The sequence below is a fragment of the Solimicrobium silvestre genome, assembly GCF_002976435.1.
GTDB classification, from domain to species: domain Bacteria; phylum Pseudomonadota; class Gammaproteobacteria; order Burkholderiales; family Burkholderiaceae_D; genus Solimicrobium; species Solimicrobium silvestre.
Map to the genome: position 1 here is coordinate 115,343 of NZ_PUGF01000007.1, position 57,671 is coordinate 173,013.

A 57,671-nucleotide genomic window follows, 5' to 3' on the forward strand; every position below is an offset into this window, starting at 1 on the left:
GCGGCATTCACCTTGTCCGATATCATCACCAAGGCAAAAAAGGGCACACCGGAATTTAATTTTTTAAATATCTACTGCCAATCCATCAATGGCGCCGTCGATGGCAAACCCACCATTCAACTAGAATCGTTATTGGATATTGATGACGCCATCAAACAGGGGAAGTGGCTCAGTACTCTACAGGCCACGATTGGAAATGATTCGCACCTAAAATCAACCATCCCGTTGGATGCATTTATTCAATTAATTGAAACCGAAACGATTGCGACTGCATTTATTAATTATTACACTACGTGCAATCCGATACTGGAAACCCCGACCGGTGACGAGGTGAAGGCATTTGTCACCTTGGTAAAAGTGGAAGGGGCTAAAATTTCTGATTATAAAACAGACTTGCCGGACATTCGAAACCTGCACAAATTTGAAAAAGCCTCTTTGGATAAATTAAAAGCGGACAAAGGAAACAAAACCAAACCTTTGACATTGGTGCTGTTATCGCTTTTTGATCATAACGGCGCCTTCATACGCCATGCACATGTCAACAAAGTCATCCAAAACACCAACACAAATGCCTACGCAATTGAAGGCGCCGATGAAGGCAAGCTGACCAACCTCAAAGACGCAGGCCTCGCGCAAATTGCGCTAACGCATGGCAAAGACGGAAAGATCACGCAAATTATGGTTGCCGGGCATGGCAGCTCAAAGAGCATTGAGGTCGGCGGGGAAAAAACCGTGTCCGGCAAGAGCGTGAAGACGGGCGCAGATGTCACCATACCGGATTACAAAACCAAATTTGATCTGGAGTTTGATACAAAAAAAGGCAGTTTTTGGACAGATTTTTTTGCACAAGCCTTTGACAATATGGAAGCCAAGGATGGCTTATCCCCCAAAATATTATTGCGGGCCTGCCTCACCGGTTCCAATGAAATTGATCTCGAAAAATTAAAGATCGTATTAGTAACGGAGAAAGGTCTTGATTTAACTAGTGCTGATCCAACCACAGATATAAATCAAACCAAAATCCGGCTCGCCATTAAGGAACAATACGAAAAACATGGCAGCCTAGTATCCGTTTTAGGGGATAAAGCAAAAGGAAAAGGCATCACCATATTAGGGGCGCAAGCGTCGATCAGCGCAAGGGAAACTGAATCCGTCGTGCCTGCAACAGGAGAATTGGGCGTAATCCCCGCGACGGGCATCCCGCTAGCACAACAGGATCCCCATGTGGCGGGTACAAAAATAAATTATGTCCGATCTGGCAAAGAGCCGACCGGAGTGATTAAAGCTGTCATTGAATCTTGGGCAATTGATAAAGATGATTGCTTCTTAAAAATGGCGGAGCGCGTAACGGACCCCGTTGGCACAGATGATGAATTTACAATTCAACTTATTTTTAAAACCATTTCGGCGCAATACACAAAAAATATATTGGAAGCGAATAAATTCGTCAACACCGCCGGTAACCTACATGGCATCGCCGAAGGAAGAGCGGAATGCCGGGCATCCACCCTGGCAAATGATGCGATGACACAAACCCATCAGTCGGACTTCTATCCAGCACTGTTGACGAAATTTAAAAACCAGTTTGCAAAATTGGTCATTTATGAAGACTGGATGCAAAAAGATACCAGCAAGCGAGCAGATTTTGTAGATCAATTGAGCAACCCGGCCTTTACCAGGACAAATGTCGAAAAATATTTAGAGGCTAAACTGTTGGACGCGCATTTTAGCTCGATCTTTACCGGCTCGCTGGGTAATGAAAGAGGAAGAATATTATTGGGATTATTTGGTTTTATAAAAAATGGGCAAGCGGATTGCAAAACTTACTTGCTGACGCAAAAAGACGTCGATGGAAAATTATTGGCAACATTGACCGATGAATTAAATGGCTATAACGAAGATTTATTAAGGGGTAGCTTAGGACTGCCGGTCGAAGCCGCACCAAAGATCGGCGGCGGTGGCGGTATCCTCGGGGCAGCACCCAAAGCGCAAAAAAATATTGACGTTGTTTCCGCGTTCTATGTATCGCCCATGCGTCCGACCAACTACGAATCCAATACAGTGGGTTCCGTCAGAATACGCTCTGGCCCTGCCCACAACTCCCCCGAATTGGAATCATTTTTCAAGAATAGGACTTTCATCGTAGTCGGCGAAGTAAAGCGTATTGCCGACGACACCAGCGTCGGCAGATATATGGTAAAGCAAGATGCTGGTACCGTAGGCTACGTGAGTAAAGATGCCGTCAAAGTAAAAAAATAACTTTGCTGCCTTACCTTATTTAAGACGAACCATTTTAGAGAAGAAAATATGACCACCATTGACTCAAGCATTTTTTTTCATTCTAAATCGCTCATTGCTAATTTTCATCTGTGCGAACTGACGTATCAACAGGCGGAGGGCAAACACAATGGCATCAGCCTAAAATTACGCGCCGATCATGCTAGCTATGAAAAAATCGAAACAGCCGCTTTCTTCAACAATGCACTGGAAAATAGATTAGACATTGTGGAGGGTGGTTTTAATCCTGATTTGAATGTATTCATCAATATTGATCTGCGTCAGGAACATGTTCATTTATTGCCGACGGATCAATGTGATCTGACTCACTATTTTCAACATATGTCAAAAGATGATCCGCTATTACAAGAGAATTTTTGGAATGCCACCTTCGTTTGGACTGAGATTCATTTATCACCAACGATCGGTGGGGGTGTCATCAAGGTTGGTTATAAAACGCGATTCTCAACACCGGCAAACCGCATTGACCTTATTAAAAGGCAAGGTTCAGTATCAAAAGCCATTACAACCGCGCTCATTGAAAATAATTTCCCTGTCTATTTTGATGACGCGTCCCAATGTTTCGCGTTGATCCTTAAAATGGAAGATGCCCATTACCACACGACCATCACACCCGATAATCAACATAGTGCCATGTCGATTCAACTGGCGTACACAATCGACATCCCACCCCATAAAGAAACACAGGCCATTGACCTATTGAGCGATATCAATAAGGAGATAATTTTTGGCGAATTTTTCATTGAAAAGCAAAAACTCACCTATTGCCATGCGATACAAGTTGCCGAAGAGCTGATTTCAGATCAATGGGTTTCCGGCGCGTTATTGGCGAGCGGCAGTGTGATGCACCATTATGCAAAAAAACTTGAAGAACTGATCGGCCAACGGTGACGTCATAGTGAATGGCACCCGGATCCGGATCGGCAAAGTCAGTGCAACGACCGTGGCGGTCGTAACTAAACAGCGTAAACTTACCATTGGCATCCGTGACCAGCGTTGGATCTTGCTCGCCGGATCAAATGATAATACCTAAACCAGATCATTGAAATGAATTCTACTGCCGCTTCATTTTCAAAACTGCTTGACGCTATACACCGCATTAACTGATACTTAAGGCTTCCCTGAGAAAAAGGGGAACAGGCTTGCAAACCTGAACCACACCAAAGCGCACAAACGGCGCAAGCCGTTTTTTTACGTGCGTATGCTGTCGCACACCCTCTATGGGCGGCGATGGTGGGAGGCTTCGGCCTGCTGGTTTGCTTTGGTGTACCAGTTTGCAACCTGCTATTTGCCGCCCACCCGTTTTATAACGGGTGGCGTTCAAACCGAATTGGAAGGAACGCACCATGACCAGCATCAATCAGCAACACACACAACAAGGTCCCCCGCTTATTACTCATCTCGCCATCGATACGATTGACGCCTATACGCAGGCTCGTGACATCGTCAGCGACTTTTCAGCTATTTTTGAAGTGCTCGATCATCTTGCCCTGGAAGGTCTTTGCAGTGACCGCATTTCACGCATCTTATTCCGGGCCGGATATAGTCACGCGACTGAACAGCTCAAATTCCTGGACGAAAAAATCTCCGACGCGTATAAAACACTGGATGAACTGAAGGCGGACAGCGATCACACTTCCCATGCCAATTAGTGATGCTGATTAAAGCCTGGGTTCACTTAGTGTTTTTTTCAAAAATTCGCTATACCTTGAGCTTGTAGTTGCTTTTGCGTAGACGTTGCTTTTTATTCTGGCGTAGCTGGCTGGCTGGATGAATTGATGCATCAAACAGATTAAATCAGTCTGCGCCAAAAGCCGTGTATCGTTTCTCGGCACGGGTGGCTTGTTGCGCGGATTTTACCTGTACCGCTAGCGTCTCTTTCGTTTGATAAATGCAAAACCGGTCAGCATGACTGACCGGGAAGGAGCTCGTCTGAGCGCTGAAACCTGCTCAAAATTTAGACAGGCAGTCACAAGAAATTGATTTAATTATTTACTATTTCTGGATAAAACTGGTTACTCCGGTTTCGAATACCACCTGCACCGATAAAAATTACCGGCACTGCAGAAAAATTAAGCAGTTCTGCACGATGCACAGCGAAGCAGCAACGGCTTGCCACACTCCCTGTCGACCTTCCCCTGTTTGTGAATCAAATTAACAAGCACCACCTTTGACAGTTTTCCCCGAGTCCAACATCACTCCAATTCTGCATTGGTATGTGCCAGTTTTTGTATCCTTTATGCATTCCAAATTATTAGCCGACTTCACAACAAGATTCGGACCGCACTGACTTGACTTTGGTGGATTTAAAATTGAATCGTAAATTTCTTTGGCCCCAGTACCGGTTAAAAACAAAAGCACCCGATCCTTCTTCTCGCCAGGCGCAGGGTCAATAATTGTCTTCGAACTTATCGCGTAAGTCGCCTCGACGTCTTTGATCTCTTGGGCATTACCAACGCCAAGCGTTAGAAGTAGAAATGAACTGAAGATAAAGCATATTAATTTATTGAGCATTTTGTTTAAACTCCACATGAAAATGGTTATCGTGTCCTTCCAATGGTTGGACTCCTGGCATCGCTGGATCATTAAAGAAAATCTTATTTACATTTCCAGAATCTTTAAACGTCTTAATTAGTTCCTTTGTCGCGGCCCTGTCGTACTGCGAATCTTGCCAAGATACCGGTGCCTCCAGCCCGTCTTTCCGCAGCGCCCTTACATCCATTTCTCCGCCGTCTTGGTGAGATACGTGCGGCTCAAAAGGCCCACCGTATTTCAAACTAATGTTTCCAACGCCAAATCGATTTGTATGGTTGTATTCCCAACGAGACTCGATCGAAAACAAGGTCGATAGAGCTCTTGAATTTCCATATTGTCCTCGCCCAAGTGTTGGTGTGCCGTATGTGTAGTATCCAGATTCCTCCGGATTTTGAGGCAATTTTTTAAGATCCTGTGCATACACCTTTGGAGTAATCACTACTTGAGGGATCGGGTCACTGCTTGGTGGCGGAGGATCGCTACCTATGCTCGCCAATTGATAACTACCAAAATCGTGGCTATGAGATGAATATTGAAACCCACCACTGTTTGTCGAATCTGTTGGCCGCTAGATCGTAGTCAAATAACGTTTAATACTGAAAATATCATTAATTTCCGCAATATGTTCAAGTTATGCAAAAAATTGCGCCTGGCGCGCCGAATCCACGTGACAGCGCGATTGAACGCCGTTCAGTTGAGATATCAAGCTTATTACATCGACGATGGACAGATTCATTGCTTGCTGTTGAACGTGTTACGAACAAAAACATCACCATTCTTGAGTTTCATCCCGATTTTGGTAATGAAAAACTTGTCTTGCGCGGAGAGGCGCGGGAATTTGACGCATTAGCTGACTATATAAAACAACTGAATGCAACTGGGTTAGTAAAGAATGTCGCCTTGATGCATGAGCAAGCTATTTCTCGAGAACATGTTGATACAATTGAATTTGAATTAAAAGGCGATTTGTAATATAGCAATATTTGGCACTAGGCATTACTTTACTAAATAAGAGATCCCATACGGGGTACCATTTTTGTGCCATAGAATACAAAGGGCGGCAAGTAATTGCAGCCCTTTTTCTATTTCGGCCCTGGTGCCGTATTTGAGATATAAAAAAATACACAATCTCAAGCGAATTTTTAATGCCCCAACAAAGTCATCAGTGACAATGTCGATTCAGGTCGGTTAAGATACCCCTTCTTGCATGAGGGCAATTTGCAACGTTCCCACTTCAATCATCGCAAAACTGACACAACCCAAGAGGAATAAATTGACGAAGCATTTTCTTGAAATTCCTGAGGGTCGGCAGTTAAATTGGCTACTGGAATCGGCATCCGATGCGATGCTGATTACTAATATAGAAGGCCGGATCATTCTTGCGAACCCTCCGTTATTACGTATGTTTGGCTATTTATCTGAAGAACTGCTCGATAACCCGATCGAGACTCTGCTACCTGAACGCGTTCGTCACGGGCATGTCGGCATGCGCACCGACTACTTTGTACGCCCGAGTGCGCGTGCAATGGGAAGCGGTAGAGAGTTATCCGGTCGGCATAAGAATGGGACAGAATTTTTTGTAGAAGTGAGCCTTTCACCATTGCAAACTGAGCAAGGTGACACACTGGTCATGGCAACGATTCAAGACATCACCGCACGTAAGCAAGCTGAGAAATCGCTACTGGAAAGTGAAGCACGCATGCGCGCAATTGTCGATACGGCGGTCGACGCCATCATCACCATTGACGAAACTGGGATCATCGAACGTTTTAATCCTGCCGCCCAAGTTCTATTCGGTTACATCGAAACAGACATTAAAGGAAGAAACATTTCCACGCTGATGCCCTCTCCTTTCCGCGAAATGCACGACGGTTATCTGGCGAAATATCTCACTACGGGAGAAAAGAAAATCATCGGTATTGGACGGGAAGTTGTCGGCTTACGTAAAGACGGCACCGTCTTTCCCATGGATCTGTCCATCGCGGAAATGCAGATCGGTAAACGCCGTATGTTTACCGGAATTGTTCGCGACATCAGTGAGCGCAAGTTAGCGGAAGAAAAAAATACGCGATTAATGCAGGAAATTAGTAGCGCCAACGAAGAATTGACCAGCTTTGCTTATGTCGTGTCACATGACCTCAAAGCGCCGCTCCGTGCAATTGGTTCGCTTGCGGATTGGCTGTCAACTGATTATGCAGATAAGTTCGACGATGAAGGTCGAGAACATATGCGGCTGTTAATTAGCCGGGTGCACCGCATGGGCGGGCTAATCGACGGCATTTTACAATATTCGCGCATCGGGCGAATCAAGGAAACCGTCGTTGAGGTTGACCTCAATCGCGTGGTTGCTGAGGTGATTGACCTGCTGGCACCACCATCGAGTATCACTGTGACGGTCGACGCACTCCCGAAGATAAAAATCGAACCGACGCGCATCGAGCAGATATTTCAAAACCTGATTTCAAATGCCATCAAATACATGGATAAGCCTGATGGTAAAATCCACGTCGGATTTAGCGGCGCAGACAAGGACAACTGGCAGTTCAGCGTCACTGATAATGGCCCCGGTATTGAGCCGCGCCATTTTGAACGAATTTTTCAATTATTTCAGACGCTGGCACCACGCGACCGGATCGAAAGTACTGGCGTGGGCTTGGCGCTAATGAAAAAAAGTGTAGAAATGTATGGTGGTAAAGTCACCCTTGAATCAACGCCAGGTACCGGAAGCATATTCAGCTTCACTCTTCGCAAGCATCCAAAAAATCAACATTAACTAAGTCAACGGGAAAGCATGAAATTCGCCAATAAACCTCTTCTGGTCATTGAAGATGATCAAGTGGACGTCATGACCATCAAACGTGCCTTGAAAGAGATACACGTCGCCAATCCGGTTATTCATATGGAAAATGGCGAAGATGCTATCGCTTATCTGCGTGACGCCAGCAAAGAAAAACCGTGCATCATACTGCTGGATTTGAATATGCCGGTTATGAATGGGCTAGAATTTCTAGAAGTCGTCAAGCATGATGATGAATTGCGGCGCTTCCCTGTAATTGTCTTAACTACGTCAGAAGAACAGCAAGACAAAGTAAATAGCTTCAATCTGGGAGTCGCTGGATACATGGCAAAACCAGTCAATTACCGCCAATTTGTTGAAGTCATGCGATCAATTGATTTGTACTGGACTATCAGCGAGCTTCCTTGATGCTTGCTCAAATTTTAAAATCAGAATGACAGCGCCTATTCGAGTATTGATTGTCGAGGATGACACCGTTGACCGGTTAGCCTGTCGGCGCGAACTCACAAAAAGCCATCTGGCCGAATTCGTGGTTCTTGAGGCGACAACCGGACGCGAAGGACTGCAACTCGCCGCACTCCATAAGCCGGACTGCATTCTGCTCGACTACCACTTGCCTGATATGAATGGCATCGACTTCCTTAGCGAAATGGCTGGTGCGGATCAAATATCAACCCCGATAATGCTGTTAACCGGTGCAGAAAGCGCCGCAGTCGTCGCCGCTGCAATCAAACGCGGTGCGCGCGACTATCTCGGCAAGGATATTGATGGCCAATACCTGAAATTGTTGCCAACAGCAATTCAGCGCATGTTGCGTGAACAAAAACTGGCAGAAGGCAAACGTCAGGCCGAAGCGAAATTTCGATCACTGGTGGAACAAATTGAGGCAATCACTTATATCGTGCCACTAGATGGAGAAGGGATAACGAGCTACATCAGCCCGCAGATCAGCAAACTTGGCTATTCGCCAGAGCAGTGGCTGGCCGATCCTGAATTGCACGCGCGCCAGATTCACCCTGACGATCGCGAAATGGCCATGCGCTCAATTGAAAACAGTCGAAAAGGCGGCCACTCGCTACGGCAGGAATATCGGTTGATGATGCGCAACGGCGAAACGTTATGGGTGCGCGACGAAGCCAAGGCAGTGAGTGACGAAACGGGGCGCTATGTGTTCTTGCAAGGTATCTTGCTGGATATCACGCAAAGCAAATTGGCGGAACATGCATTGCGGAAATCGCAAGAGGAACTGCGTCAACTTGCCGGCCATCTTGAACGCATCAAGGAAGAAGAGCGCAAACGCATTGCGCAGGAAATTCATGATGAATTGGGCGGTCTGCTGGCAGGCATCAAGGCTTATGTTTCCGTTTATATTGAACGCGAAGCCCGCTCGGGCCGACCACCGGAGCCGCTGCTGGTTGATGCCGTGGCATTGGCAGATACAGGTTTCCAGGCAGTGCGTCGGGTAATTACCGATTTGAGGCCAAGCGTATTGGATCAGTTGGGGGTGTGGGCTGCGCTGGAATGGTACGCCAGCCAGATCGAGAAGCGGTCGAAACTGCAATGCACTTGCATCATTGAAGACGATGCTGCGGCGATTGAACCCGACTCCGAAACCAGCACCATGTTGTTTCGCGTTGTGCAAGAAGCGCTGACCAATGTGGTGCGCCATGCTGAAGCAACAACGGTTTCTATCCACGTTGCGCTTGATGACGCAATGCTCGTGATCAGCGTACAAGATAATGGCAATGGAATCGACTCTGCGCGTCAATTAACCCGCGAGTCATGGGGTATTACAGGGATGGGTGAGCGCGCGCGTTATTTTGGCGGTGAAGTGACGATTACCGGAAAAATTGGTGAGGGAACATGTGTAAAATTGCATTTGCCGTTGGAGAAATTAAATAGTGAGTAATAAAATCAAAGTGTTGCTGGTAGATGACCATGCGATTGTACGCAATGGTGTGCGGCTGATGCTGGGCGAAGCAGACGACATTTCTGTGGAAGGCGAAGCCGGCGACGCACAGCAGGCGTTACAGTTGATCAGATCTCAGGAATTTGACGTTGCACTGGTGGATATCGCCATGCCGGACAAGAACGGGCTCGATCTGCTGAAACAACTCCGTGCAGAACAACCGAAACTAGCGGTTTTAATTCTCAGCACCTATTCCGAAGAAATTTATGCAATGCGGGCATTTAAGCTAGGCGCTGCAGGTTACCTGACCAAAGACAGCCCGACCAGCGCATTGATTAATGCCGTGCGCAAAGCTGCTGCGGGCGGCAAGCATGTCAGCCCCGCGATGATGGAAAAATTGGTCAGTGCAATTGGTGCCGGTGGTGGTGTAGGCGAATCGCACGAAGCGCTTTCGAACCGCGAATTGGAAGTATTAAAATTGATAGCCTCCGGTGAAAGCCTGGTAAAAATCGCGGATACCTTACATCTTAGCCCGCATACCGTTACCACTTATCGCGCACGCATAATGGAAAAAATGAACTTAAGCAACAATGCCGAATTAACGCGCTATGCAATTGAAAATGGCTTGCTGGCGTAGATTTGGCGGTGAGTATTAAGAAAGTATCAAGAAAAGTAGTGTGAATAAATTAACCTCGAATTAGCACTAATAAACCCTACAAACCTCGCAAATCTTAGACCCTCCCCTACAGACTCCAAAAATGATCACATTTTGTAGGGGAACCCCTACAAAAACTGTCCGGTATTTAAGTACCCCATTCTCCAATAATCGCCTACTGCGTATCACGCCTTCTTCAACGATACTTCACCCACAGCGAACACCGTCACGCAGAACTTAAAATAATCACAACCAACTTTCAAGCGAGAACATCATGTTACAAGGCTACCAGGTCGCGACCTCAACTTCCCAATGTATTGAGGCAATGCCACGTATATCGGAAAGACAAAGCCGCTGCTCCGGTTGCAGTCTGCGCGATCTCTGCGTGCCGACAGGTCTGGCTGAATCCGAAATGAGGCGAGTTGATCACATCATGTCGCGTCGGCGGATTGCACGTGGCGATGTGCTTTATCGAATGGGCGACAAATTCACCAATCTCTATGCAATACGTCTGGGCCACTTCAAAACCCATCAATTAAGCTCAGATGGCGTAGAGCAAATTACCGGCTTCCAGATGGCTGGTGAATTACTGGGTATGGATGCAATTGGTACTGATCGGCACAATTGCTATGCCGTGGCGCTGGAAGACAGTGAAGTATGTGAAATTCCATTTGACCGGCTAGAAGGCTTATTTGCCGAAATTCCTACTCTGTTGCGCCACTTCCACCGCACGATGAGTCAGGAAATAACACGTGACCAAACCACCATGCTTTTGCTTGGCAATATGCACGCCGAACAACGTATCGCCTCCTTTCTGATCAACCTTTCTGCTCGTTATAAAATGCGTGGTTATTCCTCTACCAATTTTCAATTGCGCATGTCACGCGAGGATATTGGTAAATACCTTGGCCTCACTATCGAAAGTGTCAGCCGCTTGCTTTCAAAATTCAAGAAAATGGAATGGATCACCGTTGATAAGCGAGAAATTGGGATCAATGATTTAGCCCAATTAAAACAGCTGGCAATGCAGCCCGTGTCCAAGCATTAATGTCTTAAAAGGCCTAGACTCATCAATCGGATTTTTGGTAAACGCTGAGGCAAAAACTTGGGCTTGCAATATCGGCTATAGCAATACAATATTGCCTATTCCCTCTTAACCAATTGCCCAGGAAATTCAATATGGATCGCATTGAAAATCGCACATTTGATGAAATAGAAGTAGGTGAAACCGCGCGACTTACCCGCACCTTGACCCACAAAGATATCGAGCTTTTTGCAATTGTTTCCGGCGATGTTAACCCGGCGCATGTCGACGCCGAGTTCGCCCGCAGTGACATGTTTCACAAGGTGATCGCGCATGGAATGTGGGGTGGCGCATTGATCTCCACTGTGCTTGGAACAGAACTACCCGGCCCTGGAACGATTTATCTCAATCAGACACTCAGTTTTCGCAATCCGGTGGCATTGGGCGACACAGTAACGGTCGTCGTAACTGTTAGCGATAAAATTGAAAAGGGGCATCGCATTGCGCTTGATTGCTTAGTTACCAATCAACGCGGTGAAACAGTCATTTCCGGCAAGGCAGAAGTTGTTGCCCCGACCGAAAAAGTATCACGCAAGCGCATCGTGCTACCCGAAGTCGAATTTCGTGAAAAGGGTCGCGGTTATCGACGCCTGATTGAGATGACGAGCGGCATGGTCCCATTACGCACGGCGGTGGTTCATCCGGTCGATACGAACTCGCTGGTCGGCGCAGTGGAAGCCGCACACGAAGGATTGATCGTACCGATACTAGTTGGCCCGGAGGCAAAGATTCGTGCCGCTGCAAAACTGGCCGCCATTGATCTTTCTGCTTTCGAGATTATCGATGCTCTGCATAGCGACGATGCGGCAGCCAAGGCTGTCGCCTTGGCACGCAGCGGTAAAGTAGAAGCACTGATGAAAGGCGCTTTGCATACCGATGAATTGCTGCATGCAGTAGTGGATCGTGAAACCGGCTTGCGCACTGAACGTCGAATGAGCCACGTTTTTGCCATCGATGCGCCTGGTTATCCGCGTCCTCTATTCATTACCGACGCTGCCATCAACGTCTACCCCACCTTGGAAGATAAACGCGATATTGTCCAGAATGCGATTGATTTGGCACACGCGCTCGGCATTCCTCAGCCTAAAGTTGCCCTGCTCTCCGCCGTTGAAACAGTGACCCCGCTTATAAAATCGACGTTAGATGCTGCGGCCTTATGCAAAATGGCCGATCGCGGCCAAATTACCGGCGGCATCCTCGATGGCCCGCTGGCATTCGACAACGCGGTGTCAATCGAGGCAGCCAAGACCAAAGGCATTGTTTCTGCCGTCGCAGGCGTTGCGGATATTTTTGTTGTACCCGATCTTGAAGCAGGCAACATGCTGGCTAAACAACTCGAATACCTTGCGGATGCCGATGTCGCTGGTATTGCACTCGGGGCGCGCGTGCCGATTATCCTCACCAGCCGTGCCGACAAAACCTTGTCGCGCTTGGGCTCCTGTGCAATCGCTTTGTTGTTGGCGCGGCATAAAGAGAAGTGTTAAAGAGAATTACAAGTAATGAATGCCGGTTCGTCCGGCATTTTTTTCGAATCAATGAATCAGTGAGTCAATATCTAGATAACGCTAAATCTATCCCCTAAAGATATCAAACGGTTCAATTTTCAAGACTTTCCGCACTCCGAAATAGCTGGATATCCCCGCAATCAGCACGACCATTCCGAATGCCAATCCTAAATTCCAGAACGTGATCATCGCTGCGTAGTTCGGCACATTGGCACGGGCAATCGAAATGACCATCGTTACCAAACCAATACCCAAGCCGTAGCCGGTCAATGAGGTAAAGGTTGCCATGAACAAGATCATATAGACCAGCTCGCGCCCTTTTGCGCCTATCGCTTTCAAGGCGCCGAATTTGTCAATATTTTCCAGGATAAACGTGTAAAAGGTCTGGCCGGAAATCGATAGCCCAACGATAAAACTGATTACCGTCATCAACAGAATGTTGGTACCGATACCAGTTTGAAAAATATAGAAATCCGCGATGCGTTGGTTGAATTCATCTTTAGTCAGTGCGACATAACCGAGTTTGGCGACATTTTTCTTTATGGATGCAATTGCTGCATCGTTTTTTGCTTGAACCAATACATAAGAGATAGTGAAACGCGTAGTCGGAATGTATTGGATCGCCCGATGGTAGGTTGTGTAAAGCGTCGGAACTCCATTGAGCCCATTCGCATTCACTTTTGCGATACCGGAGATCACACCACGATAATCATTAAGCTCAAAGGTCGTACCTATCTTGGGGTTTTCCAGCTTAGGGAACTCCGTGTCATCCACCACAATAAATGAATTATCAGCGTAGATATCCAGAATATTGCCCTGTTCAAGTTCAGGGCGACCGAACAAGCTGTTATCGTCCAGCCCGATGACACTCACAGATTGATTAGTGCCGTCGTTAAGCTTCAATTGCGCCCCGCCGATAAACAGTGGCACTGCGTAACTGACACCATCCATGCTGCGCACGGCATCCAATAAATAATCGGGCAACGGGATCGACGAAGTAGGTATGTTGACGGCAGGATCGATAATCCAGATATTTGCGCCGATATTTGTGACCGTTGAATAAGCCCGATTCAAGATACCGGCAAACATGGATGTCATCTGAACCATCAGGAACACGGCGAAGGTAATGCCGATCAATAACGCCGAAAATTTGGCTTTATCATTGACCAATAACTTGAAACCAATCCGAAGAATGCCTGAGTACTTCATGGTGTCTTGCCTTCCTTGGCTGCCACTTGCGTATTCCACCAACCACCACCCAAGGCTACAAATAAGGCTACGGTATCTTGCTGCCTTTGCGCAACGGCTTGCAAATAAGCGATATTTGCTTGGTGAAATTGCACATCAGCAGTCAATACATCCAAGTAAGCAGACAGGCCGGATTTATAACCAATTTGCAGCAAATGGAACGCCTCTTCCGCAGCGTTCCTTGATTCAACTTGCGCTTGCAAGCTCTCCGCATCATGCTCCAGCGCTTTCAAGGAATCAGCCACCTGCTCAAATGCACCCAGCACAGTTTGCCGATATCCGGCCCTTGACTGATCATAGGCATCAAGTGCTGCCTTGCGCCCAAACCATAAACTACCACCGCGAAACAGCGGAATCGAAATCGACGGGCCAACGCTCCAGAACTTGCCGTTTTCCGCCGAAAGATTTCCGAAACTGGAACCGGCCACGCCAAAAGTTCCGTCCAGACTAAAGCTTGGAAACATCGCAGCGGTGGCAACGCCGATATTGGCACTGGCCGCATGCAGTTGCGCCTCTGCCTGCAAGATATCCGGCCGCTGCCTTACCAAGTCAGACGGCAAACTCACTGGTAATGCAAGCGGCAGTGAAAGCCCCTTCAGATCAATATCTGGCAGATTGGCCGTTGAAAACGAAACACCCTCTAAGGCGATCAACAAATGCTCAGCCTGGGAAAGCTTTTGTTTTAGCGGTGCCAAAGAACCCTGATTGGCGGCGATTAAACTACGCATACTAAGCACGCTGGTGTATGCACCAGTACCGGCGTTCACTTGTGCTTCCGTTGCAGCAAGTTGCTCACCCTCCAGCGCAATCAATTCCTCGGTTGCGCGAATTTGGGCACTATATGCAGCACGTGCGATGCAGGCATTAACCACATTGGCTGACAACGTCACGTAAGCGGCCTTGTGGGCAAACAGTTGATAGTCGCGCTGCGCACTTAAGCCTTCCACCGCTCGGCGCTGTCCACCGAATACGTCCAGCACATAGCTGATGCTACCGCCAATACTCACGAAATTGAAAATCGAGCCTGGCGTTTGCAGACCTTGTTGTGTCGGCGCAGAACGCTCTCTGGCTGCATTTAGGCCTGCATCGATTTGTGGATAGAACACGCCATAACCGGCGCGCAAGTTATCCTGGCTTTGACGTAAAGTTGCCTCGGACGCTTCCAGAGTCGGGTTGTGCGCGATGGCCAGTTGCACTACCGCATCCAATTGTTCGGATTTGAATAAGCGCCACCAATCAGCCGGGATCTGAGTGGCTGCGGAAAAATGCTGTGCCTGAGTGTCGGCTACCACTGTTTGCTCAGCTTGCGGCTCACTTGTATAACGCGACTCGGTTGGTGACGCCGGAGGTACAAAATCAGGGCCGACAGCGCAAGCACTAAGCATTGTGGCAATCATACCGACAGACCAAAGTCGTATGGAACACAACAATTTCACTTTGAAGGGATAGTGATCAGGCTGGCACATCATTTTTGTCCAATATAGACATCCACTTGCTGCCCTGGATAAACCATCGTGAGGTCTTTTTTAGGGAAGCGGAAAATCACCGGCAGCACCCTTAGATCCACTTTCTCCTGACGCTGATTTGAAAGTTCGATCTTAGGAGATACATAAGGCTGCACTCTGACGAACTCCAACGGCACTTTGATCTCAGTCCCTCGAATTGACATTTCTGCGCGGATATGTTCGGGTGCAGGTAGACGCGAAACCAAGATTTCGTCGATAAAACATCGCACATCCAAATAATTCTGCGGCGTTCCCATTACTGCGAGCGGATCGTTACCTTGCGTATAGGAATCGTACACACCGAGCGACGACACATAACTACCGACCGTTGCATTGAGTGCCATAACGACGCCATCCGTTTGGGCTTTGACCACATACTTCTGAAGCAGTGCATCGGCCGCCTGATAAGACTGCCTCAACGCTTCGACTTGTTTTTCCTGGTTTGCAATATCAAAACTCCATGCACCGGCCTTAATCAATTCATACTGATTTGTCGCAAGCGCTAACCCCGTGACTGCCTGTGCAACGGCATCTTTGGCCGTATCCACTACGTCTTTGCTAATCGATCGATGATCAAGATCAAAAGAAGCGCGGCGTTTGTCGTACTGATCGCGAACGGCGTTCAAATTTGCGTCAGCCTGATCAACCTGCGCCTTGGCAACGGCCAGCGTTTCCTTTCTCGGCTGAGCCTTTAATTCCTGCAACAACACCAGCGCTGCGGCAGATTGCAGTCGCAACTGCTCGGTCGTCGCTTTTTGCACTGAATCGTCAATCAGGAAAAGCGGCATATCGGCAACAACCTTTTGCCCTTCATGTGCCAGAACCTTGATAATCGGGCCGGATACTTCGGGGTAAATATTGATGTTGACGCCCGCTTGCTGCTCGCTCTCAATCATGCCATTAGCATAAATCGCGGCATCATAAGGGCTGCTGACTGGTTTAAATACCGGTGGTTGAGCATGCTTCTCTACTCCCAGGATGTAAGCGGTAACGAGCCCGGCTAACACCCCAAATATAGAGAGGGCAAAGATGATCTTGTTTCTCATTCTGTTCCCTTGTCCAATCCTGTGATGCATCCGTCTTCCATATGGATGATGCGATCCGCAAACTCGTTAATTCTGGCATCGTGGGTGATGATTACAATGCAGCGGTTTTCATTCAGTATTTTCTCTTTAACGAAGGCGATGATCATTTTTCCGGTGTCGCCATCCAGCGAAGCCGTTGGTTCGTCAAGTATCAGTATTTGTGGGCCGCCGACAATGGCACGTGCGATGGCGACCCGTTGCTGTTCGCCGCCGGACAACTTTACCGGCAAGATTTCTGCGCGATTTTTCAGGCCGACAATCTCAAGATATTTTCTTGCCTCAGCAATCGATTCGTCCCAGTCGCGCTGCTTCAATATCAGAGGAATAGCGACATTCTCGGCACTGGTCAGGCGTGGAAACAAATGGTAATCCTGAAATACAAAGCCCATGGTATTGAGGCGAAATTCAGCCAACTGATCGTTATTCAACGTCCAGATGTCAGTACCATTGACCGTCACCGTCCCAGCGTTGGGTCGCAAAATGCCGGAAACCATACTGAGCAATGTGGTCTTGCCACTACCGGAAGGGCCGACAATAAATAATATCTCGCCGAAATGGGCAACGAAGTTGACGCGATTAACCGCCGTCATTTTGGTATCGCCTTCGCCAAACCATTTTGTCACCTCATTGGCAACGATCGCTTCTTTTTTGATTTTTGTACCCGTTGCATCATGCATATTTTTAATCACTGATTGTTCAGTTAATACAGTCACTATCTAGCGAAATACCAGCACCGGAATCTGGCAATGCGTTAATACTTTTTGTGTCTCACTTCCAAGCAAAATTCCTTTAATGCCTTTTCTGCCATGTGCTGCCATCGCAATCAAATCGCAATTTTTATCCTGCGCCGCCTGAATGATTGCCGCATAAGGAAAATCGCTGGTGAGATAGTACGTCTCACACTTCACGCCAAACTCTTTGGCGACTGCTTTAATGTCATCCAGATTACGGGTGGCATTCGCAATACATTGATTGGTAAATTGCTCCATCGCATCGAGCAGCACTTCGGCTTCGTAGGCATAAACGGAGTACTCCGGCATAGCCGTGAATCCGATAACTTCGGCATTGATTTCTTTCGCGAATTTGATGCAATCACGAACGACACGTTTTGAAATTTCCGAGCCATCTGTTGGAACAAGAATATGTTTAAACATGCTTTTCTCCTAAGGTAAGTAACGCTTCCATGCCACAGCTTTACGCTGTTTCGACACTTTTTAGTGTAGGGGAAAGCGAAATGCGAGTCATTAGCCCTACTTGATACAGGTCAAGAGTTGGAATAAAAAACACATTACTAACCCAAGCAAAATGAACAATGGTTATGAATGGGTATATCTTTACGATGGGAGAAAGTCGTTGATTTAGTGATCTATTGCACTATATTGATGTGGATCAACCGGATAAGCAGACCAGTTGCTATTCTTTAAGAATACCCTCTCACAGGAGCTTCAGCCATGGATGAACTGATTTTGGAAAAATCTGCACCGATCACGTTTAAATCATCACCAATCCGCATTCCAGATGTGCAGCACATCAACACGTCTGAACCGGTGGATTCTGCCAACCAGCTTGACCTGATTACCAATGCATGGATCGGTCGCTTTACAGGCAATATTTCACCGGCGGCCCTTATCAATGCGTACAACGACTGGCTGACACATCTCCGGCTTTCGCCATCGAAGAAAGCCGAACTAACAAACAAAGCGTTGAAAAAATTCTGGCGCTGGACTACGTATGCATGCGATCCGGCTCAGATGCTGCCGTCCTTCAATAACGAGTCGCAACACTGCATTACTCCCTTACCTCAGGATAAACGCTTCATCGATAAAGCTTGGGAGAATTGGCCGTTTAACGTCATGACGCAAGGCTTCTTGCTGAATCAGCAGTGGTGGCATAACGCGACCACGAATGTCCGTGGGGTTTCCCAACATCATGAAGATGTAGTGACCTTCACTACCCGGCAAATACTGGATATGTGGGCACCATCCAATTTTTTGTTGACCAATCCGGTTGTACTAAAACAAACCATGCGCGAAGGCGGCGCAAACTTGTTACGTGGCGCACAAAACGCTTTTGCTGACTGGCAGCGTAGTTCAGGCGCTGGGTCGGATTCGACAAGCGCCTTCAAGGTCGGTGAAAATCTGGCCGTTACACCCGGCAAAGTCATCTATCGCAACCGGTTAATCGAGTTAATTCAATATTCCCCAAGCACCGAAAGCGTGCATGCCGTGCCGGTGCTGATTGTGCCCGCATGGATTATGAAGTACTACATACTTGATTTATCCGCACAAAATTCTCTGGTTAACTATCTGGTCGAACAAGGCCATACCGTATTCATGATTTCCTGGAAAAATCCAGATGCCAGCGACCGCGATTTATCCATGGATGATTATCATAATTTAGGGGTAATGGAAGCGATCGACACGGTCAGTCGTGTAACAGGCGCGGAACAGATCAACTCTGTCGGTTATTGCTTGGGCGGTACTTTATTGTCAATCGCCGCCGCAGCGATGGCACGTGATGGTGATACGCGTTTAGCGAGCATTACCCTGTTCGCCGCGCAGGTGGACTTTACAGAACCCGGTGAAATGTCGCTTTTTATCGATGAGAGTCAAATCAGCTTTCTGGAAGCGGTCATGTGGGAACAGGGCTATCTGGATAGCACGCAAATGGCCGGAGCATTCCAGCTACTACGCTCGAACGATTTGATCTGGTCACACCGACTTAACCAATACTTGCTTGGAATGAAGGAAACGGAGAGCGATTTGATGGCATGGAATGCCGACGCGACACGTATGCCTTATCGCATGCATACGGAATATCTACGCCACCTGTTCTTGCACAATGATTTGGCCGAAGGTCGGTATCGCGTCAATAGTAAGGTTGTTAATCTGACCGACATTCATGTTCCAATTTTTGCCGTCGGAACAACGACCGATCACGTCGCGCCATGGCATTCGGTGTTCAAAATTCAACGTTTAACTGAAGCGGAACTTACCTTTTTGCTTACGTCCGGTGGGCATAATGCCGGTGTGGTTTCACCGCCAGGTCATCCACATCGAAGTTACCAGGTAGCGACCCGCGCACAGGGTGATGCCGTGGTAGATGCGGACACTTGGCAAACAACACTGCCCGTTCATGAAGGATCTTGGTGGCCTACCTGGGAGGCCTGGCTTGCTTCGCGCTCCGGTCAGAGTATCAAACCACCAGCTATAAACAATCCGATCTGTGATGCTCCTGGGGTATATATAATGCAGAAATGATGTATTAAAAAACGATGTGATGTGCGTTTGTAACGCATAGGAGTACGCCAATGTGGGCTGGAGAATTCATTAAAAATGTGATGGGCACATTGGATTCCCGCAGCTTGCGTGAGCTCCCACCCCAGATCGAAGTTGAGGTTGAAAGCCGACATGAAGAAGAAATTTTTCATTTGCTTCCGCTTCTCGGGCCATTGTTTGGTTGCGGTATTTTGCTCTTTAGCGCGTGGGATTATTTGATAGATCCCGCACACGCGTGGTCAACTTTCCTGGTTCGTCTTCTTCTTGTTCTATTGGGATCCATCGCGTACGTACCGAACCGTTTGCAATGGTCTCCCGTTCAGCGTTGCGGCGTCATCTACGGCACCCACTCTTGCGCAATCATTATTAGTGAATATTTGCTTAACAACGGCTTTCTGTATGGATTGACTGGCATTGCTGCCTGTATCTTTGTTGTATCGGTGATTACTTTGCGAGTTAGAACTTTTCTGCTGATCTTATCCGCACCAACGCTGCTATTTCTGATATTGAGCGCGATCCGGTTCCCGTTATTTGAATTCATCAACAGCGTGATGCTTTACATTTTTTCCGTCGCTTGCGCGGGCATTGTCATGTTGGTTATTCGCTATTTCCGCCTGAAAGCCTTCTCGCTGGAAAAAAAATTACTGCATATCTCGCACCATGACAGCCTAACCGGTGCATACAATCGCGGCTATCTGACCGAGTTGGCAGTTCGTGAGATTGCATTAGCAAAGCGTCATGGTCGCGCGCTTTGCGTTGCGATGATTGATATCGATCATTTCAAATCAGTCAACGACACTTACGGTCATGCTGTTGGCGATGAGACGATCAAATTACTTGTCAAAACGTGCGAACAGAATCTGCGTGAGATCGATCATTTTGGACGAATCGGTGGAGAAGAATTTGTATGTATTCTGCCGGAAACCGCAGAGTCAGACGCCATGCTGTGCGCGGAGCGCCTGCGACGCAGTATTGAGGAAATGCGTATTAAAATTCCATCAGGATATCTTCAAGTTACTGCCAGTATCGGTGTCGCCGTCTTAATCCAACAGCCCGATTGGGATGCGCTGTTAAAAGATGCCGATACCGCCTTATATTCCGCCAAAAGAGATGGCAGAAACCGAGTCGTTCTCGCTACCACCTGCATTTCATAATGCGCTTTGCGGGGCATACGCCCTCCTCACTCGGCTGCCGGCAAATCAGCTTTAAGATCAATCGTGCGCTGTTGCGGCCACATCCACGTACCTGTTAAACGCCAAGTATGCTTTTCATCGCCAACACTCATTTCCCAGCGGCCCAGATCAAGTGCCGGTAATTCGGCCTCAAACTCGCCGCGCTGATCGGCTTGCGCTTCAAGTTGCCGGTCTTTTTCCGGCTGCGTAGCGTGTGACAATTGAATGATCACCTTCCCGGCTATCGGCTGGCCAAAACTCAACAGTCTGCCATGCAATTTTCCTTGCGCCGCATCGTAACTGGCATTCAGAGTCAAGCCGAGATTGGTCGCGGCTGCATCACGCCGCAGATCCTTATTGATCGCATTCCCCTGCTTATAATAGTCATCAACTACCATCGCATCTTGCCGGGTAAAGGCGATCCAGCCGGTATAGGATGCAGCAATGACGACCAGAAACGGGCCCGCCATCAACAGCCAGGGCCAAAGATGCTTATACCAAGGCTTCAGACTATTTACGCGATCAATTAACGGTGTGGCAGGTGTGGTCATGCGCATAATGCTCTCCTTACATTTATCGGTTATCTCGGCACAAAAAATACTGCTCTTTCCTTCACGTGCAGATTGCTATCATCCACAGCCTTCAGTTCAAAGAAAATCTTATTCGACCCGGCCTTCCCCTCTCCGTAAGCGACGCGGACTCGAACCGGGACAGCGCGAGAAGCAGTCCCATCCAACTGCACTTCATCCGGCGTTGCCAACGTAATTGATGCAATGCCTGATACGCTCAATTTGAAACGGTGCGCAGTCTCGGCAGTATTCATGATTTGCAAGCGATACACATTTTCAATCATGCCGTCTTCAACTTCTCGTCCCAACGAGCCGCGATCACGGATCACATCCAGCTTGAGCGGCACGCGCATGAACAACGTACTAAAGAAAACCACGATGATCACCACAAGCAAGCCGCTATATATCAACACACGCGGCCGCATTACGCGCTGCTGCATCTCCTTCAAGGTCAAGTGGTTATTGATGGCATGCTCGGTCGAATAGCGTATCAAACCGAGCGGTTCGTCAATCTTCGTCATGACCGAATTACATGCATCAATGCAGGCGGCACAACCAATGCACTCGTATTGCAATCCCTTACGGATATCAATGCCGGTAGGACAAACCTGCACGCACATTGAGCAATCAATGCATGCGCCCACTTCCTTACCGGCCTTGATATCCTTTTGGGGATAAGCACTACGCGGCTCGCCACGTTTTTGATCATAAGTAATGATCAAGGTGTCTTTATCAAACATCGCACTTTGGAAGCGTGCGTACGGGCACATGTATTTGCAAACCTGCTCTCGCATCCAACCCGCATTGCCATAGGTTGCAAACGAATAAAACAAAACCCAAAACAATTCCCATGGGCCCAATGCGGCATTAACTACGGCATGCAACAGCGTATTTGCCGGCGTAAAGTAAGCAACAAAAGTGAAGCCGGTCCAGAGCGACAGCAAACCCCAAGAAAAATGTTTCGCCGTTTTTCGGGCAATTTTTTCGAGAGTCCACGGCTGTCTTGCAAGACGGATTTGCGCACTACGTGCACCTTCTATTTTGCGTTCTATCCATAGAAAAAGCTCTGTGTAGACCGTTTGCGGACACGCGAATCCGCACCAGACGCGCCCGGCCACCGCTGTAAACAAAAACAGGCTATACGCGCAAATAATCAGCAAAACGGCAAGGTATATAAAATCTTGGGGCCACAATACAATGCCGAAAATATAGAATTTCCGCGTACCAAGATCGAACAACACAGCCTGCCGACCGTTCCACACCAGCCATGGCAATCCATAGAAAACCAATTGCGTTAGCCAGACACATAACCAGCGCAAACTGGCGTAGCGCCCTTTCGTCTCGCGAGGATAAATTTCCTCGCGAGCGCTATACATCTTAACTACGGAGACTTTAGGAGTAGCGTTATTCATTTCATTCCACAACTACATGTAAGGCATTCATTTTTGCGGCAGGTCTTGATTCACATTCGACAAACTCCACACATACGCTGCCAATACATGCACTTTAGGCTCACCAAGAAAATCTTTAAACGGTGGCATGGTGCTGGAGCGCCCATGCTGAATGGTCTCCATAATGGTTTCCTTGCTGCCGCCAAACAGCCAGATCTTATCGGTCAGATTTGGCGCACCGATCATTTGATTGCCAGCGCCATCCGAGCCATGACAGCCCGCGCAATTGGCAAATTTTGGTTTCCCGAATGCCGCCTTGATTGGATCTGCAGTCGAACCGGACAAGCTCAACACATAGTGAGCCACGTTTTCCACATCTTTATCGGTTCCCACCGCAGCGCCCATCGGCGGCATTAAGCCATTGCGGCCATTCATGATCGTTGTCTTGATGGTTTCCGGATCTCCACCGAATAACCAATCATGGTCAGTCAAGTTCGGAAAACCTTTGCTACCGCGCGCGTCCGAACCATGACATTGGGAACAATATGTCAGGAATAGTCGCTCACCCATCGCGTGCGCTTTTGGATCTGCGGCGACAGTTTTCAAGTCTTGTTTCAGGTACTTGTTAAACAGCGGGCCGTATTCGGCTTCTGCCTTGAGCAATTCTTCCTGATAAGCGCCACTTGATTTCCAGCCTAGCTTACCGGCGTAACTGCCAAGCCCGGGGTACAGGAAAAGATAGATAAGACCGAACACGATGGTTATGTAAAACAACCACATCCACCAGCGTGGCATCGGCGTATTCAGTTCGGTTAGATCCTCATCCCAGACGTGGCCTGTTGTGCCAACGCTAGCTTCGCCATTTAGTGAGGAGTCTGAGGCATCGCCTGCGCCGGTCACTTTTTGTGACGATTGCATCCAAAGCAGTAACGCGCAACCGGCGATGCCCAACAGAGCCAGAACTGTGATGTAAATATTCCAAAATCCGCTAGTAAAGTCAGACATGACGTTTCTCCACGTTCAACTCCTGTGCATCGTCAGCATCTTCGACGAAGGGCAGATTGGCGATGGCGTCGAAATCGCTGCTCCGCTTGTAGCCAAATATCCACCAGAGTATGCCGAGAAAGGTAATCAAACTCACTACCGTCATGACGACGCTGGCGTTATTAAAAATAAGGTCGATAGCCATGATTAATTCCTCGCTTTGATCAAAATGCCGAGCCCTTGCAAATACGCGATCAACGCATCCTGTTCCGTTTTATCAACCAAGGCGCTCGGAGCCTGCTTGATTTCTTCATCTGAATAAGGAACGCTCAAACGCTGCAGCGCACGCATTTTCGGTATGACTTCTTCCGGTATCAGTTTCGTCGTCGCCAGCCACGGGTAATTCGGCATGTTTGATTCCGGCACCATGTCGCGTGGATTATTCAAGTGGATGCGATGCCACTCGTCGCTGTAGCGCCCGCCTACACGAGCCAGATCCGGCCCGGTACGCTTAGAGCCCCATTGAAACGGACGGTCATAAACGAATTCACCCGCCACCGAATAATGTCCATAGCGCTCCGTCTCTGCGCGGAAGGGGCGAATCATTTGCGAATGACAGTTATAACAACCTTCGCGAATATAAATGTCACGGCCAACCAGACTCAGCGGTGCGTAAGGCTTCAAGCCGGTGATCGGTTCAGTCGTGGACTTTTGAAAAAACAGCGGCACGATCTCAACCAACCCGCCGACGCTGATAACCAACACGACCAATCCGATCAACAACCAGGGATTTTTTTCTATCCATTCATGGGAAAATTTCATAATTAGCTCCTTAATTCAGGCATGTGCCGATGTTGTTCCAGTGATCAGTGACGGAATACGCGCCTGAACTTCCTTGCTGTCACGCATGGTCATAAAGGTGTTGTAAGCCATGGTCAGCATGCCGCTTAAATAAAGCGCGCCGCCGCAAACCCGAATCACGTAATACGGATAGGTCGCTTTGACACCTTCGACAAAGGTATAAGTCAATGTACCGTCCGGATTTACTGCTCGCCACATCAAGCCTTGCATCACACCGGCAATCCACATAGAAGAGATGTAGAGAACCACACCAATCGTCGCTACCCAAAAATGGATGTCAATCAGACGCGTACTCCACATTTCTTTTTTGCCGACCACGCGAGGAATCAGGTAATAAATTGAACCCATCGTGATGAAACCAACCCAACCGAGCGCACCGGAATGGACGTGTGCAATGCCCCAATCGGTGTAATGGGATAAGGAATTAACCGTTTTGATCGACATCATCGGGCCTTCAAACGTTGCCATACCGTAGAACGAGAGCGAGACAATCATGAACTTGAGAATCGGGTCGGAACGCAGTTTGTGCCATGCGCCGGAGAGTGTCATGATGCCGTTGATCATGCCGCCCCACGAAGGTGCCAGCAGAATCAGTGAAAACACCATGCCGAGCGATTGAGTCCAATCCGGCAACGCGGTGTAGTGCAAGTGATGCGGCCCCGCCCACATATAGGTAAATATCAGCGCCCAAAAATGCACGATGGATAAGCGATAGGAATACACAGGGCGCTCTGCCTGTTTAGGAATGAAGTAATACACCATACCCAGATAACCTGCGGTCAAAATAAAACCGACTGCGTTATGCCCATACCACCATTGAATCATCGCGTCTTGAACACCAGAGTAGGCGGAGTACGACTTCCACATTGAAGCCGGCATACTGGCTCCGTTGACCACATGCAGCAAAGTCACGGCGATGATATAGGCGGCGAAGAACCAGTTCGCCACATAGATGTGCTTGACCTTACGCTTGATCAAGGTGCCGAAGAACACCACCGCGTAAGCGATCCAGACGACCGCAATCAGGATGGTAATCGGCCATTCGAGCTCGGCATATTCTTTACCGCGCGTATACCCCATTGGCAGGGTAATTGCCGCAGCAATAATGACGAGTTGCCAGCCCCAAAACGTAAAGGCTGCCAGCTTGTCCGAATATAGTCGGACCTGACAGGTGCGCTGCACGACATAGTAAGAAGTTGCGAACAGGCCGCAAATACCAAAGGCAAAAATGACCGCGTTGGTGTGCAAGGGTCGTAAGCGTCCGTATGTCAGCCACGGAATGTCGAAGTTCAGCGCTGGCCATGCTAACTGGGCCGCAATAATGACGCCAACCAGCATTCCGACCACGCCCCAAACGACTGTGGCAATCGTAAACTGCTTGACGATTTTGTAATTGTAATTTAGTTCTTTATCCACAAATGTTCTCCCAGATTTCCAGCAACGATGCGGCGATGTTAAGGCTCCGCACGTTTTTAATCCTTGATTTGCATCAAGTTGATCAAAGTCCATTCAGTAAAATTGAAACTGGCAGAAAAAAAGCAGCGTGGGGAATAGTCGAAGCGTGTGCGCCCCTGATCTGTCGTAGTGAGCAGGACGAATTAACCAGATTTTTACTCGACTTAATCCGGCGGAAGTTGTTCGGACTGGGCAGGTTTATCGTCATCATGCAAAATGCGCAAAGCCGGGCCGACCATGTCGTCAAATTGGCCACTGTCTGACATGCAGAAGAAAATACAGATCGCCACAAAGACAATCACGATGCTGAGGGGGATCAACAGATAAAGTGCTTCCATGTAATCACCGACCTTTCGGTGAGGTTGTCGGCGTAGGGTAATTGATGTGGCGCGGCAGCCGTTGCAGGCGTAATGCATTGAGAACCACGACGACGGAACTGAGCGACATTCCGACTCCCGACATCCACGGATTCAACAAACCTAAAGCCGCAGCCGGTATCGCAATCAGGTTATACAATGTGGCCCAAAACAGATTCTGCCGGATCACGGTTAAGGTTTTAGATGCGGTATCGTTCAAGACCGCCAGTGAAGTCAACTGCCCGGACAAAAGCACGCAGTCGGCATGGATTTGCGCTAGCGCAGTCCCGCTGCCCATAGCAAAGGAAACGTCAGCCGCGCTTAATACTGCGGCATCGTTTATCCCATCACCCACCATGGCGACAATGCCCCCATCACGCTGCAAATTCTGCACATAGTTTAACTTTTGATCCGGCAGGTTCTGGCCTAAAGCGGTTGTTATTCCAAGCTCGTCAGCGACATGCTGAGTGACCGATTGATGATCCCCGCTCAGTAAAATGACCGTCTTACCTTTATCCTGAAAATACCTGACAATCCAACTTGCGTCTGCCCGCAAACTATCGGCCAAATCGAATCGCGCCAGAAGTACGTTTTCTGTACCTAAATAAATTGAAACAAAGCCCGGTACGTTAGGAGGTGCGAAGTCACTGCCAGCCAATTCCTGGACAAACGCCAAACTACCGATTCGATAGCGTTTGCCATCCATCAAGCCATCCAAACCTTGGCCAGCGATATGTCGGATATCTCCACAAAACAGATCCATGCCGCTGATCGAATCATCTTCCGCCGCAGCCGTCACCAGCGCCTCACTTAACGGATGCTTGCTACTTGCCGCAAGCGATGCAGCAACACGCAGACACTGTTTTGACGGTATCGCTGCCAGCGCTTCTATGTGACTCAGCACTGGCTTGCCCACGGTCAGCGTACCGGTTTTATCAAAAATGATATGAGTAGCTTGGTTCAGCGTCTCTAATACATGCGGCTGCACAACCAGTATTCCCTGCCGCAGCAAACGGTTAGTCGCTGCAGCCAGAACAGTCGGTGTCGCCAATGACAAAGCACAGGGACAGGACACAACCAATACCGCGATGGCTATCGGCCATGCGCGTGACGGATCAAGGAAATGCCAAACAATAAAAACGCTTACCGAGAATAACAACAACACCGCCACAAACCATGCCGCTGCCCGGTCAGCCCACAACGCTATTTTTGGTTTCCCCTGCCCCGCCCGTTCAATCAAACTCATCAATACCGATAAGGTACTTTCGCCGGTAGATTGCGTAACTCGCAGCACCACTGGTTGCGTCACATTGACCGCGCCGCCCGGTACGTTGGCACCAATCGTCATGCGTTGAGCTCGGCTTTCTCCTGTCAGCATCGAAAGATCAAATGCGGTATCGCCTTCAAGAATGACGCCGTCGGCCGCGTTCGCCTCTCCTGGCTTGACCAGAATAACGTCGCCGCTGACCAGCTTACCGGCTGCAACCAGTTCAGTTTCACGAAACGCTGGGTAGCCCGCCATGCGCAAAGCGGATGCGGGTAATGCATGTTGCAAGTTATCCAGTGCAGATGCAGCCTTACGGCGTGCGCCAAGTTCCAGATAGCGACTGCATAGCAGCAGGAAGATGAACATGGTTATCGAATCGAAGTAAACGTCGCCCTGACCTTTGAATGTCGCCAGAACACTGCCGATAAAGGCTGCAGATATGCCAAGTGCTACGGGAACGTCCATGCCTAACATGTGGCTTTTCAAATTGATCCAGGCACCGATGAAGAATGGTTGCGCCGCATAGCCGATTGCCGGCAAGGTCAACAACAAGCCGGCCCAGCGCATCAGGTTGGTCATGTCGGCATCCATAGTACCGTCGCTTGCCATATAGATCGGCAATGCATACATCATCACCTGCATCATCGATAGACCGGCGATGAACATGCGCCGAAACAATTTTTTCCTTGCCAGCTCTAATTGTTCACCATATCTGGCCGCATCGAACGGATAAGCAACATAGCCAATTTCGCGCAGCGTTCTCAAGATGTCGCTCGGCTTGCACACCGCCCGGTTCCAGCAAGCGCTGAGCCGCCCAGTGGCGACATTCATATCGGCACTTCGCATACCAGGCAAGCGCGCCATGCGACGTTCAATCAGCCAGACACAGGCAGCGCAACGAATGCCTTCAATTGAAAACGTCGCTTCACCGAATTCTTTCTGGCCGCCGAATTGCTCACTGTTTTCTTCGGAATCATATAAGGCGAGCTCTGGCGGAATTAGAGTTTGCTGATCAGCCGTTGCCGAATACCCTATTCTGGTTTGGTAATAATCGCCAAAGCCACTGTCGACTATGCTTTGTGCTACCGCCTGACAACCTGGGCAGCACATCGGACGCATGAGCCCTTTGATCTTGGCATTCCAATTGCCGCTTTCGGGGACCGGTAAGCCACAATGAAAGCAACACACCGCTCCCGACAATCCGTTCTGCGATTGCGCGAAATCATCTACTGCGGAAGTAGCGCCTACAGCGTTCATCGCCCCCCCTCTGCAGCAATTGGCGTTACACAGAACGCATCCAGCCAACTCATCGGCATACCATGTGCGGCACGGATTACGCCCAATAATCCAAAACTCAATACGATCAGCCCGCCTGCCACACGAACGGGAGTGCGCTGCATCCACGTTTTTAATTTAGCGCCTAGCAAACCCATCGTCATCAATGTCGGCATCGTGCCCACGCCAAAAACCAGCATGACAGCTGCCCCGGATAACGCCGAGCCGCTCAACATCGCTGTGAGCAACATGCTATACACCATCCCGCAGGGTAACCAGCCCCACACCACTCCTGCTGCAAACAATTTTAATGGGCTATCAAACGGCAATAATTTCTTCGTCAGCGGCTGTATGCGTCGCCATATGCCGCGACCGGCAAATTCCAGATATGCAAATCTCGGCAATAAGCCCATCAAATACAAACCCAACGCCATCAGCATCAGGCTCACCAACCAATAGCCGCCCATTTGTATGCGGGTAAAACCAGCCAACATGCGGACACTTTGAGCGACACCTCCGGCAATTGCACCGGCCACAGCATAACTACCAATGCGGCCAAGGTTATACGACATGGTTCTAACGAGGACATCAAGCACGCCAGCACCGACACGTCTGTCAGCAACAATCATGACCGGCACCGGAATACGTAGCACAGATTTAGATACGACAGAAATAGCGCTCACAATCCCGCCGCACATGCCGACGCAATGCACACTACCGAGCAGGCCGATCATAAAAACAGGAAGAAGGCTAAGGCCGTTCATGGCGATGCAGGTTCAAATTGTTTTGGAATAGCGCAACGGCTGCTCTTGTTTAGTCGCCAAATAGCGATCAAACACCATGCAAATATTCCGGACCAGTAACCGCCCCTTTGGTGTGACGCTCAGCCATTCGTCGTCGATAGCAAGCAGGCCGTCATCAGCAAAGGTCTGCAATGCCGCCAGTTCCGACGTGAAATATGTCGCGAAGGTGATGGGATAAGCTGCTTCAATCGACGAGATCGATAACTCAAAATTACACATCAGCATTTGAATGATCACGCGTCGCAAAGCATCATCCATATTCAGTTTGATACCGCGTGCTATCGGCAATTCATTATTGTCGAGATGCTCGTAATAGGCGTCCAGCGTTTTAACGTTCTGACTATAAGTTGCTGCAACTGCGCTAATTGCCGATATTCCACACGACACCAAATCCGAATCTGCATGAGTCGAATAGCCCTGAAAATTGCGATGCAAACGCCCTTGCCGTTGTGCCACAGCCAAATCATCGGTTGGCAGCGCAAAATGATCCATGCCGATATACACATAGCCAGCATTGGTCAAATGCCGAATGCACAAAGCAAGCATGTCGAGTTTCGACTCCGCACTTGGCAGCTCACTGTCCAGAATACGCCGCTGCGGCTTAAACACATGTGGCAAATGCGCATAATTGTAGATCGCAATACGATCCGGGCGCGCACTGACTACCTTAGCCAAGGTCTGCGCCATGCTCATGACATTTTGTTTGGGTAAGCCATAGATCAAATCGATGCTTATTGATCGAAAATTCGCATCGCGCGCCGCGTCAATAATGGCAAGAGTTTCACTTTCCGATTGGATTCGATTAACCGCTTTTTGTACTTCCGGGTCAAAATCCTGCACGCCCAGACTAATCCGGTTAAACCCTTGTCGGCGCAAACTGTGCACTCTCTCAGGGGTTACTGTACGTGGATCAACCTCAATCGAATATTCACCGACATCGTCAGGTGCAAATTGAAACCAGCGCCGCAGGTGCGCTAATAATTCCCCCATTTGGCTGTCTGAAAAATAGGTCGGCGTACCGCCGCCCAGATGCAATTGTTCAACCTGATTCATGCCGGCAAATAATTGCCCCTGCATCTCAATTTCGCGTTTCAGGTAGCTAAGATAAGTCGCCGCCTTTTCGTGATTTTTAGTGACAATTTTGTTGCATGCGCAGTAATAACATACGGTGTCACAAAATGGAATATGCAGATAGAGCGACAAGGGATTACGACTACCACGGGTGCGCAAGGCAGCGGCGGCTTGCAGATAGTCGCGATAGCCGAAGCTGTCGACAAACCGGTCTGCGGTGGGATACGAGGTATATCGTGGGCCTGATTTATTCAATTTTCGGATCAGTTGAGCATCGAACTCAACTCCCCGCGATTCAGAAACTTGCATGATTTCGCTCCATCTGACGGCCACACCGGAAAATGGAGTTGACCTGATAATGGCGAAGTGTATGGGTTCAGGTCATTAACTACCTTGATTTGCATCAAATACAAACGACAACATGTATCGCTCATGCCATCACGTTAATACGGGGAAGTAAGGCGCTTGAAACTACGGCAATTTAATAATCAGCAGACGGTAGGTGAATATCTGATGAAGAACGGCAGATCCAACTAATCGAATTATTCGTAATGCGACCACATTCTTAAAATGCGGACTGTTCTCTCTTCTCGAAAAACCTCATAGACCAAACGATGTTGGATGTTGATACGTCTTGAATACGCATCTTTTAGATCGCCAACTAATTTTTCATAAGGCGGGGGATTTTGGAATGGATCTATTTCCAGAATATTCAGTAGTGCCTGTGCCTTGTCCTTGAGACCAGCACCGGATAATTTTTTAGCGTCTTTTAAAGCGTATTTGGAATAGGCTAAATTCCAGATTACCATTTGAGAGTCCTATTACTCTTACTTAACGGCTCAGCCATAGCGTCTTTAATAGACTCCCGCATACCAGGGACGGCCAAAAGAAATAGTGTCTCCTGAATAGCACTCCAATCTTCAGCGGAGATTAATACAGCCGATGAACGTTTTCCTTTAATAGTCACAGGCTCATGCGACTCTGCCGCCTGATCAATTAAACGGTAAAGACTGGCGCGTGCCTCACTTGCAGTTATTGTATCCATTTTGCATCTCCTATTTTTCAAATGGTACGTAAAAGCGTACGTATTGTCAATGCTAAGAAATGTGCTGCCATAGACGCTTTTATAGTGACTGGCCGATGCTGAACTGCCCCACATTCAATCGACGCAACCCAAGTGCAGCTAACTGATTTCCATGCATTTAGGCGGATCAACGGAATCCCGGCTCTAGGTTCAAGTTAGCGTCGGCAACAACGAATTTTTCTAAAAAGCGTTGACGCCAATCAACTCACTGTTATACTAAACTACATCACTACATTAATAATGATCATCATTGTTACATCAAATGCAATGACAGTGGAATTGCGTGTAAAGAGTTCACTTAACCAATAAGATAGTTAGAGCCATATAAAATGAAAACTAAAAACCTACCCATCCGCTCCGACAATTTATTCCGCACGCGCACAACTATTGTCGCCACATGCGCATTATTTATTGGAGCATTCGCAACGGCAGCATGGTCGAATCCATCCGCCTCAAATAGCGCAACGCAGCCACTCGACGCTACAGCACCGGTCCCGGCCATAACCACCAAAAGCATAAGCACCCTCTTCGAAGGAATCGTAGTCGAACCCGTTCATGGCGAAAATATAGAGCAGTTAAAGATCAACACGCCGCAATCGCATAGCGTTGTCGTGTTTGAGAACGGTGCGCGTGAAACGCTCGAAACTTGGGATAAAGTAATTGCCGACATTAGCAAAGATGCGACGGTCTTCGCTTACAACCGTCCCGGCTATGGTCGGAGCGAAACCACTTCCGCCCCGCGCGATGGCCGCACCATTGTGGAAGAACTCCGTCAGATCTTGCAGCAGCAAGGGCTGAAGCCACCTTACCTACTAGTCGGGCATTCGATGGGTGGCCTCTATATGCAACTGTTTGCGCGGATGTATCCGCAAGAAGTGCAAGGTGTAGTGTTAGTGGATTCCTTGTATCCAGGCATTATCAAAAAACCCGAGGACTTTCCGCTTTACACACGCATTGCCAAGTATCTATTCCTTAACAACACCCTTGCCCACGAAATAGACGAGATTCATCACACGGGTGAGATCATTCAGAGTCTGCCGTGGCGTGACGACATTCCCATGGTGCGGTTGTTTAATGTGCCCAAATCAGCCGGGGCAATTGGACTGGACTTTGGCGTAGTCAATGACGACCCGCAAACCATTGCGATGGTCAAGGCGCTCTACCCCAAAGCTCGCCAAGTCATCGTTGATTCCGACCATCGGATTCAGGCTGAAAATCCGGAGTTTGTCATTTCCGCGATCCGCGAGGTTATGGCGATAAAGCGGTAGGATAGTGTGAAGGCTTGCACGTAAAAATAACGGTTACCACAAGCCTTCTTTTAGGTATTTTTCATTTATAAACTATCTGTTTGCATATCCGCGTCAAGAAAGTTACTGATTTGCACCGCAAAAAAGCCACCAATTTGCATGCACCAAACCAGCAACCAACTTAAATGCTCAACGTCGTAAAAATAATCGATTGAGTCCTTATGCGCCTGTCATAAAAAGTAGAGTGCTACAGGCATCGTTGACAGCGTATTGTAATTATTCCCACTAATTCTTGGTCTGTTTTAACACTGCCTCCGCCGTTATCTACCCAAAACAAAACCTCGCAGCATGGCTCTCCCTACTCGTGGAGAGCCATGCATCGCGAGGTCAACACTCTGTCCTACTTCTTTAGGTTGCCGAAGGTGAATGCTGGAGCGCGTGGCCGGTTTCGAGCAGCGTTTTGAGATTCGAAAGAACCTTCGGCCAGCCACCCGATATGCCCTCCAGCATCTGAGGATCACGCTCGAGGTCGTCATGCGTAACCATCAAACGAATAAGTCCGTCGCCATATGGCTCAATATCGAATGCAACACGCGAATGTTTTGACTCGTCCTCGGCTTCGTTCGGCCGGGCCCAAGTAATAACCAGCCGGCGCGGCGGGTTACTCTCTACGACCTTGCCGACGATGTCCGTCGTGCGTGCATCGTCGAGGCGCTGGTGCTCCCATCGGGAACCGGGCTGCCAGTCTGACACGTTCACACGGACGCAGCCTGCAACTGGATCCATCCAATATTTGCGTGTCACGTCGGTGTCGACCAGAGCCTGCCAGACTTTCTCCAGCGTTGTTGCGATGTAGGTTACATACACGAAATCAGGTTTTTTCATTGTCTTCCCCTTCCAGTTTCATTTTAAGATCCTGCAACGCGCCTAGGCGGCTATGCTCGAATTTTTCGATCCAACGCGCGTAAATCTCGTGCAACGGCACAGCATTCAGGTAGTGGAGCTTTTCTCGTCCTTGCCAAATGATGGCGACGAGGTTTGCTTCCTCTAGCTGATGCAAGTGTTGCGTCACGGCTTGGCGTGTCATGTCCATGTGCTCACAGAGTGCAGTGAGCGTCTGGCCGCTTTCCTGATGCAGCAGGTCAAGCAAACGCCTGCGGCCTGGATCAGCCAACGCTTTAAATACTTTATCAATGTCCAAATGCTGTTTAGTTCCAGTTATCTATCTTGACGTCATTAGGGCTGGGAGCACCTTTCCCGGTTTCCAACAGCGACTTCAGACTCATCAAAAAAATCGCCCACTTGGTACTGCAATGGTGCATGAATTCCACCGGTTCCTTCCAGCCCAAATGTTTGAAGAGGACGATGCAATACTCGCCGTCTTGTTTGAGTTCAAAACTTATCTTTGTACCTACCCACTCTGGGGGCCCGTTCACCACTTGCCACAACACGCCCTCGGCAGGATGAAGCTCAAGCACCTTCATTTCAAAGCTGCCGATTTCTGAACCGCCGGCGCTGAAGCGGAATTGGAGCATTCCGCCGACTTTGCTTTCCCCTTGCGTGTTGTCCGTCCACCAGGCGGCAAGCCCTTCGCGCGTGCCCAATGCTTTATAGACCTCATTCAGGGACGCTTTAATTCCGACTCTATGCAAGATATCCATCATGATTTCTCCTTACGGGTTACTCAAAACGACTATGTACGTTGTCACGAAAAAACCTCCTCGCGCCAAACATCGCTTAGAAAGCATTTTCTGATACTTAGTATATGCAAGCATTTACTTGCATGTCAAGCGAAAAAAATGCCGCCTGACATCCGCCGCAATAGATGGACCGCATTGCCCTTCCATGTACACCTTGCCACTTTTTTAACACTAGTGAAATCTACAATAAAATTGAAAGTGGCTAGAGTATCATTCAGAATAAGTAGAATCGTGGGAATATTCAAATTTGTCTTTGACACCAATGGATAAAAAATGACTGATGCAGATAACTTGATTGGTTTGCACATACGGCAGGCACAAATCACTGAAGCAGATGATTTAACCCGGTTGGCGATGGAATCGAAAGCGCACTGGAATTACACCGCGGAGCAGCTTGCATTATGGCGAAGCGAACTAACTGTGCCGCATGAAGTAATTGCTGCAGGAAGAGCCTACGTGGGTGAGATTGATCACACCCTTGCTGCCATGATGGTACTCAGTCCGGCCGCAATGACATGGAAACTGAATTACTTCTTTGTTGGACCTGCGTGGATGAATCGGGGGATAGGCAAAACCATGTTTCAGTTTGCAATTGAAATGGCACGGAAACAGGGTGCGAGAGCAGTGTCGATTGATGCCGATCCCAATGCAGAGCCGTTTTACCTGTTATGCGGCGCAATACGGTCACATACCATTAACGCGCCCATCGCAGAAGACAGCAACCGAATACGACCCCAGATGTTATTTGCGATACCAACAAAAAAGGCAGGCTTGCCAGATTAATTCTTATCTCGATTGCCCGCTCTTTCTGATTCAAGTTCAAAAATTGTGACTTTGCAATGAGTCAAAAACTAGACAGACGATACGGTAGCCCCCTCACATCATTGGTGCCTGCCCTTCAAACAGCGGCACCATCGAGCGGGTTCCATCATAGACTGCATCGAATAATTTTTTGATGCGCGGTACGTTTCGCAGTTCGGCGCGCGTGAGTAACCAGAGGTCACTGCGCCATTCTTTAGGTGGCGGCATCAACCTGCAAAGCGACGGTTCCAGATCGCCCATATAGCACGAAAGAACACCTAGCCCTGCGCCATCTTTGATTACGTTTAATACGTTAACGTAACTGCTGGTGCGTATCACCGTGGCATTATCCAAGCCTTGCGCCCGCAACCACTTTGATGAATCCAGATGAGCAAAGCTATCATCACCGGCAACCCAAGGAAATGCATTCATATTTTTAATACTGACGTTGCGCATTTTTTTCGAATAGTAAACTGTCGATTCGATTCGACACACTCGGCGACCAACCAATGGCTCAGGTGGACGGCCGCCCGCCCTAATCGCCACATCGGCCTCCCCTTTAATAAGGTCGAGCAGCGCGGACGACGTATTAATATGTAATTGCACTCCGGACGAGCGCTGGAAGGATGTGAGAATAGATGGCAAAATTTGATGCATTAACGTGTCAGTCGTAGTTACCCGAACCAACCCACCCGGCCATGCGTCACGGCTACTCAATCGACGCATAGCCGTTTGCACTTCCAAATCAAGATCGGCAATAACACGCATCAAATCGTCGCCCGCTTCAGTCAGTTTATAACCTGACCGTGTTTTGCTAAAAAGCTGCACGCCAATATCTCGCTCCAGTCTTTGCAATCGGCGAAACGCGGTTGCATGGCTGACTGACATAGATAGTGCGGCGGCGGTCAACGATCCACCACGCCCAACATGCAAAAAGAATCGAAGATCGTCCCAGGAAATATTTTCAATTGGTGTTTTCATAGCTCTCTTTATATAAAGAAATCCAATGCAGGACGGTTAAGGGTCGATTCTTACCTGCGTTTTTGAAATCTACTTTTGCATAAATGGTGGAACGAAATCTACTTGGATTATCTATACTAATGTGCACTGCCGTCAATAATCTTTCCTTCATTTTGATTGCAAAGTCGAAGAAGACAAGATGAATTTACATAATCAGCGCCAGGGTTCGTCGCTCAGGCAATTCCACTATTGAATATTTGGAGAAACTAATGAAACGGTGTCTATCCCTTATTACGCTAGCAATATGTACATTGACTGCGCCACATTTTGCGTCAGCACAATCTGCCCCTCTTCCTGCGGTTGTGAGTCAACTACCACCGCACGACGGCCAACATGATTTTGACTTTAATATCGGAACTTGGAAAGCAAATGTCAAACGTCTAAAGAATCCGCTTACAGGTTCGAGTACTTGGATCGAGTTGCAGGGCACAGTCACGGTTCGCAAAATATGGGGTGGGCGCGCTCAAATGGATGAGGTCGAGCTGGATGGACCGAATGGGCATTTTCAAATGATGACCCTGTTTCTCTATAGCCCCGGATCTCATCAATGGAGCGAACGTTTTGCCAACAGCGGTGATGGGGATCTGAGCGTGCCGATGATTGGAGAATTTAAAAGCGGTCGTGGAGAATTTTATAGTCATGAACAATACAAAGACAGGTACATTCTCGCCAGACAAATCTGGTCGGATATTACAGCCGATTCCCACCGGCTGGAACAGTCATTTTCTAGCGACGGCGGCGTGACATGGGAACCCAATTATGTCGCAACTTTGACGCGCTAAAAGCACTCGTGGCTGGTTGCTTTATGTGGCGGATTCAACCGGCTGAATGTTATTTTGCAGGTACAAACTCGTTCAAAAAAACGGGAATTTGTCGACCGGTAGAAATGAGATAGGCAACCATCGGACTTACGACTTTTCTTACCGCAGGTTTAGATGTCATCCTGATGCGCCATTGAATTAATTTCGGTGTTTCTTCTGTCATTTCGGCGCCCATTCTGGCGCCAAATAACTGCGCCATATAAAAGGCAATATCGGCGTAAGAGTACGTGCCACCGAGGAAATCGCCCTTACCTAAAGCATCTTCCATTTCACGGTAAAAACGAGCAGCACCAATTCGGGATGCAATCGCCACCGGATCATTAGGTGAATCTTGAAGCCCCATTAACCAAATAATATGCGGGAAGTACACTTCATCCGACTTGTGTTCAATTTGACGAGCGTGGGCGCGGGCAATAGGGTCGGCAGGCCACAGCGCCGGGCTTGGCTTCAAATCTTCTAAATATTCAAAGATTTGGGTGGAATCGAATATCTCCAAATCTCCATCAATTAAAATTGGCACTTGCTGCTTCGGATTTACTCTGACAACATCAAGATGCTTCGGGCTGTAGCCATCCTTGTTATTGAAGGGAACCATCACAAGCTCGAAATCTAACCCTTTTTCATAGGCAGCAATCTCCACTTTGGCCCCAAACATGCTCAATGGACCGGAATATAATCGCATTTTTGACATATAAGTCTTCATTGTAAGTTCTCCTCCACAAGCATATCGCCACGGGGCATCTCCCAGTGGCGACAATTCAAATTAAAGTTGCAGCAATGAAACCGCCACCGAAGTCATCGCTGTCACACCGGTTCGCAAAGTAAGTTCTGGAGTGGGTTCAAAATGACTGGTGTGAGGGCCGGGTAATGGCTTTCCTGCTTTTTGCGCAGCAGCGAATTTTGCCGGGTCCATTGCGCCCAGCCTGAACATGACAACGGGAATCTGACGATCAGGCAAACCGAAATTACCGAAATCTTCGCTGCCCATGATCGGAGGTTCAACAGAGACATTGCTTGCACCTAGTGCTATAGCCAATTCAGATTTCACCCGATTCGACAATGCGGGATCGTTAAAGAGTGCTGGGCCTGATTCCTCCTTGAGCACAGTGACAATAGGCTGGCGATCTTCAGGTACGCCGGCTGAAAGTGCTACACCCTGAGCTGTGCGCTTCACACCATCAATAATAATCTTCATTGCCTTATCACTATAGGCGCGCGTAGTGAGTTCCATTTTGACTTCATCGGGGATGATGTTGCGCTTGGTACCGCCACGGATATCGCCGATGGTTACAACGGCAGGGTCGAGCGGATCTTGCTGACGGCTGACGATGGTTTGCAACTGCACGATAAATTCACCAGCCATCACAACAGGATCGATAGTCGCATGCGGTCTGGCACCGTGCCCGCCTACTCCGCGCATGGTAACGTCGATAGATGTCACAGCAGCAGCGGTATTACCGCTGCTGACCGAAACCGTTCCGGCGGCCAGGGTGTTGGTGTCATGCAGCATGATGACCATATCGGGTGTACCAAACCGTTCATAGAGATGATCGGCCAGCATGGCTTTGGCCCCATCCAGAGTTTCTTCAGATGGTTGGCCAATCAGCATCAAGGTTCCGTGCCAGCTTGATCGATTGGCAGCCAGTGCCCGTGCCGTGCCTATCATTGTGGTGACATGCACGTCATGGCCGCAAGCATGCATAACGCCGACTTCCTGACCTGCTGCGTTCGTGCTTTTGACATGACTGGCGTAACTGACTCCGGTTTCTTCGATGATCGGCAAAGCATCCATGTCGGCCCGCAGTAGCAGACGCGGGCCGGGACCGTTTTCCAATATGGCTACCACACCAAATGCCTGGCTACCGTCAGGATATTTTCCTACCCGTTCAGTAACCTTGTAGCCAGCTTTGCGCAATTCGCTGGCCAGAATTTCAGAAGTTCTTTGTTCGTGATGCGACAGTTCGGGGTGGGAGTGGATGTCTTTATACGTGTTGACCAGTTCGGCAATGTCACTGTTGAGCTGGTGGTCCATAATTTGATTCAGTGGTGAAAATGCTTTGTCATCATCCCCATAGCTTGTAGATAGAGTGATAGTCAGAACAATTGCTACGGCGAGATTGATACCAGATTTCAAGTGGTGCATGGTAGCTCCTAAAAAAATGGGTGCGATTTTAATTTAAACAGGAAATCAAACTACTTCACCACTATGGCCGGATGTGCTGCCAACGAATGGCGTCTAAGAACCTTGCGCTGAACAAGGCGACTATCCGAATGGATTTACCCCTATCAGCCATACATGACCAAAATGAGCGAACAATACAAAAGCTATAAGCCCGATGCAGATTACCATCAAGTCTCGCCAAATTCCGATTACAGGATAAATTACGCCAGAAAGCCGATCTCGACGACGCGAAACAGCAAAATTCGTGATTGACCAGATCAGAAAAGCTCCAAATAAAATGGTATCTGCAAGAGTTCCATTCGCCAGCAAATGTGCTGCTGCCCACACTTTTACGGCTAAAAGCATGGGGTGTCCAATAATTGCTTTTATTCGATTTCCAGGTACATAGGTTGCGACAAGAAGGAGAAATGAAATTAGCATAAGACCGGCTGTAAGATGCCGTGTCCATGTTGGAGGCACCCATAAAATAATTGGTGTTGATCGCGCCAGTCCAAATCCCCAGATGATCAGCCCGAAACCAATAATCGAAACGACGGAGTAGATTCCTTTCCATGGCATTGCACCAATACGCTCAATTTGCCTAGCGCGCCAACCATCAGCGAATAACCGGATTGAGTGAACTCCGAAAAAAAGAAATAATCCTGAAACTAGAATTAACATGATTTAGTCCTTAAAATTCTGAATAAAGAACGAACATTGAGTAAATTACTGTCTAGATAAAATATTGATTTTTCAATCGCTTGAAATTATTGGCGTGCCGAAAATGCCTGTCACCCACAACCGCGAACGGCTCCTAATCAACGGGTTACTGCCAGATGGATTATTACTGCTATGAGTACTGAGTGCCGAGACTGTGTAAAAACAAAAAATTTCCAACTTTTTCTGAAAAATCATGGGTAGGGAGATCATTCCCTGCGTCGAAAAAATTGAATAGAGCGTGTTTTAAGAGGCCGATTTTTTCGAGTGTAAATTAATTTTGAGTTTTTACACAGTCTCTGCCCATAGTTGACATAGACTGCTCTACACTGCGGTCAGTCAAACTCAACTTTCCTAGCTCAAAGACTATTGTCTCTGCCTGAAAGCCAAGCGGAATAATTCAGCTTTGCCCGCTCCAAATTGGATTGCATCGAATAAAACAAATCTGCGCCGCCGTCATATGGGGAATATGCGGTTCCGAGTTTAGTGTTTGCGAACATGACTGGGCCGGTCAAATCATTGGCTTTGGCCAGAATTAAATCGTCGAATCTGGCCCTCTGCCACCTGACTGGGACTGAAAAAAATTGCCATTCATCATCGTCATACTCATAGGTCATTGCATATACTGGCAGTATCCCATTTAAGGGAGTATCAAGGTCATCTTGCCAAATTTTGTCTGAGCCAAATTGACCAAGGAACAAAATACAGTCGCTGTCTTCCCCGAGAATATCGGAGGCAACTGTATTGTGACGCCGAAGCAATTCCAGTCGTTCAGACTCAGATTCAGCATAACGTTTTGATTCAGGGAGGCTATGAATACGAAGCCAACGATCGGCATATGCATCACGGCACAAGAATCCCGCTGGTGCGGCATTCGGAAAATTCTTACTCCATTCGGCAGACGCTTTTGTTTGTTTCAATTGGTAATCACTTTATGATAGGTCGTTGAGCCAGATGACGGCAAGGTGCGGCAAGAAGTCCTTTTAGTTCAAAACTTTACTATTCACTATTTATTCAATTATCTTCCCACTTAAAGGAAATAAGCCTGAAATAATATCTTGGTTAGAAAGTGTTGATCCCACCCATACAATTGCTTTTGAAGCTCCAGCACCCAACGCCAATTCTCGCATGACGCGAAATTCAATTTGAGTAAATCCACCTTCTGGATCAACTAAGGGATGAATAATAATTATTGGATTTGGTGCAAAGAAGTTCTTTATCTCCAATTTTTTGATGAATGATTTGATTAGATACTCAGCACAAGTAAAATCTGAAAAAAGTGATCTCGGATGTGTAAATGGATTTATAACTTCAGTGTCCGGTTGACCTCTTAGTTGATAAGCATCCTCACCTATTGAAACTACCATTTTATTCACAGGCAACTTTTTATTTATTGCGATCCATGGCGTTTCAGAAATAAATTTTCCTGATTCGGGGCTAGTTACTGTAAGTTTTTGCGCCGAAATCTGAACATAAACTGTTTGTTTAAAAAAATTGGCCATAACGAACTGATTATCCTTATTATTTGACCGTCGGATCCGTGCCGAAATTTAGTCGTTACTCGTCAGAACTATTCTGAAACCCCTTAAGGCGCTCTTTGAACTGTATTGAATCCATTTTCATTGTTCCGGATTGGTTCCCCATCCATCGAATTCGCAGTCATGCTCGAATCCCAATTCGCACATATCCTTAGTCCATTCCAGCACAGAGCTGTCATTCATAGGGAATTTAGCTGTCCAACCGGTAATGATTTGAATATTTTTGTCCGACGCAGAAGGTCCATGATTAACTTGATAGCTTCTGTTAAGTAACGCAGTTGCGAGCGCGTCGGCCTTTGCAGAAGTATTTGTATAAAAAAAGAACTCCAACTTAAGCTCCTTCTCAGGAGTAACGTTGTATTTGCGAAGTTGCATAAGTGTTTGCGGTGTCATCGTCAGTTGACGATTGGTAATTTCCACAAACGATTCTCTAGGAACGAATTTTTTTGGTTCATTTGAGAAGAATTTAAATATTCCCATTGATGTCCTTAAGTATTTTGGAGAAGAGATTCGATAGGCATGAACAACTTCAACTCATATTCTGTGCACGGAGCGGGAGTTCGAAGTTCTTGTATTGTTCTACTTCTGAAATTTCATTCGTGAAAGACCTGATAAATATGTCGTAACTCGAATGAAACAACATCGTCGCTTTTTAACTGATGCGCATCGCTGTGTAACAGGTTGTTGTCGACAGTACCCTGCAGTCTATCACCTTTTACATCTGTCACTTTGACCCAAAACCGCTCTATATCATCAGCGCAAATCTTGACAAGTGATCCCACGCGCACTTCCGAGAGTTCGTCCGACGACGGCGCCTCGAATGTAGCTGGATACATCTTGTGCATCTGTTGTGCGTCACTAAAAATTGCCATAGTCCGAAGATTCCTAGCAGGTCTATTAGTCTATTATCGTTGTCGGAAAATTGGTGTCTCCCGCCACCGTCTGGAATGTGCCGACACCGAGCGGATGCCGACATACGGCACTGTCTCCTGTCCTGCGCATTGCAGGCATACGCAGCTGGCAAACAATAAATTAAAAAAATCAAAATAGCAATTTTTCTGTTCTATGGCAGCACAACCCAGATTGCAGTCGTTGAGGTGCTTCAGTGATTGCCAGGACGGTGCCCTGAAGAGACAGTCGAAGATCTACATCACTATCATTGAACCCATTCAATTATTCATTTTTTATTTTGGAGCTTTTCAACAAAATCTTCTGTAAACGGCCGGTCAAAGTCCTACAAACCAGTTATTCATTCTGTTCATGGGGGGTAAATGCGGCAGATTAAACCGTTCTGTGGGCGCCAATCATGTAAAACTAGTTGCGTTCCGCCTTATACATCCTATTGAATTAATCTTCGTAAGAATATCTAAACTCACCTTCTGGAAGCATTAATTTCGGAATTAATTTTCCAGCCTCCACAATTACGACGTCAACAGGCATTGCATCCAAAGGATCGTTTAAACGGTATGCATAAATTAGTCTACGACCAATAACGGGTAATAAAGCATATGGAATATCATGCGGCGTAAGAGCTGCAAGTGAGCCCATCCAAATCGGGCGTTTAGTTACGTCATCGACTGCATAAATAGGATGAATTACCTGCATATCATATGCGTCAGAGAGCGTTGCTTTACCCCCAAATCTTAAATACATATTTTGCGGTGAAATTAAAACTGAAGGTTTTTCAATCGTCAGGTTTTTCAAAACAGCATTATAAACGTCGAATTGAAATTGGTTATCAAAATGTTGATACATCTTTGTTTGATCAATAGTTAAGGGATTAATGCCAGTCATTCTTATCAATTGCGCGGCCATCATCGATTTATCATTTTCTTCGACCGATTTTGGAAACTTACTGGCGTGTCCATAGCCGACATAAATAAATATTTTTGCTTTGGGGTTTTGTTTGAAAACACGGTCAACCAAATTTGCAGCCTCACCCGTTTCACGATTTTTAAAATTTTTTTCTCCCGATAATTTAGGGTCGGGCCAGTGATCATAGCTGACAAATTTCCAACCTGATTTCACGGCGTCATTCAGAAAACTCGCATACATTGTTTCAGAACTATAATAGCCAGTATCTTTAACGACATATCCATTGGCTAATGGGAATGGAGTTGATGAATCAAATGTTTCACAGGCAAGATATTCGTAGCCAATTTTTTTTAATTCCCGTGCCAACAACATTGCAAAAACCCGATGAACTGGAACGTGATGCGCTTCATTTAATATGACCACCTGTCTGGTTTTGGCTTCCCTAGTAATCGCACTAATAGCATCTTCAATTTTTGCGGCATTAATGTCGATAAGTACATCGCTTGTATCTCTTGGTTGGCTTTTGGAATTTAATTCTCTAGATTTACTGAGCCTATCAAAATTTTTTACTGCACCGACACTATCGCCCGCAAATGATTGCATGGTTGCAAGATGATCTAATGCCGCGTCAGTATGCCAAAATTTTTCGGTTGAATCATTTATGTCGGCATTTTCTTGCTTAGTTAGATTGTTCTCAGCTTCTTTTAAATCCTTTAGCCTTGTTATTTCTGGAAGTTGTTTCTCAAGTATTGGCGGAACAGTTACGGCCGCGAAAATCGGAGAAAATGCGAGATGCGTTAAAAGTAAAAAAATTGCAAACTGAGTAGCTGGCTGACTCGTATTTTTATTTTTCACGTTGAAATTTCCTGATTGGTTTTAAGATTTTCAGAATTTGTCGATGCACTGACTGCTTAGTGCCGAGACTGTGTAAAAACAAAAAATTTCCAACTTTTTCTGAAAAATCATGGGTAGGGAGATCATTCCCTGCGTCGAAAAAATTGAATAGAGCGTGTTTTAAGAGGCCGATTTTTTCGAGTGTAAATTAATTTTGAGTTTTTACACAGTCTCTGCCAGGTGCAGTCACCCTAAAACCGGAACGACTCCTTACCTAACATTCCAGCCCTTCATCAAGCGAACACGGTAATTTAAAAATTAATAAATAGCAACTTTATTATCTCTAAATTCCACATTACCCACAACTCTCTATCTGCAAATTAATATTGATACCTACCTATGTATTTAAATCAAGGGTGACATATTTGGAATGCGAATCACGGGCTTTTTTTCAAATGCCAAAGGGGTTTTTTTTGATGCAAATATGCATCTGTTGCCATAGCCGCTGGGGTTTCAACCCAGCGTTTAAAAATAGCATTTGAGCTAAAAATATTCTGAGTGCTGAGTTGTCAATAAATCTTCATACTGACTCACTGCTTTCAAATTGGTGAATTCCGGGGCAATTTGACGACCAATATCCCAACATTGCCACGCGTGCGCAGTGTCAAATCGCATATAGAACAAATCACCCAAGTCCTTGTAGACACCAGCGATATAGGGATTAGTTTGAAGGACCTCTGCAAACAGCGCTTTGGCTGCATCTGAGTCGCCGAGTTTCAAGCGGTCATTGGCTTCAAATATCTTAAGTATATAGGCTTTATTGGGTGCATTTAAGCGAAGATTCACAAGAGTAGTAATCGCATCGGGCATCGCTTCCTTCGTACTCGCTCCGAGAGCGTGCGTTAAATTTTGAACTGAAGAGTCCAAACGTATTTTTGCCAATTGATCTGGTGTAAATGGAGGTATCTGTTGCCCGGTCGTTAAACTAAATTCAAATACCGCGAGCATTGCGTCCAACAATTTCCCGTCTCGAATATCGCTGGCCTGCTGAGTCAGAATGCCATTTTTTGCGTGCTCCAACTTCGCAGCGGTTATGCCTCTATCTTGGCCGAGGATTTGATCCAATTTATCAGACGACTTGGCAGCCTGTCTCCTTGAAAAGGCACTCAGATCATAGGCAACATCATCAATTTGATGAGCCGAATTAACTACAATGGTGCATGTAGTAGTTCCCCAAAATTCATTGAATGTTAAAACTATTTTGTTTGGAATCACACCAGACGCAGCGAGTCTCTTTAAAATTTGCGGGTGTCCGCCAAGTTTGTATCGAAGAAAATTTACAAATCGGGAGGAATCCTCAGCACTAACTTTAACGCCAGCTTTACTCCACCGTGCCAGCTCTCGACCTTCTATCGAAAACTCTAAATCATCACCAACATCTTTTTCTTCAACATGCCTCTGTGTCTGTGATTGCACTGCAAACAAATGTTCGTTATCAATTGTGCGGTGCGTATCAACATCGATTTTCGCCGCAGCTAACCTCTTATTGAGGTTTTCACGATTTTGAAATTCTAAATCCCGAAAACCGACAGTGTCGTAAATCGAATAATCCATGTAAGTCTTGGTGGCATCGTCAAGAGTAAACCGCCTGCGAGTTTTAAAATCAAATATCTTGATTTCATTGGCTGATCTCATGGACATGTATCCACTATCCAGCGTGACGTCCAATGATTCTTGGGTATCAGCTGGAGTTTTAGAGTCTGGTTTGTTTTTTATGTTCTGCGTTTTAATAGTGGCATTTAGATTAACTGCAGCAATTGTGTTTTGACAAATTAGGCAACTGACGGCGCACAAAACGCCAACAAGCAAATTGGGTTTGAAAGAAAATAATTTCATTTAATGATGAACCTTAAGTAGTTGGTGTTAGAAGTCTCAATGAAAATTTAATTACATAACAAATGGGGCTTGCACGTAAAAATAACGGCTACCATAAGCCTTCTTTTCAGGATCCACTCGATGAAAGGGCTGGGTATCACTTCGCTACGCAGGCCGCAGTTGTGTTCCCGCGCCGCGAGTGACGTGCAGCATGCGACTTGGCGCAATGACCTTTACCGTGTGCCAAATACCTCGGGGAACAACTACCGCACCGCTGCCGTTCAAGGTCACTTTGCGCAGTCCATCTTGTTGTTCAAGATGGACTTCCACCGAACCAGACAGCAGGTATACAAATTCATCGGCATTAGGGTGCATCTCCCAAGTCGGCCAATCAACTGAAAACTCGAATTCGGAAACGAGCCAGCCACTACCGTAGCGCTCCATTTCGGCTTCAGGCATATTCCAAAATTCTTCGCCACCCGGGAGCTGGGTTGCGGCGCCGTTTTCCGCGAGGTGCACGTAGGTAAGTTGCGGATTCAGTGACATAAGAGTACCTCTTGAGATAAGCCACAAATGTTCATATTTAAATGATTTCTAATCGCGAATATAACTGTTAGTCGTTACAACATTATATTTTTGACGAAGTTATAGAATTATTTGACAGTTGTAAATGCCCTATTTAGGGCATTTACAACTGATGGTTTGATTTAGGTGCTAGTTGTCTCGCTCTTTTCGGAATTTGATCGCAAATCGAGAGCGCAGCGAAAGCTTCATTGAGTGGAGAAATCCGCCAGGAATGAAAACGAGTACGACCGCCGTCGTTCATTTCAACTCGGTAAATTGATGACGGTAGGTGCGACTTAGCGTAAGGCGCGTGCCGTCCTGCATGACCACAACAAGATCTCCACCAGTCCACGGATGTAGTTCCTGCACAAAATCAAGATTGACGATGCTCGAACGATGAATCCGCTTGAAGCACAGCGGATCAAGTCGGGCGAGGATTCCCGACATGGTTTGCCGGATTAAATGGCTTGTTCCGTCCAACTGTATTCGCACATAATTTTCTTCGGCGACTATCCATCGAATATGCTTGGTCTGCAACACCACCCAGCGTTCACCGCTTTTAACCAAAAAACGATCGGTCCTTGACCGTACCGTGTCCATGGTCTCCATCAATGATTTGAAACCGCCCTGATCGCGGCACAGTGCCTGAGGATGCTCCCGTACCCATTTCAAAGCCTGACTAAATCGTTCGCGGTCAAACGGTTTAAGCAGATAATCCATGGCATGGAACTCGAAAGCCCTGAGGGCATGCGCATCATATGCAGTTACAAACAGCGTTGGTGGCATGCGCTCAACGCCGATTGCTTCTATGACCCCAAAGCCATCAAGCTCCGGCATCTGAATATCCAGAAATACCAGATCCGGGTGGAGCGATTCGATCTGTGTCAGTGCCTCCAGCCCGTTGCCGGCTTCGCCCGCCACGTTAAAACCAGGTTCATCGGCAATCATTTGCCGGATGCGCTGGCGAGCCAGAGGTTCGTCGTCGACGATCAGTGCATTAATTGTCACGTTGATGTGCTCCGTCGTTGTGCTTCGTCGTTGTGCTTCGTTACGTTGACAGTGTGGATATTGTCGGTTGCATCCGATTTAGCTGTGCTGAGTTAGCCAGGCTGTGTTCGCCACGGAATACGCACCGTCACTTGCGCACCTCCACCGGGGAGATTTGTCATATCGAATGCGTGGCGATTTTGGTACATCAATTGCAACCGCGTAGCGGTATTTCGAGTGCCGATTCCACGTTTGGAATTGCCGTTAATACCGCACCCATTGTCAATGACATCCAAAATCAGCCATTCATCGTCATGATGGGCACGTATCGTTATGGTGGCCGAACGTGCAAGGTTAGCCACTCCATGTTTAACAGCGTTTTCTACCAGCGGCTGCAACAGAAAGGCCGGCACCAGTGCGTCCATGCAATCGAATGGCACGTCTCTTTGTATAGTCAATCGATCCTGAAATCTGATCGCTTCAATACTTAAATAGGTATCTGTAAATGCCATTTCTTGGCGCAGACTGATTTCATTGGCTGATCCTGAATCAAGGGTCATGCGCAGCAAGTCCGCCAGGCGCGTCAACATTTTATCCGCAGCCTCCTGATCACTGTGAATCAGAGCTGCAATGGAATTCAGCGTGTTGAACAGAAAATGCGGCTGGAGCTGCATTTGCAGCGCCCGATTTTGCGCGATAGCTAAACGGCTTTGAAGTTGCGCAGCCTCCAGTTCCTGTTTTCGGGAAAGCCCAAGAATGCGGGCTCCGTGATATGCGCCAAGGACGGCCCACATTAACAGCAGATTGATATGGAAATACATCGAAAAAAAACCGTAATAGTTACTTAACGGATCCGCCAGCACCTTTTGTTGCATTTCCGGCGGCGAAAACACGATGACCAACAGCCAGACAAACCAAAGCGACACCATAGAAATGACAACGCTGCCTGTTAAATGAATGACCCAATTGCGACAATTAGTCCAATTCAGACGCGCCAGCGGCCAGCGTCGCGCCATTGCCAGCACCACCAGACCTGCGCATCCCCATATCAGGTTCTGCAACAGGTTCATCGGGATCAATACATCAAAGAAATGTTCCTTGGCGTGGCGCATAAAATCCATGGTCGCCATATAGACCGAGAACAGCGCCCAAATTCCCCAATAGAATAGCCAGAAACGCAGACGGGAATTCATAGCTTGCGCCTGAATACGATAACAATATTGAAATCAAATTTACCCATGGCACGGACTATTCGTTTTGTTATTAACGGAGTTTTGCTGAATATTGTTAGTTTCCTGCAACGTCGAAATCACTATATCAGAAAACTATTGGCCTTCAAGAACTCATGTGCCCAAGCGATACGCACTGGGACAAACCGTTAAAAAAAAGGCGTGAATGACAAAGCCAGTTCGACCGGCGCCTGTCTAGATGCCAAGTTAGCCTATTGTCCACGTTGATCAGGCAACTCAGATTAATAAACAATTTAACGCTATTCGATTTTGCTTTTACCACCGCTTTTTTGCAGTTGATCATCGCAATTTGACGGCTCATCTCAAATCGATAGTGGACGATTTCAATTTTCTTTACGCTTCATCTACCGCCCCTCCATATCTGACTTTTGATTGCAAGCAACTCTGGAGAGTGGTTGGACCAATAATTCGTTGTCATCGGTCCTTTTGCCTGTCAATTTTTCTGGAGAACATGATGAAAAAATTAGTCTTGCTAGCGCTTGCCAGTGCAGCAACTTTTGTTTTGCCTGCTGTGGTCATGGCGCAAGAAGTGAAACCGCCGGAAGTCAATATTTCTGGCGTTCATCTAAACCACGAGGAGAACCAGATTGTCCAATACATGAGCGATGACGAATTCTATAAGTTCAAACAGACTTATGAACTGTCAAACGGCAATACACTTTCGCTATTCAGCCGGTTCAACAACAAATACGCAAAACTCGGAGACGGTACCTGGCACCGCATCGTCGCTACCGGCCCTAATTCGTTTGTGTCAAAAGACCATCAGTTGAAGATGGAAATCAATCTCCAGAATGACGATAAGGTCAGCGGTTATTTATTGATGCCTGCCGCATCTCCAGCGGTTGCGGGTAACGATGTAACCAGTGTCGCCTACGTGAAGGTAGTATTTCGCTGAATGTGCCGCATCAAACCGATGTGGAAGAAAGGTGGGTAGGGCACTATCCACCTTGTTTTTATAAGGCGTTACCTGGATTTCGACAATTTTTGAACAAGAGGTAGGTTGAATATTTTGCTGTTTACGGATCGTTTGAGAGAGCATTCGATATTGAATAGCCTTCACAGATTTTAGCAGTTGCTTAATTGATCCTGAATATCTTGAGCAAGACCTTATAAATCCACCACGTTGCGTCCTCAGACAACTGAGCGTTTTCCGTGTTAACTTCCGGACTCCCGTCTGCGCGAGAGTGATGATTACTGAGGAGTGCAATTAATCAGGTAATTGATTCAAATACCGATTGAACTTGCTTCAAGCAATTATCGGGCGCAGCCCAGTCAAAAAATACTCCAGCAACTCACGCACCGGTCGGATCGCGTTACCGAAAGGCAGGCTTTCCGATCCGCGAAAAAACAATCCTCGCTTGACGTCACCGTTAAGGGCAAACGCAAGTTGCGTATCAATGCAAAACTGGCCCGCCTTGCCAATGCCGTCGCGCAGACCACATTGTTGCAAGCAGTCAAAGCCGACGGTGCATTGTTTTACACCCGCCTTCTTTTGCAACTTAGCTTCTTTCTCCAAATACCGGGCAAGCCATGGAGTGCGAACCGCACGCGCCGGCAAACCGGCAACGCTCATGAAAGTTACGATATCTTCTGGGCGTGCCTCGGCCAACACCGTCTTGAAGTTGGGATGCGCATCGCCTTCCTGTGTTACCGCAAATGGCGTCCCTAATTGAATCGCGCTGGCGCCCAGCGCCATTAACTCGCCCATTTGTTCATGACTCGTGATTCCGCCAGCAACAATTAAAGGTATCTTCTCTCGCTCAAGACCTAGTTCCTTGAGTAATTCAAAAGTCGACTCCAGTACTGCCTTAAAAGCAAAACGTGGATCACTCACATCTTCTAGCCGTGCCGCCCCAAGATGACCGGCAGCATAACGTGGGCTTTCAATCACAATGGCGTCTGGCAAACGATTTTTGCGCATCCATTTTTTCAACACCAGCGAGATCCCGCGCGCATCCGACAAGATTGGGATCAATGCGACATCGGGATAATTTGCCGTCAACTCCGGTAAATCGAGCGGCAATCCGGCTCCCACTACTACGGCATCAGCCCCGCTCTCGCATGATTGACGGACATAGGCGGCATAATCTGCAACGGCACGCATGACGTTCACGGCGATCATCCCGTGCCCGTTAGCCAATGTCTTCGCTGCGCGTATCTCCCGATCAAGTGCAGTCAAATTCACCGCATTGATCAACGCCTTATCGCGAGAGCGCTCCGTTTGCGCCATCAGATCAGGATGATGACGACGCAAATCGACGCTGGAGATGGTGCCGACCGCGCCCAGGCGAGCGACACTGCCGGCAAGTCGATGCGCAGAGACACCGATCCCCATTCCACCCTGGACGATCGGCAATACTATTTTTTCTTTTATTTTCAAAAGTCGAAATGCAGTTTTTAACAAAATTATCTCCCTGTTCAATTCTGGCTAATTCTTAGTCACCAAATACATTGTTGGTTCAAGCGAAGCGCAGCAAGTCCTGCACTTCATCCCATTGAGTCATTTTGCTGTGGATGGAATAACCCGCATCAACTCCAGCGCTTCGTCAACGGCTGCGGCAATCGGCTGACAAAGATTAATTTGGTTTGTGGCGTGTGCAATCGTGTTGCAACTGACAATACGGTCAACCCCGCATGCTTGCAGGGCAGCGAAAGCATTGCCAGCAAATAACGGATACACAGCAATGCACACCGGTGGCGCCATACCGGCGAGCTCAATTTGAAGCGTCGCGGCGATCATGGTGCGGGCGGTTGAAACAATATCGTCAATTAATACCGGTGTCATACCAACCCAAAACGACGCATCGGGAATAGATACTTCGACATTGCTATCACTACTGTGACGAGTTTTGTTTAAAACCACATAGGGACAGTCCGCCGCTTCTGCAATCTCGGCAATCCATTGTTCACTTTCGGCGTCCGGACCGAAGATAACCGGACGAATCACATTGCCGATGATCCATTTAGCTATTTCAGGTGCTGCAAATGCCACCTTTGTCGGCACCGTATAGAGTTCGGACAATTGGTGATAGCGATGCAAATGCGGATCAACGGTAACCAGCCGGTCGCAGCAGCTCGAAATCAACCGGGCGAAATGCCGCGCAGTCTCGCCCTCACCTTCCTTAAAACGCGCATCCTGCCGCATATAAGGAAGATAAGGAATGACGATGCCAACGCTACGCGCTCCTAACTCACGCGCAACGCATGCCGCAAGATATAAGGGCATGATTTTCGATTCGGGACGGTCGAGCAACTGTGCAAAAATCACGTCGCGCCCGACCACTGGCGTGACAAATCGGGGACAACACTCTTGATCTGGAAAATGATGTATCTGCAAATCACCAATATCGCAGAAAAGGAACGGGTGCAATTGCGCACCAAATTCCTCACTTCCCGGTAGCGTAAAAAGAAGCGGCCTCATCCTACTTCCTGACGTAATAAGTGGGATCTATAGCGATTCATTTCCCAAACTCTGTATGGATCATTCATATATCTGGTGAGGCAGGCAAATTCAATACTGTACTTTGATCGCATTGCACTGGCGCTGACTTGCGATGGATCAAAATTTGCATGTTTTATGAAGAATCCCAGAATTGGAAAGGTAATTTGAGCGCTATATCGGCATGCTTACGTGCAAGTCAGGAATCGCCTCACGACGATTCCGAGCACGCGAAGAAGTTACTTGAAGGCCTTAACAAGTACATCCAATTGGGTTTGCAATGATTTGTCATGCCGCATTATCGGTCGCACTTTACGATCGATTTCGAGCAACTGATAAACCGCCATTTGTGCCGCCCGCACCGAATATTCAACAGTAAAGACAACGTCATCGGCAATCTCAACAAACTGACTGACGAAAGCAAGATTTTTCGATGCCGGTGGAACCGGCAAAGGGCGATCTGAAAGAAGACGCGGCATGAACATACTGGTTATGTAAGGCATTCTGCAGGGTATGCAATTTGCTGATTCAACCGTAGCAAGATCGAATCGCAGATGACCGCATAGTTCTTTTAATATCTCTTCGCCGTTACACTCTGACATCGGCTTGGCAACGTAATTGCCCACCCGGTCTGGAAACAAGGCATAACCCCAAAATACCTGAACATCAACGGGCTGATTTGCAAAATGCGGTTGATTAGCCAAGACAGTTGACATAAACCAATTTGAGTCTTTAAATGTCACCAAGCCACCGGTTCCTGGTTCATTGCCACTAAATTGAATCATCTTGTTAAAAAACGCCGGATTCTTCAAAGTGACGGTAAACGACTCCCAAACCGATTCGGCTATGCTGCTGTTAAATGCGCTTGGATTCCCGAAATCCGATCTACTTTTTGCCAGTTTCTCCCACAACGCCCAACTAGTACTATCGGCTTTAGTCAATTTCGCTGGCGCGTGCTGCATGGAACCAAGACTTGACGCATCGGTCATTGTGCCATTTTGAAAAAAGACCAGATCCTCGTCATTCACTTGAATCTGCTCTTGCTGACCATTTCTTAGACAATGGATCGCCGTCACCACAAACTGGTCGTCTTCTATTTTGTGATCGAGATCGGTCACCGTGCAACCCGTGACGAAACACACTCCGTGCTCTTCCAGCCAATGTTTCAACGGTAAAACCAGAGAGTCATATTGGTTGTAGATGGTGCGTTTGACGCCGCCCAGCGTCTCAATCCGAGAGAACTCCAACATGAAGCGATGTAAATAACGCTTAAACTCAACTGCGCTGTGCCAAGGCTGAAACGCAAAGGTCGTGGCCCACATGGCCCAAAATTCGGTGTTGAAAAATTCAGGTGAAAGCCAATCTGTAATGCAACTGGCACCCAAGGTATCTTCATCGGTATTGGCCAGTTTCAATAGCTCCACACGATCCTGCATGGAAAACCCCATTGAACTGACCGGAACCTTCGCACGTCGACTGTCGACCAGTCGAGCCTTGGAGTTGGCTATGTGCTTCTCGTTAAAATCAACAGTTTCATCGAACACTGTTTTGTCTTTAAAGTTCAGCGACGGAATTGACTTGTATAAATCCCACGTGCATTCGTAATTATCGGTTGTGAACATACGACCGCCACGCAAAGAGTATCCCTGTTCGGGATTTCCGGCTCCATCCAGGCTACCACCCATGACAAGAGCTGCTTCCAAGATATGAATTTGTTCGCCCGCTACGTTTCCATCTCGAATCATGAATGCAGCGGTAGCAAGGGAGCCGATCCCCCCACCTAGTAAATAGGCTTTTGAAATTTTTTTCATTGCTCGAACTTTAAAAAATTATTTAAAAAATAAATAGTCAACCAGACAGGTGGATTTATGCGGAAACCTGCGACAGTTTCACGTAACCATGTCGTTCATCTTGCCCGCTCGGGCAGTAATGAAGGTTCGCACAATTTTTCTAAAGTTAAATTGACCTACATCAATTTACCGCTGACAAATGACCATTTTCGGTTCGGAATAATCGATAAAGCACCGGGTCATCAGGGAGATGGGTGTCAAACACCTGGCACTACATTTTTTGCTCTGTTGCGGGGCCAGCAATCCGCTGAAGGACGACCGTGCCATTTTCTACTGCGCCTTGCAAATCGCCTTCAATTAACGCGTTAATTTGCTCTTTACTACCTTTGACGCTTGTAACGCCGATTGCCTGATTACGTCCGTTGGTTTTTGCCATATATAAAGCCACATCAACCAGTTGCATCGCTTTTTCCCAACTCAGCGCCGTTTCGCCAATACCGGGCAGCGGCATTAAGATGTAACCGGCTGAAATCGTGACGGGTACAATGGCGTCGTCAACGTCATTCTGTTTAACCGGAGTACCTCCAACCACGGCAAGTTCGCGCTGAATAATCTGCGAGACTTTTTCCGCCGGAACCCGGTATAAATAGATCAAAAATTCTTCACCGCCCCAGCGCATCAACATATCTTTTTCTCGCAGTATGTTTTGCAATCTTTTACTCAGTTCGATGAGCACCACATCCCCGATGGGATGCCCATAGGTGTCGTTAACATATTTAAAATGGTCTATATCTAGCAAAACCAAGACATCATGCAAGCCATTCATATCGGCAACGCGGCGTTCGGTTTTTTGATCGAAGGATTCCATGACATTTTGAAAAGCGCGCCGATTGAGCAAGCCAGTCAGCGGGTCACGGGTTGATTGATATTTGAGTTTAAGGTTAGCAGCGCGTAATCGCTGGTTGCTTCTGCGAACTTTTCTGTACAGTAAAAAAAGCCCGATGGCAGTTGCGGCGATGCCAATAATCGTCAAAATAGAAATAATTCTTTGCAGGTTTTTATTTTCAATCTCAACATGCTGCAGAGTGTTTTTTTGTTCTAATTTTTCGATTTCTTTTTGACGCTGGGTGAGGTCGTAATGCACCTTCATTTCTATAATCGTCCTGTCCCGTGCTGCTTGAAATAACCCGCTGGTTATCTGATCTTTTTCCCGCAAAATCTTCAGCGAATCTTGGTAAAGACCGACCTTTTCATAGGCTTTTGACAGATCGCTCAACATGCCTTCCAATACCGGCTTAGCGTTAGTTTTGCGGACAAAATCAACGCCGAGCTTAGCTTCAGCCACTCCCTTTGCCACCTGCCCCATGTACATACGACAAACACCAAGATTTAAGTGCGCAATACCTTCGGTGATCGTTATGCCGTCTTTATGCGCGATATCCATCGATTGCTGGGAATATTGCACGCAAGCGGAGTAATTACCCTGATTCAATGAAGCATCAGCTAAATTACCCAGGCTTTTCGCTTCAGCAGCACGGTTATCTACTTTGCGTGCGATAAACAAACTTTCCTGATAGGCTGCAATTGCCGATGTCCACTGCTCCAGATCGGCGTAAGCATAACCGTTATTGTTAGCGATACTCGCCACTAGCGCCGGTGCATCAAGACGCTGCGCTAAGACCCTGGCTTTAGCTAAATAGCTCAACGCCATGTCATCATCTTTGAGTGAAAGATACAGTCTGCCTACGCTGTTTAAGGTTTTAGCGCGGAGCAAATCAGATTGCCAGCTATTTTCCTTTATCGAATCCAGCGCATTGAGCGCACTTAACTGATGCTGCAATGCGGTCTGAAAATTGCCAATTAAAGAATAAAGTTCCCCGGCTCTGCTTTCAACTTGATTGATCAATAAATTATCGTCACTCAACTTGACGCTAACAAAGGTTTGTTCGATCACTGCCAAGCCTTCACCATATTTACCCTCATCTTGCAATATTTTGGCTTGAAAATTCATTGCCATGATATTCGCGACTGGGTCGTCGAATTGATTGCCGATTTTCATCAAGCCAGCGATTAACGCCTTCGCCTGCTCTTTATTACCGGTGTCGATATAGAGCGGTATCTGCACCAATAATAGATTGCGGCGATCCGTCTGGATTGCATCGATTGGCAGCTGCTGTTGCAAGGTTTGAAGTTGTTTAATTGCTTGCTCTGGTTGAGATTCGCCTAATTTTTGAAGTCGGGTAATCTCTGTTTGTGTTGGGGTTGGCTTAGCGTAGGCGAGCACACTCAGCATGGCGCTGCAGCAGAATACAATGGTGAGCATCCAATGTGGTAACAAATTGCGGATGTGAATGGCGATTATTAACATTCTCCTAAGAGCTCATGAGCTAACTAACGGTTTGTATCAGTTGTATAGGTAGGATAGGTAAAATAATATGAAACAACAACTCAACTTCGCTGCGCGGTCGACCATCTATGAATAAAAATCACTTCCTTTCATGCAAAAACAGCATGAAAAATCAAAGCGCAATATACCTGCTATGAAGTCCATCTGATGGCCGGTAGTTAGCTTAGATAAATATTCCAACTTGAAAGACGTTTTAATTTAAAAAATTAATTTCTTAAAGAGTTTGTTCACTACTTTATTTTATTTCTTGAAATCAACTTCTATATTGTTCTTATTGATTTCCACCTATTTACCCTTGTCACAATCAAGACTGCATTTCACAGCAACAACATTTTTCCACATCCAATCTTCCCACTCAGTTCGTTACCGAACACAAAAAGATTACTTAATAAATAGAATGGGGAAGTAAAAATACCCCCCCACTCGCGAATAAATACCTGCGTCCATCGATAAAAATAGTTTCTGATATGTACGCTTCCGTACAGAAACTTTAACGTCAAATACCAATACTCAGCACA

At 47.3% G+C, this 57,671-nt stretch carries 55 protein-coding genes (1 of these 55 cut by a window edge); 16 read left to right on the forward strand and 39 right to left on the reverse strand.

Features of this window, described 5'->3' with window-relative positions:
* The 3 genes from S2091_RS09165 to S2091_RS09175 all read left to right on the forward strand — a co-directional run.
* Positions 1 to 2,259: the 3' portion of an eCIS core domain-containing protein gene (locus tag S2091_RS09165; protein ID WP_243405370.1), read on the forward strand. The gene continues 900 nt to the left of window position 1, outside the view; only the last 2,259 of its 3,159 coding nucleotides appear in the window; its start codon lies off the left edge, out of view; its stop codon occupies positions 2,257 to 2,259.
* 48 nt (positions 2,260 to 2,307) lie between these two features.
* On the forward strand, positions 2,308 to 3,189 hold the full coding sequence (locus S2091_RS09170; RefSeq protein WP_105531505.1) for a YbjN domain-containing protein: 882 nt from the start codon (positions 2,308 to 2,310) through the stop codon (positions 3,187 to 3,189).
* Positions 3,190 to 3,644: 455 nt separating this feature from the next.
* Positions 3,645 to 3,950, forward strand: coding sequence for a hypothetical protein (locus S2091_RS09175; protein ID WP_105531506.1), 306 nt, complete (start codon positions 3,645 to 3,647; stop codon positions 3,948 to 3,950).
* A gap of 502 nt (positions 3,951 to 4,452) precedes the next feature.
* Here the strand turns inward: S2091_RS09175 and S2091_RS09180 are convergent.
* Both S2091_RS09180 and S2091_RS23845 read right to left on the reverse strand, forming a co-directional pair.
* Complete coding sequence (locus S2091_RS09180) at positions 4,453 to 4,812, reverse strand: hypothetical protein (RefSeq protein WP_105531507.1); 360 nt, start codon at positions 4,810 to 4,812, stop codon at positions 4,453 to 4,455.
* Complete coding sequence (locus S2091_RS23845) at positions 4,802 to 5,272, reverse strand: M74 family metallopeptidase (protein ID WP_133166887.1); 471 nt, start codon at positions 5,270 to 5,272, stop codon at positions 4,802 to 4,804. The genes S2091_RS09180 and S2091_RS23845 overlap by 11 nt, the downstream gene beginning before the upstream one ends.
* A gap of 194 nt (positions 5,273 to 5,466) precedes the next feature.
* On the opposite strand from S2091_RS23845, the gene S2091_RS09190 reads away from it, so the two are divergent.
* The 7 genes from S2091_RS09190 (at position 5,467) to S2091_RS09220 (ending at position 12,762) form a co-directional block, all read left to right on the forward strand.
* Positions 5,467 to 5,805 carry a PilN domain-containing protein gene (locus tag S2091_RS09190; RefSeq protein WP_105531509.1) on the forward strand — a complete coding sequence of 113 codons (339 nt, stop codon included), beginning with the start codon at positions 5,467 to 5,469 and terminating at the stop codon, positions 5,803 to 5,805.
* A 301-nt stretch (positions 5,806 to 6,106) separates the two neighbouring features.
* Positions 6,107 to 7,606 (forward strand): sensor histidine kinase, encoded by a 1,500-nt coding sequence (locus S2091_RS09195; RefSeq protein ID WP_243405371.1) that lies wholly within the window; start codon positions 6,107 to 6,109, stop codon positions 7,604 to 7,606.
* A gap of 18 nt (positions 7,607 to 7,624) precedes the next feature.
* On the forward strand, positions 7,625 to 8,038 hold the full coding sequence (locus S2091_RS09200) for a response regulator (protein ID WP_105531511.1): 414 nt from the start codon (positions 7,625 to 7,627) through the stop codon (positions 8,036 to 8,038).
* Between the two features lie 25 nt (positions 8,039 to 8,063).
* Positions 8,064 to 9,539, forward strand: coding sequence for a response regulator (locus S2091_RS09205; RefSeq protein ID WP_105531512.1), 1,476 nt, complete (start codon positions 8,064 to 8,066; stop codon positions 9,537 to 9,539).
* Positions 9,532 to 10,176, forward strand: a complete 645-nt coding sequence (locus tag S2091_RS09210; RefSeq protein WP_243405372.1) for a response regulator — start codon at positions 9,532 to 9,534, stop codon at positions 10,174 to 10,176. Before S2091_RS09205 ends, S2091_RS09210 begins: the two co-directional genes overlap by 8 nt.
* Positions 10,177 to 10,519: 343 nt before the next feature.
* Positions 10,520 to 11,242, forward strand: a complete 723-nt coding sequence (gene fnr / locus S2091_RS09215; RefSeq protein ID WP_207769671.1) for a fumarate/nitrate reduction transcriptional regulator Fnr — start codon at positions 10,520 to 10,522, stop codon at positions 11,240 to 11,242.
* A 131-nt stretch (positions 11,243 to 11,373) separates the two neighbouring features.
* The gene (locus S2091_RS09220) at positions 11,374 to 12,762 is read left to right on the forward strand and encodes a bifunctional enoyl-CoA hydratase/phosphate acetyltransferase (protein ID WP_105531515.1); all 1,389 of its coding nucleotides are present in this window, start codon (positions 11,374 to 11,376) and stop codon (positions 12,760 to 12,762) included.
* A gap of 87 nt (positions 12,763 to 12,849) precedes the next feature.
* Here the strand turns inward: S2091_RS09220 and S2091_RS09225 are convergent, their stop codons facing one another.
* From S2091_RS09225 to S2091_RS09245, 5 genes are all read right to left on the reverse strand, one after another.
* Entirely contained in the window at positions 12,850 to 13,992 is a 1,143-nt protein-coding gene (locus S2091_RS09225) for an ABC transporter permease (RefSeq protein WP_105531516.1), read from the reverse strand.
* The gene (locus S2091_RS09230) at positions 13,989 to 15,428 is read right to left on the reverse strand and encodes an efflux transporter outer membrane subunit (RefSeq protein WP_243405373.1); all 1,440 of its coding nucleotides are present in this window, start codon (positions 15,426 to 15,428) and stop codon (positions 13,989 to 13,991) included. The genes S2091_RS09225 and S2091_RS09230 overlap by 4 nt, the downstream gene beginning before the upstream one ends.
* Positions 15,429 to 15,496: 68 nt before the next feature.
* Entirely contained in the window at positions 15,497 to 16,582 is a 1,086-nt protein-coding gene (locus S2091_RS09235; RefSeq protein ID WP_105531518.1) for an HlyD family secretion protein, read from the reverse strand.
* A complete protein-coding gene (locus S2091_RS09240) occupies positions 16,579 to 17,298 on the reverse strand; it encodes an ABC transporter ATP-binding protein (RefSeq protein WP_207769672.1) in 720 nt (239 codons plus the stop codon). Before S2091_RS09240 ends, S2091_RS09235 begins: the two co-directional genes overlap by 4 nt.
* A gap of 39 nt (positions 17,299 to 17,337) precedes the next feature.
* Entirely contained in the window at positions 17,338 to 17,775 is a 438-nt protein-coding gene (locus S2091_RS09245) for a universal stress protein (RefSeq protein ID WP_105531519.1), read from the reverse strand.
* Positions 17,776 to 18,072: 297 nt separating this feature from the next.
* On the opposite strand from S2091_RS09245, the gene S2091_RS09250 reads away from it, so the two are divergent.
* The gene (locus S2091_RS09250) at positions 18,073 to 19,881 is read left to right on the forward strand and encodes a PHA/PHB synthase family protein (RefSeq protein ID WP_105531520.1); all 1,809 of its coding nucleotides are present in this window, start codon (positions 18,073 to 18,075) and stop codon (positions 19,879 to 19,881) included.
* 50 nt (positions 19,882 to 19,931) lie between these two features.
* Positions 19,932 to 21,053, forward strand: a complete 1,122-nt coding sequence (locus S2091_RS09255) for a GGDEF domain-containing protein (protein WP_105531521.1) — start codon at positions 19,932 to 19,934, stop codon at positions 21,051 to 21,053.
* A 26-nt stretch (positions 21,054 to 21,079) separates the two neighbouring features.
* Here S2091_RS09255 and S2091_RS09260 read toward each other — a convergent pair whose 3' ends face one another.
* The 12 genes from S2091_RS09260 to S2091_RS09315 form a co-directional block, all read right to left on the reverse strand.
* The gene (locus tag S2091_RS09260) at positions 21,080 to 21,628 is read right to left on the reverse strand and encodes a FixH family protein (protein WP_243405374.1); all 549 of its coding nucleotides are present in this window, start codon (positions 21,626 to 21,628) and stop codon (positions 21,080 to 21,082) included.
* A 23-nt stretch (positions 21,629 to 21,651) separates the two neighbouring features.
* Positions 21,652 to 23,052 carry a cytochrome c oxidase accessory protein CcoG gene (gene ccoG, locus S2091_RS09265; protein ID WP_105531522.1) on the reverse strand — a complete coding sequence of 467 codons (1,401 nt, stop codon included), beginning with the start codon at positions 23,050 to 23,052 and terminating at the stop codon, positions 21,652 to 21,654.
* A gap of 27 nt (positions 23,053 to 23,079) precedes the next feature.
* The gene (ccoP, locus tag S2091_RS09270) at positions 23,080 to 24,036 is read right to left on the reverse strand and encodes a cytochrome-c oxidase, cbb3-type subunit III (protein WP_105531523.1); all 957 of its coding nucleotides are present in this window, start codon (positions 24,034 to 24,036) and stop codon (positions 23,080 to 23,082) included.
* Complete coding sequence (locus tag S2091_RS09275; protein WP_105531524.1) at positions 24,029 to 24,220, reverse strand: cbb3-type cytochrome oxidase subunit 3; 192 nt, start codon at positions 24,218 to 24,220, stop codon at positions 24,029 to 24,031. Before S2091_RS09275 ends, ccoP begins: the two co-directional genes overlap by 8 nt.
* Positions 24,221 to 24,222: 2 nt before the next feature.
* Positions 24,223 to 24,837 carry a cytochrome-c oxidase, cbb3-type subunit II gene (ccoO, locus tag S2091_RS09280; RefSeq protein WP_105531525.1) on the reverse strand — a complete coding sequence of 205 codons (615 nt, stop codon included), beginning with the start codon at positions 24,835 to 24,837 and terminating at the stop codon, positions 24,223 to 24,225.
* Between the two features lie 15 nt (positions 24,838 to 24,852).
* Positions 24,853 to 26,292, reverse strand: coding sequence for a cytochrome-c oxidase, cbb3-type subunit I (gene ccoN / locus S2091_RS09285; RefSeq protein ID WP_105531526.1), 1,440 nt, complete (start codon positions 26,290 to 26,292; stop codon positions 24,853 to 24,855).
* A 203-nt stretch (positions 26,293 to 26,495) separates the two neighbouring features.
* Complete coding sequence (gene ccoS, locus S2091_RS09290; RefSeq protein ID WP_105531527.1) at positions 26,496 to 26,669, reverse strand: cbb3-type cytochrome oxidase assembly protein CcoS; 174 nt, start codon at positions 26,667 to 26,669, stop codon at positions 26,496 to 26,498.
* 4 nt (positions 26,670 to 26,673) lie between these two features.
* Positions 26,674 to 29,211 (reverse strand): heavy metal translocating P-type ATPase, encoded by a 2,538-nt coding sequence (locus S2091_RS09295; protein WP_105531528.1) that lies wholly within the window; start codon positions 29,209 to 29,211, stop codon positions 26,674 to 26,676.
* Positions 29,208 to 29,993 (reverse strand): sulfite exporter TauE/SafE family protein, encoded by a 786-nt coding sequence (locus S2091_RS09300; protein WP_105531529.1) that lies wholly within the window; start codon positions 29,991 to 29,993, stop codon positions 29,208 to 29,210. Before S2091_RS09300 ends, S2091_RS09295 begins: the two co-directional genes overlap by 4 nt.
* 12 nt (positions 29,994 to 30,005) lie before the next feature.
* On the reverse strand, positions 30,006 to 31,412 hold the full coding sequence (gene hemN, locus S2091_RS09305) for an oxygen-independent coproporphyrinogen III oxidase (protein ID WP_105531530.1): 1,407 nt from the start codon (positions 31,410 to 31,412) through the stop codon (positions 30,006 to 30,008).
* Positions 31,413 to 31,645: 233 nt separating this feature from the next.
* Positions 31,646 to 31,912 (reverse strand): Txe/YoeB family addiction module toxin, encoded by a 267-nt coding sequence (locus S2091_RS09310; protein ID WP_105531531.1) that lies wholly within the window; start codon positions 31,910 to 31,912, stop codon positions 31,646 to 31,648.
* Positions 31,906 to 32,148, reverse strand: coding sequence for a type II toxin-antitoxin system Phd/YefM family antitoxin (locus S2091_RS09315; protein ID WP_105531532.1), 243 nt, complete (start codon positions 32,146 to 32,148; stop codon positions 31,906 to 31,908). The genes S2091_RS09310 and S2091_RS09315 overlap by 7 nt, the downstream gene beginning before the upstream one ends.
* Positions 32,149 to 32,516: 368 nt before the next feature.
* Between S2091_RS09315 and S2091_RS09320 the strand changes: the two genes are divergently transcribed.
* Positions 32,517 to 33,455 (forward strand): alpha/beta fold hydrolase, encoded by a 939-nt coding sequence (locus S2091_RS09320; protein ID WP_105531533.1) that lies wholly within the window; start codon positions 32,517 to 32,519, stop codon positions 33,453 to 33,455.
* Positions 33,456 to 33,842: 387 nt separating this feature from the next.
* Here the strand turns inward: S2091_RS09320 and S2091_RS09325 are convergent, their stop codons facing one another.
* From S2091_RS09325 to S2091_RS09335, 3 genes are read right to left on the reverse strand one after another with little or no spacing between them, the layout of a single operon-like run.
* The gene (locus tag S2091_RS09325; protein WP_105531534.1) at positions 33,843 to 34,319 is read right to left on the reverse strand and encodes an SRPBCC family protein; all 477 of its coding nucleotides are present in this window, start codon (positions 34,317 to 34,319) and stop codon (positions 33,843 to 33,845) included.
* Positions 34,306 to 34,629: an ArsR/SmtB family transcription factor gene (locus S2091_RS09330; RefSeq protein ID WP_243405378.1), complete on the reverse strand. Its 324-nt coding sequence runs from the start codon at positions 34,627 to 34,629 to the stop codon at positions 34,306 to 34,308. The genes S2091_RS09325 and S2091_RS09330 overlap by 14 nt, the downstream gene beginning before the upstream one ends.
* A gap of 13 nt (positions 34,630 to 34,642) precedes the next feature.
* Positions 34,643 to 35,098: an SRPBCC family protein gene (locus tag S2091_RS09335; RefSeq protein ID WP_105531536.1), complete on the reverse strand. Its 456-nt coding sequence runs from the start codon at positions 35,096 to 35,098 to the stop codon at positions 34,643 to 34,645.
* Between the two features lie 309 nt (positions 35,099 to 35,407).
* Here S2091_RS09335 and S2091_RS09340 point away from each other — a divergent pair, with 309 nt between their 5' ends.
* Positions 35,408 to 35,917, forward strand: coding sequence for a GNAT family N-acetyltransferase (locus S2091_RS09340; protein WP_105531537.1), 510 nt, complete (start codon positions 35,408 to 35,410; stop codon positions 35,915 to 35,917).
* Between the two features lie 93 nt (positions 35,918 to 36,010).
* Here S2091_RS09340 and S2091_RS09345 read toward each other — a convergent pair whose 3' ends face one another.
* A complete protein-coding gene (locus S2091_RS09345; RefSeq protein WP_105531538.1) occupies positions 36,011 to 36,916 on the reverse strand; it encodes a LysR family transcriptional regulator in 906 nt (301 codons plus the stop codon).
* Positions 36,917 to 37,164: 248 nt separating this feature from the next.
* On the opposite strand from S2091_RS09345, the gene S2091_RS09350 reads away from it, so the two are divergent.
* The gene (locus S2091_RS09350; RefSeq protein ID WP_207769665.1) at positions 37,165 to 37,737 is read left to right on the forward strand and encodes a hypothetical protein; all 573 of its coding nucleotides are present in this window, start codon (positions 37,165 to 37,167) and stop codon (positions 37,735 to 37,737) included.
* Positions 37,738 to 37,786: 49 nt separating this feature from the next.
* On the opposite strand, the gene S2091_RS09355 is transcribed toward S2091_RS09350, so the two are convergent.
* From S2091_RS09355 to S2091_RS09410, 12 genes are all read right to left on the reverse strand, one after another.
* Positions 37,787 to 38,479, reverse strand: a complete 693-nt coding sequence (locus tag S2091_RS09355) for a glutathione S-transferase family protein (RefSeq protein ID WP_423828234.1) — start codon at positions 38,477 to 38,479, stop codon at positions 37,787 to 37,789.
* 60 nt (positions 38,480 to 38,539) lie between these two features.
* Entirely contained in the window at positions 38,540 to 39,919 is a 1,380-nt protein-coding gene (locus S2091_RS09360) for an amidohydrolase (protein WP_207769666.1), read from the reverse strand.
* Positions 39,920 to 40,039: 120 nt separating this feature from the next.
* Entirely contained in the window at positions 40,040 to 40,618 is a 579-nt protein-coding gene (locus S2091_RS09365) for an NnrU family protein (protein WP_105531539.1), read from the reverse strand.
* A 395-nt stretch (positions 40,619 to 41,013) separates the two neighbouring features.
* The gene (locus S2091_RS09370) at positions 41,014 to 41,574 is read right to left on the reverse strand and encodes a DUF3885 domain-containing protein (protein WP_105531540.1); all 561 of its coding nucleotides are present in this window, start codon (positions 41,572 to 41,574) and stop codon (positions 41,014 to 41,016) included.
* Positions 41,575 to 41,664: 90 nt separating this feature from the next.
* Positions 41,665 to 42,156, reverse strand: a complete 492-nt coding sequence (locus S2091_RS09375; RefSeq protein WP_105531541.1) for a rod shape-determining protein — start codon at positions 42,154 to 42,156, stop codon at positions 41,665 to 41,667.
* Positions 42,157 to 42,273: 117 nt separating this feature from the next.
* Complete coding sequence (locus S2091_RS09380; RefSeq protein ID WP_105531542.1) at positions 42,274 to 42,672, reverse strand: ribonuclease E inhibitor RraB; 399 nt, start codon at positions 42,670 to 42,672, stop codon at positions 42,274 to 42,276.
* Between the two features lie 113 nt (positions 42,673 to 42,785).
* Complete coding sequence (locus S2091_RS09385; protein WP_105531543.1) at positions 42,786 to 43,064, reverse strand: hypothetical protein; 279 nt, start codon at positions 43,062 to 43,064, stop codon at positions 42,786 to 42,788.
* 475 nt (positions 43,065 to 43,539) lie between these two features.
* Complete coding sequence (locus S2091_RS09390; RefSeq protein WP_105531544.1) at positions 43,540 to 44,862, reverse strand: hypothetical protein; 1,323 nt, start codon at positions 44,860 to 44,862, stop codon at positions 43,540 to 43,542.
* Positions 44,863 to 45,384: 522 nt separating this feature from the next.
* Positions 45,385 to 46,737 (reverse strand): tetratricopeptide repeat protein, encoded by a 1,353-nt coding sequence (locus tag S2091_RS09395; protein ID WP_105531545.1) that lies wholly within the window; start codon positions 46,735 to 46,737, stop codon positions 45,385 to 45,387.
* A gap of 144 nt (positions 46,738 to 46,881) precedes the next feature.
* Complete coding sequence (locus S2091_RS09400) at positions 46,882 to 47,262, reverse strand: cupin domain-containing protein (protein ID WP_105531546.1); 381 nt, start codon at positions 47,260 to 47,262, stop codon at positions 46,882 to 46,884.
* Positions 47,263 to 47,538: 276 nt separating this feature from the next.
* A complete protein-coding gene (locus S2091_RS09405; RefSeq protein ID WP_105531547.1) occupies positions 47,539 to 48,288 on the reverse strand; it encodes a LytR/AlgR family response regulator transcription factor in 750 nt (249 codons plus the stop codon).
* 92 nt (positions 48,289 to 48,380) lie between these two features.
* Positions 48,381 to 49,460: a sensor histidine kinase gene (locus S2091_RS09410; RefSeq protein WP_105531548.1), complete on the reverse strand. Its 1,080-nt coding sequence runs from the start codon at positions 49,458 to 49,460 to the stop codon at positions 48,381 to 48,383.
* Positions 49,461 to 49,968: 508 nt separating this feature from the next.
* Between S2091_RS09410 and S2091_RS09415 the strand changes: the two genes are divergently transcribed.
* Positions 49,969 to 50,412 carry a hypothetical protein gene (locus S2091_RS09415; protein WP_133166888.1) on the forward strand — a complete coding sequence of 148 codons (444 nt, stop codon included), beginning with the start codon at positions 49,969 to 49,971 and terminating at the stop codon, positions 50,410 to 50,412.
* Positions 50,413 to 50,763: 351 nt separating this feature from the next.
* On the opposite strand, the gene S2091_RS09420 is transcribed toward S2091_RS09415, so the two are convergent.
* The 4 genes from S2091_RS09420 to S2091_RS09435 form a co-directional block, all read right to left on the reverse strand.
* Positions 50,764 to 51,927 carry an NAD(P)H-dependent flavin oxidoreductase gene (locus S2091_RS09420; RefSeq protein ID WP_105531587.1) on the reverse strand — a complete coding sequence of 388 codons (1,164 nt, stop codon included), beginning with the start codon at positions 51,925 to 51,927 and terminating at the stop codon, positions 50,764 to 50,766.
* A 90-nt stretch (positions 51,928 to 52,017) separates the two neighbouring features.
* Positions 52,018 to 52,938: a ribose-phosphate diphosphokinase gene (locus S2091_RS09425; protein WP_105531550.1), complete on the reverse strand. Its 921-nt coding sequence runs from the start codon at positions 52,936 to 52,938 to the stop codon at positions 52,018 to 52,020.
* Between the two features lie 257 nt (positions 52,939 to 53,195).
* Positions 53,196 to 54,767 (reverse strand): oleate hydratase, encoded by a 1,572-nt coding sequence (locus S2091_RS09430; protein WP_105531551.1) that lies wholly within the window; start codon positions 54,765 to 54,767, stop codon positions 53,196 to 53,198.
* 250 nt (positions 54,768 to 55,017) lie between these two features.
* Complete coding sequence (locus S2091_RS09435; RefSeq protein WP_105531552.1) at positions 55,018 to 57,114, reverse strand: tetratricopeptide repeat-containing diguanylate cyclase; 2,097 nt, start codon at positions 57,112 to 57,114, stop codon at positions 55,018 to 55,020.
* Positions 57,115 to 57,671: the final 557 nt, after the last annotated feature.

Excerpts from the sequence above, each read along its gene's own strand:
- S2091_RS09175 (WP_105531506.1), top strand. The coding sequence starts at position 3,645 with ATGACCAGCATCAATCAGCAACACACACAACAAGGTCCCCCGCTTATT.
- S2091_RS09385 (WP_105531543.1), bottom strand. The coding sequence starts at position 43,064 with ATGGCAATTTTTAGTGACGCACAACAGATGCACAAGATGTATCCAGCT.
- S2091_RS09350 (WP_207769665.1), top strand. The coding sequence starts at position 37,165 with ATGAAACGGTGTCTATCCCTTATTACGCTAGCAATATGTACATTGACT.
- S2091_RS09190 (WP_105531509.1), top strand. The coding sequence starts at position 5,467 with ATGCAAAAAATTGCGCCTGGCGCGCCGAATCCACGTGACAGCGCGATT.
- ccoO (WP_105531525.1), bottom strand. The coding sequence starts at position 24,837 with ATGAAATTTTCCCATGAATGGATAGAAAAAAATCCCTGGTTGTTGATC.
- S2091_RS09260 (WP_243405374.1), bottom strand. The coding sequence starts at position 21,628 with ATGCGCATGACCACACCTGCCACACCGTTAATTGATCGCGTAAATAGT.
- S2091_RS09170 (WP_105531505.1), top strand. The coding sequence starts at position 2,308 with ATGACCACCATTGACTCAAGCATTTTTTTTCATTCTAAATCGCTCATT.
- S2091_RS09365 (WP_105531539.1), bottom strand. The coding sequence starts at position 40,618 with ATGTTAATTCTAGTTTCAGGATTATTTCTTTTTTTCGGAGTTCACTCA.
- S2091_RS09235 (WP_105531518.1), bottom strand. The coding sequence starts at position 16,582 with ATGAGAAACAAGATCATCTTTGCCCTCTCTATATTTGGGGTGTTAGCC.
- ccoS (WP_105531527.1), bottom strand. The coding sequence starts at position 26,669 with ATGGAAGCACTTTATCTGTTGATCCCCCTCAGCATCGTGATTGTCTTT.
- S2091_RS09355 (WP_423828234.1), bottom strand. The coding sequence starts at position 38,479 with ATGAAGACTTATATGTCAAAAATGCGATTATATTCCGGTCCATTGAGC.
- S2091_RS09430 (WP_105531551.1), bottom strand. The coding sequence starts at position 54,767 with ATGAAAAAAATTTCAAAAGCCTATTTACTAGGTGGGGGGATCGGCTCC.
- S2091_RS09220 (WP_105531515.1), top strand. The coding sequence starts at position 11,374 with ATGGATCGCATTGAAAATCGCACATTTGATGAAATAGAAGTAGGTGAA.
- S2091_RS09395 (WP_105531545.1), bottom strand. The coding sequence starts at position 46,737 with ATGAAATTATTTTCTTTCAAACCCAATTTGCTTGTTGGCGTTTTGTGC.
- S2091_RS09200 (WP_105531511.1), top strand. The coding sequence starts at position 7,625 with ATGAAATTCGCCAATAAACCTCTTCTGGTCATTGAAGATGATCAAGTG.
- S2091_RS09320 (WP_105531533.1), top strand. The coding sequence starts at position 32,517 with ATGAAAACTAAAAACCTACCCATCCGCTCCGACAATTTATTCCGCACG.
- S2091_RS09415 (WP_133166888.1), top strand. The coding sequence starts at position 49,969 with ATGATGAAAAAATTAGTCTTGCTAGCGCTTGCCAGTGCAGCAACTTTT.
- S2091_RS09380 (WP_105531542.1), bottom strand. The coding sequence starts at position 42,672 with ATGGGAATATTTAAATTCTTCTCAAATGAACCAAAAAAATTCGTTCCT.
- S2091_RS09180 (WP_105531507.1), bottom strand. The coding sequence starts at position 4,812 with ATGCTCAATAAATTAATATGCTTTATCTTCAGTTCATTTCTACTTCTA.
- S2091_RS09310 (WP_105531531.1), bottom strand. The coding sequence starts at position 31,912 with ATGGTAATCTGGAATTTAGCCTATTCCAAATACGCTTTAAAAGACGCT.
- S2091_RS09300 (WP_105531529.1), bottom strand. The coding sequence starts at position 29,993 with ATGAACGGCCTTAGCCTTCTTCCTGTTTTTATGATCGGCCTGCTCGGT.
- fnr (WP_207769671.1), top strand. The coding sequence starts at position 10,520 with ATGCCACGTATATCGGAAAGACAAAGCCGCTGCTCCGGTTGCAGTCTG.
- S2091_RS09410 (WP_105531548.1), bottom strand. The coding sequence starts at position 49,460 with ATGAATTCCCGTCTGCGTTTCTGGCTATTCTATTGGGGAATTTGGGCG.
- S2091_RS09400 (WP_105531546.1), bottom strand. The coding sequence starts at position 47,262 with ATGTCACTGAATCCGCAACTTACCTACGTGCACCTCGCGGAAAACGGC.
- S2091_RS09275 (WP_105531524.1), bottom strand. The coding sequence starts at position 24,220 with ATGGCTATCGACCTTATTTTTAATAACGCCAGCGTCGTCATGACGGTA.
- S2091_RS09335 (WP_105531536.1), bottom strand. The coding sequence starts at position 35,098 with ATGATGGATATCTTGCATAGAGTCGGAATTAAAGCGTCCCTGAATGAG.
- S2091_RS09325 (WP_105531534.1), bottom strand. The coding sequence starts at position 34,319 with ATGAAAAAACCTGATTTCGTGTATGTAACCTACATCGCAACAACGCTG.
- S2091_RS09225 (WP_105531516.1), bottom strand. The coding sequence starts at position 13,992 with ATGAAGTACTCAGGCATTCTTCGGATTGGTTTCAAGTTATTGGTCAAT.
- S2091_RS09375 (WP_105531541.1), bottom strand. The coding sequence starts at position 42,156 with ATGGCCAATTTTTTTAAACAAACAGTTTATGTTCAGATTTCGGCGCAA.
- S2091_RS09345 (WP_105531538.1), bottom strand. The coding sequence starts at position 36,916 with ATGAAAACACCAATTGAAAATATTTCCTGGGACGATCTTCGATTCTTT.
- S2091_RS09315 (WP_105531532.1), bottom strand. The coding sequence starts at position 32,148 with ATGGATACAATAACTGCAAGTGAGGCACGCGCCAGTCTTTACCGTTTA.
- S2091_RS09245 (WP_105531519.1), bottom strand. The coding sequence starts at position 17,775 with ATGTTTAAACATATTCTTGTTCCAACAGATGGCTCGGAAATTTCAAAA.
- S2091_RS09240 (WP_207769672.1), bottom strand. The coding sequence starts at position 17,298 with ATGCATGATGCAACGGGTACAAAAATCAAAAAAGAAGCGATCGTTGCC.
- S2091_RS09295 (WP_105531528.1), bottom strand. The coding sequence starts at position 29,211 with ATGAACGCTGTAGGCGCTACTTCCGCAGTAGATGATTTCGCGCAATCG.
- hemN (WP_105531530.1), bottom strand. The coding sequence starts at position 31,412 with ATGCAAGTTTCTGAATCGCGGGGAGTTGAGTTCGATGCTCAACTGATC.
- S2091_RS09205 (WP_105531512.1), top strand. The coding sequence starts at position 8,064 with ATGACAGCGCCTATTCGAGTATTGATTGTCGAGGATGACACCGTTGAC.
- S2091_RS09360 (WP_207769666.1), bottom strand. The coding sequence starts at position 39,919 with ATGCACCACTTGAAATCTGGTATCAATCTCGCCGTAGCAATTGTTCTG.
- ccoP (WP_105531523.1), bottom strand. The coding sequence starts at position 24,036 with ATGTCTGACTTTACTAGCGGATTTTGGAATATTTACATCACAGTTCTG.
- ccoG (WP_105531522.1), bottom strand. The coding sequence starts at position 23,052 with ATGAATAACGCTACTCCTAAAGTCTCCGTAGTTAAGATGTATAGCGCT.
- S2091_RS09425 (WP_105531550.1), bottom strand. The coding sequence starts at position 52,938 with ATGAGGCCGCTTCTTTTTACGCTACCGGGAAGTGAGGAATTTGGTGCG.
- S2091_RS09340 (WP_105531537.1), top strand. The coding sequence starts at position 35,408 with ATGACTGATGCAGATAACTTGATTGGTTTGCACATACGGCAGGCACAA.
- S2091_RS09250 (WP_105531520.1), top strand. The coding sequence starts at position 18,073 with ATGGATGAACTGATTTTGGAAAAATCTGCACCGATCACGTTTAAATCA.
- S2091_RS09230 (WP_243405373.1), bottom strand. The coding sequence starts at position 15,428 with ATGATTGCCACAATGCTTAGTGCTTGCGCTGTCGGCCCTGATTTTGTA.
- S2091_RS09435 (WP_105531552.1), bottom strand. The coding sequence starts at position 57,114 with ATGTTAATAATCGCCATTCACATCCGCAATTTGTTACCACATTGGATG.
- S2091_RS09255 (WP_105531521.1), top strand. The coding sequence starts at position 19,932 with ATGTGGGCTGGAGAATTCATTAAAAATGTGATGGGCACATTGGATTCC.